Origin of the sequence: Chloroflexus sp. (assembly GCF_034431535.1) — a bacterium.
Classification (GTDB): Bacteria; Chloroflexota; Chloroflexia; order Chloroflexales; family Chloroflexaceae; genus Chloroflexus.
Window position 1 is genome coordinate 1 of the sequence record NZ_DAOUDC010000050.1, and the last position, 57671, is coordinate 57671.

Consider the following 57671-nt stretch of genomic DNA (forward strand, 5'->3'; position numbering starts at 1 on the left):
CAAGGGCGCGCGCTTCTTGCTGGCCTCGACCTCGGAAGTCTACGGCGACCCGCAAGTCCATCCACAGCCGGAAAGCTACTACGGCCACGTCAATCCGGTGGGACCGCGTGGCGTTTATGATGAGGCCAAGCGGTTCGCCGAAGCGATGACCATGGCCTATCACACCTACCACGGGGTCGAGACGCGGATTGTGCGTATCTTCAACACCTACGGCCCGCGTATGCGGCTGCGCGATGGCCGGGTCGTGCCCAACTTCATTGCGCAGGCGCTGCGCGGCGAGCCGCTGACTATCTACGGCGACGGCAGCCAAACTCGCTCGTTCCAGTACGTCTCTGATCTGGTTGAGGGAGTCTACCGGTTGTTGTTTAGCGATGAGGTCGAACCGGTCAACATCGGCAATCCCGGCGAGTTCACTATCGCTGAATTTGCGCAGATCGTGAACGAGATTACCGGCAATAAGGCCGGTGTGGTCTACCGCGATCTGCGCACCAAAGACGATCCGCAGGTGCGCCAGCCCGATATCAGCAAGGCACGCCGGATTCTCAATTGGGAGCCAAAGGTGACGCTGCGCGAGGGTCTCGAACAGACCATCCCGTGGTTCCGCCAAGAGTTGCAGCGCCGCGGCGAATTATAACCAAGCAGGAGGAAAGATCACGGTATGAAGGCGGTCATTCTAGCCGGTGGCTACGGTACGCGCATTAGCGAAGAGAGCGCCATTCGTCCCAAACCGATGGTTGAGATCGGCGGGAGACCCATTCTCTGGCACATCATGAAGATCTATTCGGCCCATGGCATCAACGAGTTCATCATCTGTTGCGGCTACAAAGGGCATGTGATCAAGGAGTATTTTGCCAATTACTACCTACATCACGCCGATGTGACCTTTGACATGCACGCAAACCGCATGACCGTTCACCATACCGAAATTGAGCCTTGGCAGGTGACGCTGGTTGATACTGGTGAGAATACGATGACCGGCGGGCGGATCAAGCGCATCCAACCGTATGTCGGTAATGAGACCTTCTGCTTGACGTATGGCGATGGCGTGAGCGATGTCGATATTCGCTCGCTGATTGCCCATCACCGTGAGCAAGGCGTGACTGTTACCCTCACTGCGGTGCAGCCGCCGGGCCGCTTCGGCACCTTTACCTTGGGTGAATACCAGACCCTGATCGAGAGCTTTAAAGAGAAGCCGAGCGGCGATGGCGCGTATATCAACGGCGGCTTCTTTGTGGTCGAACCGGCGGCGTTTGATCTGATCGCCGGCGATGAAACGATTTGGGAGCGTGAGCCGCTGGAGCATTTGGCCCAAAGCGGCCAACTGGCCGCCTACCGCCATCACGGCTTCTGGCACCCGATGGATACCCTGCGTGACAAGAATTATCTCGAAAGCTTGTGGCAGAGCGGCCATGCGCCGTGGAAGATTTGGTAAACGTTTTTCCAGCGCCAGCGCGCCGGAATTCATTGCTCACAGCTCACGCAATGCTATTGCCAACGACCAGATCGCTGATGATTTCACCATTGCCCACTAGCAGCGCGCTCACACAAAGGAGACTAACATGAAAGCGCTCCTCACCGGCAGCGGCGGATATATTGGTATCGTTACTGCGCCGTACCTAATGGAACGCGGCCACGAAGTCGTTGGGGTTGATACCGGCTACTATGAGAGTGGCTGGCTGTACCACAGCGGCCAGCGCCAGCCCCAGTTGATCGTGCAAGATATTCGCCGGCTGACAGCCGAAGACCTCGCCGGTTTTGATGCTGTCATTCACATGGCCGAACTCTCGAATGATCCGCTCGGCCAGCTTAATCGCGAGTTGACGTTCCAGATCAACCATCAGGGCAGCGTCACGCTTGCCCAAGCCGCGAAAGCCGCCGGCGTCACCCGCTTTGTGTATATGTCGTCGTGTTCGGTGTATGGGATCGGCGAGGAGGGCGAGATCAAAACCGAAGAGTCGGCAGTTAATCCGCAGACGGCCTATGCCGAGTGCAAAGTGCTGGTCGAGCGCGATCTGGCGCAGATGGCGGATGACGACTTCTCGCCGGTCTTTCTGCGCAATGCCACTGCCTTTGGGCCATCGCCGCGCCAGCGGTTTGATGTCGTGCTCAACAATCTGGCCGGCTTAGCGTGGACAACCGGCAAGATTGCGATGATTAGCGATGGCACGCCGTGGCGGCCCTTGGTGCATATTCTCGACATTGCCCACGCGGTGGCCTGCGCGCTCGAAGCGCCGCGGGAAGCGATCCATAACCAAATTTTCAACGTCGGCGATAGCCGGCACAATTACCGTGTGCGCGAGATTGCCGAGATTGTGGCCGAGGTGTTTCCCGGCTGTGAGTTGACATTTGGCCGCAACGACGGCGATAATCGGAGTTACCGGGTTGATTTTAACAAGATTGCCACGCGCCTGCCCGGCTTCGCCTGCCGTTACGATGCCAAGGCTGGCGCTCAGCAATTGCGCGCAGTGTTTGAGCGGATCGGCATGACGCGCGAAATCTTTGAAGCGTCGCCGTATACGCGCCTCAAAATGTTGCGCCATCTAATCGCGACGAATCAGCTTGATGCCGAATTATTCTGGAGGAGTTAAGTATGCGCTTCATTCCGACTGAGCTGAAGGATGCTCATATTATCGAGTTGGAACCGCGCGAAGATAATCGCGGCTTTTTCGCGCGGGTGTGGGCCAAAGATGAATTCGCCGCACACGGGTTGGTTGATCGGGTTGTGCAGATGAATCTCTCGTACAATCAGGTCGCCGGCACCTTGCGCGGTATGCACTTCCAGCACGCGCCCTACGCTGAAACCAAGCTAGTGCGGTGCATTCGCGGCGCGATCTACGATGTCATCATTGATTTGCGCCCCGACTCACCGACTTACAAACGTTGGATCGGCGTCAAGCTGACTGCCGCCAACCGGTTGGCGCTGTATGTGCCGGAAGGCTTTGCTCATGGCTTTCAAACGCTGGAAGACGATACCGAGGTCTTCTATCAGGTTTCGCAGTACTACACGCCGAGCGCCGAGGGTGGCGTGCGCTACGATGATCCAGCATTTAGCATCGAGTGGCCGCTGCCGATCACCGAGATGAGCGAGAAAGATAAGCACTGGCCGTTGTTTCAGGGGTGATCCACTGGCGCAGGATTGCGTTTGCATAGAGTGCGGCAGTGAGACTGCCGCACACACTCGCTTGCTCTTTATGAACCGCTGCCGCCGCCAATCGACTCTAGCCTCTCAGCATACCGGAGATCGACGTTTGTAGCCAAGGAATCCACTATGATCCTCATCGACACTGCGCTTGAACGCGCTGAAACTGAAGGTCGCCCGATTCGGGTGGGCATGGTTGGCGCAGGTTTTATGGCGCGGGGAATTGCGCTCCAGATCATTCGCTACACCCATGGGATGCGGCTAGTGGCGATCGCCAACCGCACGATCGAGCGAGCAGTGCAGGCCTATATCGAGGCTGATGTGCCGGCGGAGGCGATCCGGCGTGTCGATTCACCTGCTGCACTCGCGGCGGCGCTCGCAGCCGACGCGCCGGCAGTGACCGATGATGCGCTGTTGCTCTGCGCCGCCGATGGCATCGATGTAATCCTCGAAGTCACTGGCGCAGTGGAGTTTGGTGCGCAGGTAGCGTTGGCAGCGATGCGCCACGGCAAACACGTGGTGACGATGAATGCCGAGCTAGATGGGACGCTTGGCGCAATTTTGCAAGTGTACGCGCGCCGCTACGGGGTCATTTTTACCTTGTCAGACGGCGATCAACCCGGTGTGACTATGAACCTCTACCGGTTTGTGCGCGGGTTAGGGGTGAAGCCGGTGTTGTGCGGCAATATCAAGGGTCTGCACGATCCGTACCGCAATCCGACCACACAGGCCAACTTTGCCCGCCAGTGGGGGCAAAATCCGTATATGGTCACGAGTTTCGCCGACGGCACTAAGATTTCGTTTGAGCAGGCGGTGGTGGCTAATGCAACCGGCATGCGGGTTGGGCGGCGCGGTATGTTCGGTCCCACCGTGTCTTCCGGCACACCGCTAGCCGATGTTGTTCACGACCTCTATCCGCTCGAAGCATTGTTGTCAGGGCCGGGAATTGTCGATTACGTCGTCGGCGCGACGCCGGGGCCGGGGGTGTTTGTGCTCGGCACCCACGACCATCCACGGATGCAGCATTACCTCAATCTGTACAAACTGGGCAAAGGGCCGCTCTACCTATTCTATACTCCCTACCATCTCTGCCACTTTGAAGTGCCCAATTCGGTGGCGCGGGCCGCGTTGTTTGCCGATACCGTGTTAGCCGCTGCTGGCCGGCCTTCTGTCGAGGTGATTACCGCCGCCAAGACTGACTTGCAGGCTGGGCAGACGATCGACGGGCTTGGCGGGTATATGACCTACGGGTTAGCTGAGAATGCCGATATTGCCCAAGCGGAACGGCTCTTGCCGATCGGGTTGGCTGAGGGTTGCACTCTGCTGCGTGACATCCCTAAAGATGGGATCATTACCTACGATGATGTGCGCCTGCCGGAAGGCCGGTTGAGCGATCAGTTACGGACCGAACAGGATGCGCTGTTTTGGGGGGAACAGCGGTAGGGACGAGGTATACGTCGTCCCTACCGCCGCGTTGCTTATGCTTCGTTCTTAAATATTTGAACTTCCCGCCATTTCATACATCCACTTACTCCTCCCTTGCGTAAAGAGAAGTGAAGCCGGAAATTGTGCAAGATATTTGCAAGAGATTGCCAAATACCGGTGTATGCGGAAGCGTTGTATTGTAGGGAGGAGACATCCGTGTTTCGTAAGCTGTCGATTGCCCTGACCACTGCCCTCTTATTCGCCCTGTTGGTTGTGCCGGCTGCCTTTGCCCAGAGCGGCGCGGCGAAAGTTCGCGTGATCCACGCTTCGCCCGATGCGCCGGCGGTGGATGTGTTCGTCAACGGGAATGCCGTATTGACCAACGTCGGCTTCTTTGCCGCCAGTCCTTACCTTGATCTACCAGCGGGCACCTACCGCGTACAAGTTGCTCCTACGGGCGCTGGCGCCGGTTCAGCGGTGATCGATGCAAATGTGACGATCGAGGCAGGCAAGGCCTACACCATCGCTGCGGTTGGCCCGGTGGCCAGCATCAATCCGCAGGTGATCGTCGATGATCTGCGTGCTCCGGCGGCTGGTCAAGCTAAGGTGCGGGTGTACCACTTCTCGCCTGATGCCCCAGCGGTGGATGTCAAGCTAGCCAATGGCACGACCCTGATCAGCAACTTGGCCTTCCCCAATGCCAGCAACTACCTCGAAGTTCCGGCAGGCACCTACGATCTGCAGGTGACACCCGCGGGCGGCAGCGCGGTGGTGATCAATCTGGCGGGTACGACCCTCAATGCCGGCCAGATCTACAGCGTCTTTGCCACCAATTTCGTTGCTAACATCACCCCGCAGCTTGCGGTGACTGCGCCGGTGACTACGGCGGCGCCGGCGGCGCTGCCCACCACCAGCGGCGAGACACTGCCGCTGGCGGCGCTGGCCCTGATCGCGCTGGCCCTGACCGCACTCGGTGGGATGGTGGTGCGCCGCAGCATGCGGTAAATCAATCGCTGCGTTCGGTGGAGGGCGGTTGCATTGCAGCCGCCCTCGTTGTGTTGTACGCGGTTTCGGGTGTGTGTACCGCAGCGGACGCGGAGGACGCAGAGGGTGCAAAGAGATGGAACGCAAAGGCGCTAAGAACGCAGCGGGCGCAAAGGGTTTTAACGCAAAGACACAACGGAACGGAGAGCGCGCAAAGAGATTTGAAATGAGTCTGACTCTCCGCGCCCGCCGCGCCTCCTGCGGAAGCAACATCCTGCTCCCTCCCCCAGCGTGTTGAGGAGCGGACAGAACATGTGGTCGGTCACACCCGTTGATCGCTGTGCGATGCCTCAACACCCGGCTTTGCGCTCACCCTCTCCTGCGCCAGTGAGAGAGGGGCACTGCTGCGTTCCACTTCCGCACTGCTGTGCCCACCAACAACGCAGCTCCCCCCTCTCCTGCTGCGAGGTGGAAGAGGGGGCCGGAGGTGAGGGTACACCAGCGCATCCCAAAGCTATAAACCATATCTGCGGCCACGCACTCTGTCCGCCCCTAAACCTCCAGTGGGGTGGGGCAACATGCATCCACCCCAGCGTATCATCCTACCTCTTGACAAGCCCATACCAATAGTGTAAAATTAACACTAGACGGGTATAGCCCGTCTTTCGACCGGTACTAATTAGTGTCAATAAGACACTTACAAGGAGGCGCGCCATGATGACCATCTTCTTGTTGGGGCTAACGGCGCTGGTGGGTATAACGGTGGTCAGCTCGGCGCTGCCGCGACCTATACCGCCGCCGATGGTCTAGCTGCGTGCCGAAACTCCGGCAGAGGCGAGTGGCGGTGATTTGGGGTTTGCGTTGATTATCTTTGTGGTGCTGGCGTTGGTGGTGGCGATGGCGGTGTGAGGTGATCGGACGCAACGTTCACCCCTCTCCGCGCCGCCAGTTCCAGATGATGACCGAGAGGTAGCCGGCGGCGCCAATCGCGACCCCAACCGGCCACGAGTTGCTGGCTTGCATGCCGACTAAGCCGGCCAGCAGCGGCCCGACCGCCGCCAACAGCGGGCGCAGATCGTCGCTGGGGGTGAGGCTGGCGCGGCGGCGGCGCGGGCGCGGCGGCGCTTCGGTTGGCGGCAAGTCAGGTTGCTCGGTTTCGCCATCGTCTTCGTCATCATCTTCGGCCTCGAAGATGGCCGGCGGGAGCGGGTTCTCGACCGGCGGGTTCTCGCGCAGTTCGGCGCGGTAGGCTTTGCGCCAGCGATAGGTTGGCCGGCGGCGCGTTTCGTACAGGTGGTAGGCGGCCCGCTGCAAGAAAGCCGGCTGGCCGGCGCTGAGCGCCATCAGTTCACGCACTTCGTCGGCGCTAAAGAGCGGTTCGCCTTCCTCAAGGTAGCTGTCGAGCAGCAGGCGCGCTTCGGCAAAGCTGAGCGGGCCAAGCCGCACGGTGGCGAACGGTTCGCTGAGCGCTGGCGGCGCGCCGCGCACGGCCCCAACCACCATCAGATCGTAAGCCATGCTCTGGCCGGTCGGCCCGGCGACGCCGTGGTAGCCGGGGGCACTGCGCCGGGCGAGCCGGCCTAACCGTTCGAGCAGGTCTTCGCCCCAGCCGGCGGCAATTGCCGACTCGACCCCATCGAGGCAGATCAGCACCGGGCGGCCATTGGCGGCCAACCGCCGCTCTAGCGCGGCGATCGTCGGTTCGCTGCCGCCGAGCGCGCGCACGATCAGGCCGTAGGTGGTGGCGGCATCGGGCAAGACGGCCAGATCGAGGTAGAAGGCGTTGAGGTTGGGGATTTCGAGCACTGCACCGGCAGCTTGGGCCAGATGGGTGAGCAGCGACGAGCGCCCACTGCCGCTCGGCCCGTACAGCAAAATGGGCCGCCGCTGTTCGAGGTGCTCGCACGCCGCGCCGAGCTCGCGCCAACGCCCGACAAACTTGCCCGGATCGGTGATGCGCCCGCGTTCGCTAAAGGGGTTCATACGTTCCACCTGCGGGGGAATAGCGAGGTAGGGATCAGGCAGATAGGGTATGTTCAAGCACTGGTTTCTATTGCCTACTCCCTATTCCCCACTCCCTATCTCCTTACCGTTCCAGATACCATCGTTCAATATTCCACAAATACCGCGGCGTGTTCAGATCGATCGGGCCGTCGAGTGTGCGCAAGCGTGCATCGAGCACGATCGCCGTGCGATCAACCCACAGGTACAAATAGGGTAACTCGCTCGCAAGGCGGGCCTGCGTCTGGGCAATCGCGCTGCGCCGTTCGTCACGCCCGTAGAGCTGGCGGGCAATCAGCGCCTGCTCATCGTAGACCGGATCGTTGAAACCGACGAAGTTGCGCGTGGCCCGCGTGTCACCCGGCCCCTGTTCGAGCTGGCTGGAATGGAAAAGGGCGAAATCGCCGGGATCGTAGAACATGGTATCAGCAAAGGCTGGATCACCGGCGCCGTTGATCCAACTGCCCAGCAAGAGGTCGAAATCGTAAGGCGCGACATAGCGGGCGAGCATGACGGTGGCAAAGTCGGCTGGTTCAACCACGATCTGAATGCCAATGCTGGCGGCGATTTCAGCGATGCGCCGCGCTGCAACCAACCGCCGTTCATCGTCGTTGCGCACATAGAGGCGGGCAATCAGCGGCACCCCCTCGCGCTGGCGAATCGTCGCCCCTGCCGGCAACGTCCAGCCGGCGGCATCAAGGATTTCACGCGCCGCCGGCAAGTCGCCGGCAGTCACCGGCGGGGTCAGGTCGGCCCAGCTTCCCGGCAATGCGCCGTTGCCAACCGGAATACCAGCACCTTTGGTAGCAGTCTCGACGAGGCGAGGGAGGTCAATCGCGGTCGCCAAGGCTTGCCGCAGGCGGACATCGGCAAAGGGCCGGCCGGGGCGCAAGTTGAAGGCGAGAAAATATACGCCGTTTTCGGGGATGCTGCCGCTGCGCAGCGTGGTCACATCGATGAGCGCGTCTTGGCTGCCCCATGGCAGTTCGGCGGCTTGCAGCCGGCCATCGCGCAGCGCGCTCTGGGTGAGGCCAGTTTCGGGAATGACCGTTAAAACCACCCGATCGAGCAGCGGTGCGCCGTGGTGATACTGTTCAAACCGGTCGAGAACGAGGCTCCCATTGGCTTGCCGCTCGGTCAGGCGAAACGGCCCGCTGCCGACCGACTGGTTCAAGAAATTAATCTGGCTCAGCTCGCGTCCGGCGAAGAGGTGGCGGGGCAGGATCGGCACGGCGAGCAAACTGAGCATCGGCGCATACCGGCTGCGCAGTTCGATCACCACAGTGCGCTCGTCAGAAGCGGAGGCGGTGGCAATGTAGCGCAGATCGGCTAACAACGCCGTGCTGGTTTCGGGCAAACTGCGCAACGCTTCGAGGGTAAAGAGCACATCAGCCGCGGTTAGCGGCTGGCCGTCGTGCCAGCGCAGATCGGGGCGCAGGGTAAAGGTGAGCGTCCGGCCTTCGGCATCGATATCGAGCCGTTCGGCTAGATCGGGCGTAGGCCAGAGATCGGCGTCGAGGCGCATCAAACCGTTGTACAGCAAGCCGATCAGGAGTTCTTCACCTCGTGAGCGCGGTTGCCAAGGGCGCAGATCGGTGATATTGGCGGCAATCCGCAGGTTTAGCGTGCCGCCGCGCGGCAGCGGCGTTGCGGTCGGCGGCGGTGTTGCGGTCGGCGGCAGGGTGCTGGTCGGTGTTGGCGTTGCTGGCGCCGCACACGCCGCCAGCCAGATGCTCAACCCCATTAACCAGACGATCCGGAACCAGCGCTGCCAACGAGGGTTACGATGCTTCATAAAATTATTATACCAATGCTCATTTTATCAGGGGGCGATGAACGAAAGCTTGTGGTACAATACCATAGCAATGAAACGCTCCACACTGGCCGGTCGAGATGGCGCGGAAAGGGATAAAGCATGGCATCACGGCTGCATGAAGCGGAATCCTTCGTCTGGCATCGCTTGGCCCCATTCGGGCAGGCGCAGTCATTTCGCCGGCACAGCACCATTTATACTCCGGCCCAACCGGCACAAACCTTGTACCTGCTTGCCAACGGGCAAGTAGGGTTGCACCTTGCCTCAAAAGAAGGGCGTTTGCTGACTGTGCGCGTCGTTGAGAACGGCCAAGTATTTGGCTTGAGCGCCCTCGAGCGTGAGGCCACGTACGACACCTTCGCCGAGGCGTTGACGCCGGTGCGCGCGTTAGCCGTGCCGCGAGTCGAAGCGTTGCAGGCGATTGCGAACGATGGTGCGTTGGCGACGGCAATGATCGAGTTGCTCGGCCAGCAACGGCTGATCGTCAGCCGCCGGATCGAAGAAGTGGCGTTCAAGTCGGTACCGGCCCGGTTGGCTTCGGTGCTGCTCGAAATGTCTGAGACGCAGCCGGTCGCAACGCCGCAGCCGGCCCGGCTGCCGCGCCGTACCCATCAACAACTGGCCGACATGATCAACGCCTACCGCGAAACCGTTACCAAAGTGATCAATCAGTTCCGCGATGCGCGCTTGCTTGATGTGGACAGCTCCGGCATCACGCTGCTCAACCCATCGCGCTTGCGCGAATTGGCCCAGAGTTAGCTTGCTACATTTCAGCGCGTTGTCTGCTCGGCTTCGGTACGCGCGCGGGTTTTGCGTTTGCGCAGATGCTCGCGCCGCACCGCCAACTTCCACCATAATTCGATCAATTGCACAAAGGTGCGCCACAGCCGCGGGAAGTTGAAGAACTGGCTCTTGCCGTAGGTGCGGTGATAGTGATGCACTGGCACTTCGGCGAACCGGTAGCCGGAGTCTTGCAATTTCTTGACTAATTCGAGGCAGATGGTGCCGCTGTCTGATTCCAATTCGATGTCGTCGAAGACATGGCGGCGAATCAGGCGGAAATCGCAATCGACGTCGCGCAGCTTGAAGCCGAAGAGAAACTTCACGGTGTGGTGATAGATCCGCCCGATAATGATCCGGTGCAGCGGATCGCCGCGATCGATCTTCCAACCGTTGACAATATCGACATCCTCGCGTAGCGCCGGCAAGAGCAGCTTGAGTTCGCGCGGATCGTATTGGGCATCGCCATCGGTGTAGAAGACCAGATCTTTCGTCGCCTTGGCGAAGCCGACCCGCAACGCGCCGCCGTAACCGAGCGCCTGCCGGTGGGTGTAGACCCGCAGCTTGTCGTAGCGTTTGGCTAGCGACTCAAGCACCTCGACTGTGTAGTCGGTGCTGCCGTTCTCGACCACGATCACTTCGTAATCGTCAGTAATCTCTTCGAGCGTCTCGATCGCTGCGACCACCATGCTGCCGATCGTGCCGGCGTCGTTGCAAGCGGGGAAGAAGACACTGATACTGGGCCGATTGTCCATGCTGTAAAACTCCCTGCGCCATTGGGTTAGTTGCCGGCTGATTATACCATAGGGGTGTTGTTCGTGGCGGTGAGGGGGCAAACGCTGTGTCTTCGCATGCAACCCTTCGCGCCCTTTGCGTGCTTGGCTTTACCTGCCCTCACCCCCCGGCCTCCTCTCCCACCTCACGGCGGGCGAGGGGGCCACAGGGTTGGCGGGAAAGGCATCATCGAGCGAAATGCAGCCGCGCCCCTCTCCCGCGCTAGGGGTTGAGGGGAACACATGGTGTTTACCGCAGAGAACGCCGAGGACGCAAAGGATGATCACCATCCCAAAACCTCTTCGCGTCCTCTGCGTCCTTAGCGCCGTTGCGTTGAAACCCTTTGCTCCCTCTGCGTCGTTGGATCGCTGTGCGAGCCTAGGTGTGTTATCATGCCCCTGCGGCGTGGCGGGCGTAGCGAGGATGGGTATGGAGACAGTACTTTCGTGGCTCTTGCTGATGATGATCCTGCTGTCGGCGTGGTATGTGATCGCATATCTGGTTGCGTTTGTTCATCTGCGCGAACGGATGCTCTTCTTGCCGATGGTACAGTGGATCCTCGTCGGGGTAGGGCTCGGTTCGATTGTGATCAACAATGGCACACCGGTGCTAGTGTGGGTGATGACGCCGCTCTTAATCGGGTTGGCGCTGGCCGGGATCTGGCGGCAACATCCGCGCGGGTTGGCGCTTATCTTGCGGTCGTATCCCCGTGGCACGCTTGACGTGCTTTCGTTTCGGCGTCCGGTGATCGACCTGAAACGCCGAGTACGCACGAAGTAGCGTTCAAACGGTGGATTGGCGTTCCTTGCCGGTGACGGCAGCGAGGGGTTGAAGCAGGTTATGAGAGATGATCTTGTCGCGGCGCTGCTGCGCGTCGTCGATCCCGCCATTGTGTTGCGCCGGCCTGAAGAGCTGATGCTCTACGAGTACGATGGCTCGGTGCTCGATCAAGGGATGCCGGAGGTGGTGGTGGTGCCAAGCACCACTGACGAGGTGGCTGCCTGCGTCAAGGTGGCTGCCCAACTCGGCGCACCAATCGTGGCGCGGGGCGCCGGCACCGGTTTGGCCGGCGGTTCGGTGCCCGAACATGGTGGGTTGGTCATTTCGCTCACCCGCCTGAACCGCATTCTCGCAATTGATCCAGTGACCCGCACGGCCCGCGTACAAGCTGGCGTGGTCAATACTGATCTGAGTCTGGCCGCCGCGCGCTACGGCCTCCATTTCGCCCCTGATCCGAGCAGCCAGCGTTCAAGCACGATTGGCGGCAATCTCGCCACCAACGCTGGCGGGCCGCATTGCTTGAAGTACGGTGTGACCACCAACCATGTCTTAGCCGCTACTGTGGTGTTAGCCGATGGCCGGGTGGTAGAGCTGGGCAGCGCCGCGCTCGATGCCCCCAGCTACGATCTGCTCGGCGTGATGATTGGCAGCGAAGGCACGCTGGGCATCGTCACCGAGGCGCTGGTCAAGCTGACGCCAAACCCGGAAGCGGTGCGCACGTTTCTCGCCATTTACGATAATCTCGATGCCGCCAGCACGACGGTATCGGCCATCATTGCCCACGGCATTCTGCCCGCGGCGCTTGAGATGCTGGTCGGGCAGGGCATTGCGGCGGTGGAAGCGGCGGTGCGGGCCGGTTATCCGGCTGATGCGCGGGCCGTGCTGTTGATCGAGATCGACGGTTTGGGCGAAGAGGTGGCGGCGCAGGCTGAGCAGATCGCGGCCTTGTGCCGGCAGCATGGCGCGCGCGAGTTGCGCGCCGCCCAAGATGAAGCGCAGCGGGCCAAGTTGTGGGCCGGGCGCAAGGGTGCGTTAGCCGCCTGTGCGCGGATTGCGCCCCACTACCATATTCAAGATGGGGTGGTGCCGCGTTCGCGGTTGCCCGAATTGCTCCGGCTCACCGAAGAGGTGGCGACACGCCATCAGATCACCATCGTAAATATCTTTCACGCCGGTGACGGCAACCTGCATCCGTTGTTGCTGTTCGATCTGCGCCACCCCGGTGCCCTCGAGCGGGCAGTGGCGGCGAGTGAAGAGATTTTGCAGGCCTGTGTCGCTGCTGGTGGCACTATCAGCGGCGAACACGGGATCGGGATCGAGAAGCGCGATTATTTGGGATGGATCTTTGGCCCCTCCGATCTGGCCACTTTTGCCGATGTGCGGGCGGTCTTTGATCCGGTTGGCATGATGAATCCTTGCAAACTGTTGCCTAGCGGTAGCAATTGTACCGATATTCGCCGTGCGCACGGCGCGTTGCGCGCGGTTGATCGCGGGGCATGGATTTGATGCCGGTGCAAAGGCGTGATAATGAAAAATGTAGCAGCTTCCCAACCAACCCTCCAAACCGCCGCGTATGCGCTCGGTGATCGCTTGCCGAGCCACGTGGCGCAGCCGGCGACTGGGGCCGAAATGGCTGAAGTGCTCGCTGCTGCGTCCCGCGCGCGCGCGGCGGTGGCGCCGTGGGGCGCCGGTATGCGCCAGTTTGTGACTAACCCGCCTACACGCTACGATCTGGCCCTCGATCTGCGCCGGCTCAATCGGGTGATCGAGTACTCTCCCGCCGATCTGGTCGTGATGGTCGAGGCTGGCATCACCTTGGGCGTACTGCAAGCGGTGCTGGCCGAGCACAATCAATGGCTGCCGTGGGATCCGCCGGCGCCTGAGACCGTTACCATCGGCGGGTTATTGGCGACGGCGGCGTGGGGGCCGTTGCGGCTTGGCTATGGCGGGCCGCGCGATTGGTTGCTCGGCATGCAAGTGGTGCTCGGCGATGGCCGGATTGCCCAGAGCGGCGGGCGGGTGGTGAAGAATGTGGCTGGCTACGACACGCATAAATTGCACCTTGGCGCGTTCGGTACGCTTGGTGTCATCGCTGCCGTCACATTCAAAGTCGCACCCTTGCCGGAACGCATCGCATCGGTGCGAGCCGTCTTTGCCACCCCTGCCGCGGCGCTGCACGCCGCCGCCGCCATCCGGCAACCGCCGGCGCAACCGGTCGCGTTGGCTATCACCGTGGCTGAGACGGTCACGCTGACGGTTCGGTTTGCCGGCGTCGCCGCAGCCGTCGAGCGCCAACTGGGGTTAGCGACCGCCGCTTGTGCTCTTGCTGAGGATGTCGCGCTCAGCGTCGATGATCGTGAACTGTGGGCAGTATCATCCGCGCCGGACAATGCTCTCATGCTGCGCATTGGCGTGCCTGAGCGGATGCTGGCCGCCGCCGTCGATGCAGTGACGGCGCTGGCCCCTTCCCATCTCACCATCTTCCCCGGTCTTGGTCTGATGGTGGGGCGCTGGCCGGCAGCAGCAGCAGCGCATCTGCCTGCCCTCCGCCAAACCCTTGCCGGGATGGAGGGCTACGCCGTGGTTGAACGCGGCCCCGCTGGGATCGATCGCTGGGGACCGCCGCCGCCAACGATCGATCTAATGCGTGCATTGCGCCAGCGGTGGGATCCGGCGGGGATTCTCAATCCGGGGCGGTGGATCGTGGAATAATCGAGATTTCGCTCCTTTGGGGTGGTTAGACGGTTCGCAGACAAGGAGAATAGTATGGCGCTGCTCGGTTCACTGATTGCGTTGGGTGCGGCGCTGGTCTTTGCCGCGTTAGCGATTGCGACCCTCTGGGGTGGTTGGCAGGCGGTGCAGCGCGAACTCGTACGCGGGTTCGTGAGTACCAATCCTCCGGCTGGCGAACGTATCTGGAGTATCCTCTTAACCGTTGTTCCGCTCTTAGGCGCGGCGCTGCTTGGCCTGCTGGCGGCATGGCGAATCGCGCAAGTAGCCTTTGGGCTTGGATAAGGAGAAAAACCGTATGACCCGTCCCCGTCCGGTGGTGTTAATTATTATGGATGGCTGGGGCGTTGCGCCTCCCGGCCCCGGCAATGCGGCTGAACTGGCCGATACGCCGCACGTTGATGAGTGGATGGCGACCTGCCCCTTCACGACGCTAGGCGCTTCGGGGTTGGATGTGGGGCTGCCGGCAGGACAAATCGGCAACTCGGAAGTCGGCCATCTCAATATTGGCGCCGGCTTTGTCATCTATCAGGAGCTGACCCGCATCAGCAAAGCGATCGCTGACGGCGATTTCTTCACCAATCCAGCCTTATTGCAGGCGATTGAGCACGTCAAACAACGCGACTCGGCCCTGCACCTGATGGGTCTTTTCGGCCCCGGTGGCGTCCATGCTCACGAGGATCACCTGCATGCGCTGCTTGAATTGGCTCACCGCCACCAATTGCGCCGCGTCTATCTGCACCTCTTCCTCGACGGGCGCGATGTATTGCCGCGCAGCGCGCTGGGTTTTCTCGATACGCTGGAAGGGGTGATCACCCGGCTCGGTACCGGCGTGATCGCCACGGTGTCAGGGCGCTACTACGCGATGGATCGCGACAAGCGCTGGGAGCGCACCGGCAAGGCGTATACGGCACTGGTCGATGGCGTTGGCGAGCGGGCGCCCTCGGCGCGGGCGGCGATTGAAGCTTCGTATGCGAAGGATGTCAGCGATGAGTTTGTCTTGCCAACGGTGATCGTCGGCGCTGATGGCGCGCCCATCGCTACCGTGCGCGACGGCGATGCAGTGATCTTCACCAACTTCCGCCCCGACCGGGGCCGCCAATTGACCCGCGCCTTCGTCGATCTAGACCTCAACGAGCGCATTCGCCAGCATTACGAGCGGCAAAAAGCCGAGGGTCAGCCGCTGCCGCCGCAGATTTGGCAGCGTGATCGGCAGTTGCGTGATCTGTGCTTCGTGACGATGACCCAATACGAAGAAGGTTTGCCGGTATTGATCGCCTTCCCGCCGCGGTACGTCACGAGCCCGTTAGCGGCGGTGATTAGCCAAGCCGGCATGCGCCAGTTCCACATCGCCGAAACCGAGAAGTACCCGCACGTCACCTTCTTCCTCAACGGCGGGCGCGAAGAGCCGTTCCCCGGCGAGGATCGCCAGCTCATTCCCTCGCCGAAAGTCGCCACCTACGACCTCAAGCCGGAAATGAGCGCGCCGGAAGTGACCGAGGCGCTCTTGCAGGCGATCGAGAGCGACCAGTACGATTTCATTGTGGTCAATTACGCCAACCCGGATATGGTAGGCCATACCGGTAGCATTCCAGCGGTGATTAAGGCGTGCGAAGCGGTCGATACCGGGTTGGCGAAGGTGGTGCCGGCGATTTTGGCCCACGGCGGGGTAGCGCTGGTCATTGCCGACCACGGCAACGCCGAGCAGATGATCGATCCGGAGACGGGCGGCCCGCACACGGCCCACACGACCAACCCCGCGCCTTGTTTCCTGATCGGCGGCCCCGGCTACGGCAAAGACGACGTAAGCCTGCGCAGCGGCGGACGGTTAGCCGACGTGGCGCCGACGCTGCTAGAGCTGTTGGGCTTGCCGCCGGCTGCCGATATGACCGGGCAAAGCCTGCTTGTGCGACGGTAGGTAGTTCAGTCGCGCAGGATGCGATTCAGGGCGGGTTTGCAACCCGCCCTGACCATTATCCGAACAGATCGAGCGTCCGTCCGTGCCTTGGCTTCCGCTCATTTCGCCAAGGCACGCACTGCGGCAATCAAATCACTGCGCCGGTAGCGACCCTTTTGTACCACCGTTGCGCCAATGTTGGTGAGTGTGCTCAACTCATCGTGATGGAGCATTTTGGCAGTAACAACCACAACCGGAGTAGTCATTGTTTGCCGCATCTGATGCAAGAGGGCTAACCCATCGCCATCAGGCAGTATCAAATCAAGAATTACCAGCGCCGGCTTCGCACTAAGCCAGACCGTTCGCCCGACAACGCCATCGCTAGCTTCAAGCACATGCCAACCTTCGCTTTCTAATGCATGCCTGATCATCAAGCGAGTTGGTGTATCGTCTTCAAGCAATAACATGGAGATTGACGCCGGTTGTGGTCGTTGCAACACTGTCTTCACAGTGTGAATCACCGCATTCACATCATCCGGCCACCGCCTCGATCTTGGCGCTATCGAGCAGAATATTGAGCCGGCTCAGCAAGCGACGACTAGCGCGGGCAATCGTGCCGGCGTCTTCGGAAGCTGCCGGGCGGTCAGTGATGGCCTCGCGCAACATTTCACTCATCGCAATAATGGTATTAAGTGGGTTGCGCACATCGTGGTCGAGGCGGGCCAGAAAGGCGCTGCGCTCGCGATTGATGGCTTCGGCAGCCTCTTTTGCTTGTTGTAACGACCCTACCAGCCTCACTTGAGTCAGTGCCTGTCTGGACAAGCGTGCGGCAATGCCTACATAGGCGATCTCGTCGTCGGTGAAGGCGTTGGGTTGCGGGCGATACAGGGCCAACCAGGCATAATCTTGCTGATGACAATTGCGCTAGAGAACACGACATTGAGACGACGGTTCAATGTAGGCGCCGGATCCATCATCGCCGCACCTCAGCCCAAACTGCACGGTAGAGTTCGTACGTCGCTAAGTCAACATCGACTAACCGGAACAACCGCCCCTCTTGTTCGAGGGCCTGATAGCGCTGGATTAAGCGCTGTAGTTCGTTGTCAAGACGATCAAAGGCGGCGCGATTCGGGGAAATATAGCGAGTCTTGTTTGCTAAAGCCGCACCGTGTTCAGCCGTCAATTGATAAACTGCTCGGCAGCAGCGTGGTGAGCGGCATCGGTGAGCACACACATATTATCAGCCGCGAAAATGGCGCCCTTAGCCGGAATTTCAAACCGGATGTCAGGATCGATACTCGCTACTTGGAGAATATCGCCACTCCCTTCGATCACCACATCGGCTTCGCTGTTGGCTAAGAAGGTTTGCCCATCATCGCCGGCAAAACGAATAATGCGCCCAGCGTGCGCGCGCAACCAATCACGCGCAGCGCCGATAGCGGCCGGATCACTTGTATTTGGGCTATATTCCAGCTTTATCAAGGCTAATCCGAGACCAAAGCGGGGATCGTCAATCATAACCACGCGATTGCTGCGGGCCGGGTCGAACACGTCGGCCCAATTGGTGATCGGCTAGCTCTGGGCTGATTGGCGGTAGCCAAAGCCAAGCCCCCCATAAATACGGTACGCAAAAGCGATTGACCGGATCACTTGCGATCCGAATTAAATGCTGGATCAAGATTGGTCAGATTGGGGATCCGTCCAAGGTTTAGCACGGCCAACCGCTGCTCGCGGAGCAGTCGATCGATGAGCACATCGCTGACGATCACCAAATCGTACGGCTCTTTGGTAGTGGTCAGAATGTTGTACAGCTCTTCGTTGTTGCTGTAGGTGTGGTAGACAATGGCAATGCCGGTTTCATCAGTAAACGCATCAAGTAATGCAGGAATCAATATAGGTATCCCAGTTGAGGATGCGGAGCAGCGCAGGGGGGCGGCGACAGTGGCGACGGCGCGGCACAACCGATCATAACCCAGCTTACAAACAGTAGTTTGACGAGACGTGACGTCATTGGATAAAAATTTGGGCGTAACGATTTAGCATTCTTTGCGGTATTCGTGATAGTACGATGATATTACCAACCGGCAATCATTTCGTGCCAATACGGTGCTCGTACCGGCAGTGCGAAAGCGGAGTATAATAAGTGCCGCCTGCACTCTGCCCCTCACGACAGGAGTGATGCGTATGTCAGCTCGCCGCCAGTGCTGGGAGATCCGCCCGCCAGCGCCTGCCGATGTTAGCGAACGTCTTGGTCTACCGCCGTTGCTGGCGACGTTGCTGTACCAGCGCGGGTTGCACGATCCCGCCGCCGCTAGCGCTTTTCTCGCCGCCGATTACGCTACCGGCTTGCACGATCCGTTCCAAATGCGCGGTATGGCTGAAGCCGCGGCCCGGATCGCTGCGGCCATCGATCGCGGTGAGTTGATGGCCGTCTATGGCGATTTTGATGTTGATGGGGTGACGGCAGTCGCGCTGCTGAACCAAGCGATTGGTGCAATGGGCGGGCGAATCCGGCCCTATATTCCGCATCGCGCTCGCGAGGGCTATGGCTTGAACAACGTTGCGATCGGCCAGTTGGCCGCTGATGGCGTGCGTTTGCTGATTACGGTTGATTGCGGCATCTCGAACTATGCTGAAGTGACTGAGGCCAACCGGTTGGGGATTGACGTGATCGTTACAGACCACCACCATCCGCCTGCCGAGCTGCCGCTGGCGTTGGCGGTGGTCAATCCCAAGCAACCCGATTGCGCGTATCCATTCAAAGGTCTGGTCGGGGTTGGGATTGCCTTCAAGCTCATACAGGCGCTGGCGCGCTACGGCAAGCGTCCGGCCAATTTGCGCGGGCGTGATATGCTCGATCTAGTAGCGCTGGGCACGGTAGCCGATATGGGGCCATTGCTCGATGAGAATCGGGTATTAGTGCGGGCGGGTCTGATCGCGCTCAACGAGACGGCACGCCCCGGTGTGCGCGCGCTGATGGCTGCCGCCGGGCTAGCACTCGGCTTGATCGACAGCGATGCGATTGCTTTTGCGCTCGCCCCCCGTCTCAACGCCGCCGGGCGGCTCGCCGACGCCCGCCGCGCTTATGAGTTGTTGCTGGCCAGTGACCGGGAAACTGCCGATGGGTTAGCCGCTGAATTGAATGCCACCAATCGCGAGCGGCAGACGCTGACCCGCCAGTTGCAGGCGCGGGCCGAAGAGCTAGTTGCGCAGAGCGGTCGGGCTGAGCAGCCGCTGATCGTGCTCGCCAGTCCTGAATTCAACGCTGGTGTGATCGGGTTGGTGGCGGCTCGCATCGCCGAGACCTACCATCGTCCGGTCGTGGTGATCGAGCAAGGCGTTGAAACCTCGCGCGGTTCGGCCCGCTCGATTCCGGGTTTTAGCATGATCGATATCTTCGATCAATGCGCTGACCTCTTCGTGCGTTACGGCGGCCATGCTGCGGCAGCCGGCTTTACCATTGCCACCGCGCAGATTCCGGCGCTCGAACAGCGATTGCTCGCCTTGAGCCGGCAATATTTGCGCGACGACCAACTGATGCCGCGGCTGATGATTGACGCGGTGTTGCCGCTGACCGAACTATCGTGGGAGCTGTACACCGGTATCCAGCAACTGGAGCCATTTGGGCAAGGCAACCCGCAGCCGATCTTGATGGCGCCCAACGTGACCGCCATTGACCCCCAGCCTACTAGCGACGGCGCCCATCTGCGCATGCGGGTGCGCGCCGGCAATAGCGTCTTCGAGGCAATCGGCTTTCACTTCGGTCGCTTGGCCGAAGCGTTGCAGCGGTACCCAACGATTGATCTCGCCTATCAATTGGCAGTGGATGAATGGAACGGGCAACGGCGGATGCGGTTGCTGGTGCGTGATTTCCGGCGGGTGGGGAGCGCGCGGAACGGCGGATAACACCAAACCGCCCTGCCTTGATGATAGGCAGGGCGGTGCATAGAGACCGGATGCGAGCAGTTAGGCGTCAGACTGGTTGGTAACCGGTGGTTGGGGCCGGCGCGCCGGCAACGGGTTCACGCCCCACAACGACTGAAGGTGTTGGCGCGCGCCGCCGGTGCGCCGATCGAGCAACATCACGAAACGACTCGCGTTTGCCAGTCCCAGACGCTCAACCAATGCCGCCCATCCTTCCTCGATCAGCCGAGTCTCGGATTGATTCATCGCATCTGCTCCTTAACTAACTGTAGGTCAGCCTCGACCATCATCTGCACCAGTTCGGGGAACGAGGTGCGTGGTTGCCAGCCAAGCTTCTGGCGGGCCTTAGAGGGATCGCCGATCAGCAGATCCACTTCGGCTGGGCGCATAAAGCGTTGGTCGACCACCACATAATCGCGATAGTCAAGACCGACATAACTAAATGCCAACTCGCAAAACTCGCGGACTGAATGCGTTTCGCCGGTGGCGATCACGTAGTCATCGGGCTGATCCTGTTGCAGCATCAGCCACATCGCTGCGACGTAATCACCGGCAAACCCCCAATCGCGCCGAGCCTCAAGGTTGCCCAATCGCAGCTCCTCATCGAGCCCGAGCTTAATCCGCGCCACACCGTGCGAAATCTTGCGAGTGACAAACTCAAGCCCGCGCCGCGGACTCTCGTGGTTAAACAGGATGCCAGAAGTGGTGTGCATCCCGTAGCTTTCGCGATAGTTCACCGTAATCCAGTGACCATACACCTTAGCGACCCCATAGGGGCTGCGCGGGTAGAATGGCGTTGTCTCTTTCTGCGGCACCTCCACCACTTTGCCGAACATTTCACTGCTCGACGCCTGATAAAACCGGATGTCGGGATCCACAATCCGCACCGCATCGAGCAACCGGGTAACGCCCAACGCGGTGGTTTCGCCGGTAAAGACCGGCTGCGGCCACGAGGTCTGCACGAAGGACTGTGCAGCGAGATTGTAGACCTCGTGCGGGCGATGCTCGCGCAAAATGTGAATCAGTGACACCTCATCGAGCAAATCGCCGCTGACAAGGGTCAGTTTATCCTGAATATGCTTAATTCGCTCGAAATTGACGGTGCTCGAGCGCCGCACCATCCCGATCACCTCATACCCTTTTTCCAGCAAGAACTCGGCGAGATAGCTGCCGTCTTGCCCGGTAATGCCGGTGATCAATGCGCGTTTCGGAGCCATTGTTCGTTATCCTCTCACATGAGCAGGGCGACACGCCAGCGGCTACTGTGCCACGGCGACTCAAACGGTGCTACTATACAACGGATTGGCGGATCGCGTCTGCTAAGTGAGTTACCATGACCGTTACTGATGAACCGATTGGTCAACGAATTGCCCAGTTACGCGCCAACCTCGGCTGGACGCAGCAGGAACTAGCTGAGCGTCTGGCCATCTCGCGGGTGGCAGTCTCTCACCTCGAGTTGGGGCTGTCAATGCCCGGCGAGCGCACCATCACGCTGCTAGCCGGTTTGTTCAAATGTGAACCGCTGCAACTCGTCGCCGGTACCGATTACCCGCCGGCACGGGCGGAGCGGCTGCCGTTTGTGGCCTGCCGCTACACCGAAGTCGAGTTGCAATTGGCGTTGCTGGCCCGCGATCGGGCTTGGCTAGCCGAGATGGGGGCGGCAGCAAACCAACGAGCCGCCGCCATCATCGACAAGTGGCGCTGGCGGCTCGACCGACTCGCCCGTGAGACGCTCGATCATCGCGAACGGGCGTTGATTGCCGCTGCGCGCCGCGAACTAGACGGCTGACCTACGGCTCACCGCGGGCCACCGCCACTGCCTTCTGGGCGCCTTCGGCCAGCGTGGCCGCCGGGATCAACTTAGAACCAGCCAGCAATGCCCGTCCGGCCTCTTCATTGGTGCCGACCAGCCGCGCCACCATCGGCACATCGGTGGGCACCTCTTCGAGAGCGGCGAGAATGCCGCGCGCGACTTCATCGACGCGGGTGATGCCGCCAAAGATGTTGAACAATACCGCCTTGACGTTCGGATCAGAGAGAATGATCTGCAACGCTGCTTTGACTTTTTCTTTGCCGGCCCCGCCGCCGATGTCAAGGAAATTGGCCGGCTCGCCGCCCGACAGCTTGATCACATCCATCGTGGCCATAGCCAACCCGGCGCCGTTGACCATACAGCCGATGTTGCCGTCGAGTTTGATGTAGGTAATATCGGCCTCGCGCGCGCGCCGCTCGGCTTCGGGGTCGGCGGAGGGGTCGCGGAGCGCCGCCAGTTCGGGGTGGCGGAAGAGGGCGCTCTCGTCGAGCAGCACTTTCGAGTCGAGCGCGAGCAGGCTGCCGTCAGCTTTCACCACCAGCGGGTTGATCTCGGCCAGCGAAGCGTCATTCTCGACGAAGGCGCGGTACAGGGCGCTGGCGATTTGGGCGAATTGGCGTGCTTGTTTGCCGTCGCGCAACCCAATGCGAAAGGCCAGCTCACGGGCTTGAAAATCGAGCAAGCCCATCGTCGGGTGGGCGGAAATCTTGATAATTGCTGCCGGGTTCGTCTTCGCGACCTCTTCGATCTCGACGCCGCCTTCGGCTGAGGCGATCATGGTGATCCGCTTGCTGCCGCGATCGAGGATCGCCGACAGATAGATCTCTCGCTCGTAGCTGACCGCTTCGGCAACCAGCACCTTCTCGACGGTCAACCCTTTGATGTTCATACCCAAAATCTGCCCGGCCACCTGCTCGGCCTCATCCGGGGTTTGGGCCAACTTGACGCCACCCGCCTTGCCGCGCCCGCCGACATGCACTTGCGCTTTCACCACCACTGGCCCGCCGATCTGCTCGGCGATGGCGCACGCCTCGGCTGGCGTGACCGCCACGCCGCCGCCGGTCACCGGAATGCCGTAGCGTGCCAAGAGATCGCGCGCCTGATATTCGTGCAATTTCATGCCAGATCTCCGCTGCCCGCAACGGGCTTGTCTTATCGTTTAGGCGTAACCATACCCTGTAAGATCTGTGCGTGATAACTTCGGGAATAGTAGCACAGAAATCAGCGAACTGTCAAATATTTTGCTTGTGCAAAAGTTGTGCATGAGGTAGATCTTTGCTTGACCCCATGCCGTGCTGCACAGCAAAAGGACGCAGCAAAATATTTGACACTTCAAGCGTCATTCAGTCACTAGCAAGGTCGTACCGCGTCACGATGCCGGTGGGAAAGCTGCACGCGATCAACTCTTCGACTAGCCCGCGCCGTTTACCGTCACAGTTGATTTTGCGGCTGGCCAGCACCACATCCACCTCATAGGCATTGGCATATAATTGATGGGCGAGCGTCGTCGATGAATTGGAAAGGATCACGTAACAGCCGCGCTCGGCGAGGCGGTGGAAGACGGCAGCCAGCCGGCGCTGCTCGGCTTCGTCGAACCCGCGCCGGGTGTAGCTGGTGAACGAAGCAGTGGGGCTCACGGGGACGTAGGGCGGGTCAAAGTAGATGAAATCTCCCGCTTGGGCATGGTCGAGCACGGCGGCGAAATCGGCGACGCGAAGTTCGGCGTAGCGCAAGGCCCGGCTCACTTCGCGCAGGTTGTCGCTATCAACGATCAGTGGGTTCTTGTAGTAACCGAACGGCGCGTTAAATTGGCCTTTGTTGTTGAGGCGGTAGAGGCCGTTGTAACAGGTGCGGTTGAGGAAGATGGTGCGGGCGGCACGCTCGACGAGCGGGCGCTGGGCAAAGTCGGGCCGGCGATCCCAGCCGCGAATCTCGTAGAAGAAGTCGCGGTCGGTGGCATACGGGCGCAGACTCTGGAGCAGGTCGATCAGCTCTTCAGCCTGATCGCGCACAGCCCGGTAACAATCGATCAGCTCCGGGTTCACATCGCTCAAGATCGCGCCCTGCTGCAAGCGGCCTTGGTTCCAGAGGTGAAAGAAGAGGGCACCGCCGCCCACGAACGGCTCGTGATAGCGGCCAAAGCGTTCGGGAATTCGCCGTGATAGCTCTGGCAAGAGTTGGCTTTTACCGCCAGCCCACTTTAAAAATGGACGCGCAGGCACACATGGCTCCCCGGCAGGCGCGACGGGCGCGCCCGTCCCCCAGACGCGATTGTAGAAACGCATTATAGCATATCGATTGCTGCCAGCAGCCGGCTGAGCACCGGCAAGGGCGGTGCGCCAAATGACAGCACTGCATCGTGAAACCGGCGCAGCGAAAAGTGTTCACCCCAGCGTTGGTGCATCCGTTCGCGCAGCCGGATCATCGCCAAGCGGCCCACGGTATAACAGATGACTCCCGGATCGAGCGCGGCCCGGCGCGCTTCGCGTAGAGCGAGCGGCGGATCGAGCCCGGCCTCGGCGCGAAATCGCTCGACGGCGGCGGCGAGATCGGTCGCACCGGTGTGCAGATCCACTGCTACAACCAGCCGGCAGGCGCGCAAGAGGGCCTCGCCGGCCACTGCCGCTGCGAGCCGGGGATCATACCCATCAAAGCCGGCAGTGACTGTCATCTGTTCGACATAATGCGCCCAGCCTTCGAGGTGGCACATGCTCCAGAAGTGGCGGGCCAACCGGCCCGGCGCGCGCGCGATGAAGGCAAGGTGCAGGTAATGACCGGGGTAGGCTTCGTGGAGGGCGGCGACCGCCAGTGCCGGCCGGCCAAAGGCGCGCAGCCATGCCGCTTGTTCGTGAGCCGGCCATGTTGGATCAGGCAGGCTGACCGCCACCTGTGCCGGCCCGCTCCGTCCCGGCGGGATGAGACTCAAGGCCGCCCAGCGAGCAAACGGCGGCGAGATCGTCACCTGCGGTAACGTTGTATCAATCAGACTCACCAGCTCGTAGCGAGCGAGCAGGGTGCGCGCATGGGAAATCCAGCGGCGCAATTCGTCCAACACGTGGTCAGCCGACGGATGGTCAGCGGCCAACTCGCGCAGCAGCCAGCGGTGGTCGCGGTGCGGGGCGAGCGCGCTCAAGACATCGCGCTGCTGGCGCAGTTCGGCTTCACCCAAGGCGCGCAGCCGTTCCGGCGAGAGGCTAATCTGCTCAGCCAGCCGCAGCCAATCGCTGAAGTAGGCGGCACCGAGACCCACTTCCTCAATGGCGGCAGGCAGGTGTTCCACCTGTAAAAAATGGCTAAACGCCGCCAGTGCGGTGAGGGCCGCACGCGCAACGGCCCGCAACTCGCGGTTGGGCAGATGGGTGCTATTGAGCGTGGCTGCGGTGAGCTGGAGCGCAATCAGCGCCTCTTCGATCGCCAGCCGGCTCAGGGGACGGCGGAGGTTGGCGCGCGCGGTTTCCAACAGGCCGGGAATGGCGCGCAGTTCGGCCAAGAGTGCGTCACATTCGGCTTCATCACTGGTCTCTAACCGGCGCGAGTCAAGAAACGCTAGCCCGGCATAGTAGCGGGGATCGCGGCGGTGCGGCTGTAACGTGCTCAGTTGCCAAATGGCCCATTCAAGTTGCCAACTCAGCAAGGCGTGATCGAGCCGTTCGGCGATGGTGTGCGGCGTAATGTGGCTCAACGCCGCGGCCAAAGCTCGGTAACGGGCCAGCCGCGCCGCGATGGCCGCCAGGCTATGTTCGCCGATCACTGGCGGCGGCGGCAAGCGGCTCGCGGCGGCTTGGGCCGGGTGAGCCGCGGTATATTCGGCCAAAAAGTCATCGATCAGGCCGGCAAGGGTTGTCGCAGAGAGTGGCGCAACCACGAATGGTAGACCTCCAAGCGCAGATGTTTTCCGGGTCTCGATGGCACGCGAAAGGATTGCCGGCTACTGGCCAGTTGTGGCGTATGGCGGCCACGTTGCTGTGCGCCATCTCGTCTCTCTAGTATCAAGACAGATGGGGGCGTCTGTCAACAGGGTTTGTTCACAGTTTTGCGATGAAAGGGCAGCGATCCCCTGCGAGCACGAGAAGCGTGTCTGTAAGCCATTGGCCTACACTCAAGCGGGAGCTTGCTTCGGTCGGGCGGCTTCCAGCTCCGCTGGACGCCGCTCCCTCGCAATGACAGTCGATCACGCCCCGCTGTTCCCCCTTTGTTGCTATAATTCGGCGTAGTTCTTCAGGCAGCAATCACATATATCTTGAGGACACTATGCAGATCACTATCCGGCCAGTAGCCACATACGCCGAATATCGGGCCTGCGAACAACTCCAGCAAGTGGTGTGGGGCGATGAGTTTGTGGTGCCGCTCAACCTGCTGGTGACGGTGCAGCGCAATGGCGGGTTGGTGCTGGGCGCATTTGCCGGCAATGAGCTGGTAGGCTTTGTTTTTGGCTTTTTAGCCCGCACTGCCGATGGCCGTTTGAAACATGCCTCGCATATGGCGGCGGTGCGACCCGATCTGCGTGATACGCGCATCGGTGAGCGGCTGAAGCGGGCGCAGCGCGAGTTTGCTTTGGTCCAAGACCTCGAATTGATGACGTGGACGTATGATCCGCTTTTGGCGCGCAATGCCCATCTTAATATTCACAAGCTGGGCGCGATCTGCCGCACCTATTTGCGCAATGTATATGGCCCGGAGCCGGAGCTGGTCGATGGTGTATTGCCAAGTGATCGGTTTCAGGTTGAGTGGTGGCTGGTGCAATCACCGGTGGCGCAGCCGTCTGCCGAGCAGGTGGCGGCAGCGCCTTTGATCAATCCGTCGCTCGATGCGCCGCCGGCTATGCCCGGTGAAGCGGTGGCGCGTTTGCGCATCCCGCTCGATTTCAGCGTTGTGCAGCAACGCGATCCGAGCGCGGCGCAGGCGTGGCGCTATCATTTCCGCGCCTGCGCCGAAGCCGCTTTTGCCGCCGGGTATGTGGTGGTTGATTTTGGTCGCGCCGATCACCACTATGGCCAATATACGTTGGTGCGGCCCACACCGTAGGGGCGCGGGCGCAGCGCGCTGCGCCCCTACGCGCCCCTACGGCGCGATCGGGCGCGGCGGTGCGGTTGGGCGCGGCGGCACGGTTGGGGTAGCGGTTGGTTCCGCGGTTGGGCGCGGCGGCACGGTTGGGGTAGCGGTTGGTTCCGCGGTTAGGCGCGGCGGCACGGTTGGGGTAGCGGTTGGGGCAGGTGTAGCAGTGGGGGTGCTAGTCGGCACGGGCGTGGCAGTGGGGGTGCTGGTCGGAAGCAGTGGGAGGCCATCACGAGCGCGCGCATAGTTCAGGTCGCCAGCGATCGCGCCGTGGTAGCCGATGTGGGGGCGATTGGCCCGATCAAGAGCGAGTGACGCATCAATGCCCACCTGCGCGTTGCCATCAACGATCTGCCGTATCCAAACAACGCCATTCCAGTACGTATATTGGAGGACGCCGTTAGTAGCATCGTAGTACGCCACATGCGGCTGCCCAGCGCTATCGAGGGCCAGCGAAGCATAGCGACCCACATCCCCCTCGGCGGCCACGGTCGCAATCTGCCAGCCGTTGCCATTCCAGCGGGCATATTTCAGATCGCCATTCGTAGCGTCGTAGTAGGCGATGTGCGGATAGTCGAAGCGGTCGAGCGCCAGCGCCGCATACTGCCCAATATCACCGATCGCATCGACGATTCGGATGCGCCAATGCTGGCCGTTCCACTGCGCATAAAGCAGATCGCCATTCGTGGCGTCATAGTAGGCGATGTGCGGCCAATTGCGGCTATCGAGCGCCAACGTGACATACTCGCCCGTTTGACCGTGACTATCCACCCGTTGGTGCTCCCAGCGATTGGCGCGCCAGCGCGCATACTTGAGATCGCCATTGGCGGCATCGTAGTACGCAATGTGCGGCTGATCGGCGCGATCGAGCGCGAGCTGGGCAAACTGCCCGACCCGCGACGATTGATCGACAATTTGTGTCACCCAGTAAGTACCTGTCCACCGTGCGTATGCCAGATTGCCGCTGGTCATGTTGTAATATGCGAGCTGTGGATGCTCGGCGCTATCAAGGGCCAGTGAGGCGTAACGGCCAACTTGACCGGATTGTTCGACCAGCTCGATCTGCCAGAAGCCATTGCTGGGGCGGGCATGCCAAAGGGCATTCTGATCCCAACTGTGTTCGGTGAACAAGCTGAGTTGTGGTTGGTTAGCCTCATCAAGGTCGAGACTGAGGGCGCGGATGGCGTTGTTGGCGGCAATGACGGTCTGCCGCTGCCACGCGGCGCCATTCCAGAACGTATACTGCACGCTTGCTTGCGAGGCGTTGTAGTACCCGATATGCGGCTGATCGAACGAATCAAGCGCCAGCGTGACATACCAGCCGGTGATGCCGGTTGCATCAACCACGTGGATGACCCAACCTGCGCCATCCCAGTACGCATATTTCAGATCGGCATTGGCCGAGTCGTAGTAGGCAAGATGGGGATGGCCCTGCCGGTCGAGGGCCTGTGACAAAAATTGGCCGGCGTGACGGTCAACCGTTTGCACCTGCCACGCGCTGCCCGTCCACAGCGCATGCTGTAAGGTGGCGGTGGCAGCGGCAAAAAAGCTGATGTGCGGGCGATCGCTGGCGTCAAGGGTGAGAGTGACGGCGACGCCGGCATCGTTCTGGGTGTCAATGGTCTGAATCTGCCAACCTTGCCCATCCCAGCGCGCATACTTCAGCGCGCCGTTCGTCCAATCGTAGTAGGCAAGGTGCGCATAGCCGGTGCGATCGAGGGCGAGGGCCGGGTAGTGGCCGGTATAAGTGGAGTCATCGACGGTTGTGATCTGCCAGCCGTTGGCGGTGCGATGGGCATATTTCAAGACGCCGTTGCGCCAGTCGTAGTACCCAATGTGCGGCTGATTGGCTTGATCTAAGGCGAGGGCGGCGTATTCGCCGGCGCCGGGGTTTTCATCAACGACCTCGATGCGCCAGCCGGCGGCTTCGGCGTGAGCGTAATAGAGCGCGTCGCCGCCAAAGGCGAGATGCGGCTGGCCGATGCTGTCGATGCGCAGGGTGCGATCGCGCAGCCGGGTGAAATGGCGCGGGGCATCGACCGTCTCAATCTCCCACGTGATGGTTGAAGCGGGTGAAGGAACAGGTGCGATGCCGGCCAGTATCTGGCCGTTGAGCATGCTCGCAAGTGCGAGCATAAAAACGGAGGACAACACCATGCGCAGCAACTGCAACTCCTCTCAGACAGTTGTCCAGCGCACAGCCGGGGACGCGGGAGCACAAGCGATAGTGGTAGTATAGCATAAGGACAATGACATCCCATCGGTACCGCATGCAACCAGTTTGACACATCCCGCCGAGCACCGTACAATCGAAAGTGGGGAAGGGTGAATGAGACATCACCCCACGCGCAAAGTCTCAATGTGTCACATATTGCGGAGGCTCCATGACCGTCAAGGTGCCACGTTCTCGCTCGCGCCGCACAGCGGCGGCAGTCGCTCCTGATCTGGCAGCAGTTGGTGAAGGGCGGTGCCGGGTTATTATCGAGGCGGTTGAACCGACAATCGATGGCGGGCGGTATCCGGTCAAGCGGATTGTGGGTGATGTGCTGACAGTGCGGTGCGATCTGTTTACCGACGGTCATGACGAGTTGACTGCGGTAGTGCGCCACCGTCCGGTCGGGACCAAGCCGTGGCACGAAGCGCCGTTGCGCCCGTTGGTCAACGATCGCTGGGAAGGCCAGTTTACCCTCAACAGCATTGGCCGCCACGAGTTTCAGATTGTGGCATGGATCGATCGCTTTGCGACGTGGGTGCATCAGCTTGAGAAGCGGTTGGCCGCCGGCCAAGATGTGCGGGTCGATTTACAGATCGGGGCGGCGCTTGTCGGCGAAGCGGCGCGCCATGCCAGCGGCGCCGATTCGGCGGTGTTGCACGTGGCTGAGGCAGCCTTGATCGCCGGTGATGTCGATACTGCCTTTGCCAGCGAAATTCATTCATTGATGGCGGTTCATTTGCCACGTCGTTTCGCCACTGAATCCGAAATGTATCCGGTAACGGTCGAGCGGGAGCGGGCGCGGTTTTCCGCGTGGTACGAGTTGTTCCCCCGTTCGACCGCCGATGAGCCGGGCCGCCACGGCACCTTCCGCGATGTGATCAAGCGCCTGCCTTACGTGGCCGAATTGGGTTTTGATGTGCTCTATCTGCCGCCGATTCATCCGATCGGCTATACCTTCCGCAAAGGCCGCAACAACAGCCTCACCGCCGGCCCTAACGATCCGGGCAGCCCGTGGGCGATCGGCAATGCTGACGGCGGCCACATGAGCGTCCATCCCGAATTAGGTACGCTCGAAGATTTTCGGGCGCTGGTCGCGGTGGCACGCACCTACGGCATCGAGGTGGCGCTCGATATCGCCTTCCAATGCTCGCCTGACCACCCCTACGTGCGCGAGCATCCGCAGTGGTTCCGCGCCCGCCCTGATGGCACGATCCAATACGCTGAGAATCCGCCCAAGAAGTATCAGGATATCTATCCGTTTGATTTTGAGTCGGATGATTGGCAGGGGCTGTGGCAAGAGCTGCGCCGGATCTTTGCCTTCTGGATTGAGCAGGGGGTGCGTATCTTCCGGGTCGATAACCCGCACACCAAGAGCCTGCGCTTTTGGGACTGGTGCCTCAATTCGCTCAAGGCCGAGCATCCCGATCTGATCTTCCTTTCGGAAGCATTTACCCGCCCGAAGGTGATGTACCATCTGGCTAAGATCGGCTTTACCCAGAGCTATACCTACTACACGTGGCGCACCACCAAGCAAGAGATTACCCAGTATCTACAGGAACTGACCACGCCGCCAGTGAGCGATCTCTTTATCCCCAACTTCTGGCCGAATACGCCTGATATTCTGACTCCGCAATTCTACGCCGGCCAGCGTTCCGTCTTCCTGACACGGGCGGCGATGGCGGCGACGCTGATGGCAAGTTGGGGGATGTATGGCCCGGCTTACGAGCTGATGGAGCATGTGCCGGTACCGGGGCGCGAAGAGTATATTGACAACGAGAAGTACGAGATCAAGCGGTGGAACCTCGATGCGCCGCATAGTCTGCGCGGCTATATCGCTCAACTCAACCGGATTCGCCGCGAGCATCCCGCGCTGCACCGCAACGATACACTGCGCTTCCACCGGGTTGACATAGACTTCCACGAACACGAGTGGTTGTTAGCCTATAGCAAGACCTCGCCCGACGGGAAAGATATTATTCTGGTGATCGTCAATCTCGATCCCGAACGCACGCAGCGCGGTTGGGTGCAGGTGCCGGTGGCCGAGTGGGGACTCAATAGCATGTATCAAGCCCACGACCTGTTGACCGATGCTCGCTACACGTGGTCGGGCGAGTTTAATTATGTCGAACTCAACCCGCAAGCACCGGTGCATATCTTCTGCATTCGCCGCTTGCGCCGCGATGAGCGCGGGTTTGAGTATTTCGCCTAACGGTATGCGCAACGCCGCGCAGGTACAACGACGTCGGATGAGGAGATGACGCTGGACGAAGGATGAGGATGCACCATGACCCGTACCCGCCCGGCCAAGGCGCCGACGATTCTGGCCGATGATCCGCTCTGGTATAAAGATGCGGTGATCTACGAGCTGCATGTGCGCGCCTTTTGCGATAGCAACGGCGACGGGATTGGTGATTTTCCCGGCCTGACCAGCAAGCTCGATTATTTGCAGGATCTGGGGGTGACGGCGATCTGGCTGCTGCCGTTCTATCCTTCGCCGCTGCGTGATGATGGCTACGACATCGCCGATTACACCAATATCCATCCCAACTATGGCACCCTCACCGACTTTAAGGTCTTTATTCGCGAGGCGCATCGCCGTGGCCTGCGCGTGATTACCGAACTGGTCTGTAATCACACCTCCGACCAGCATCCGTGGTTCCAGCGCGCCCGCCGCGCTAAGCCCGGCTCCTCGGCGCGCAATTTTTACGTGTGGTCGGATACGCCTGACCGCTACAAAGACGCGCGGATTATCTTCAAAGATTTCGAGACTAGCAACTGGACGTGGGATCCGGTGGCGCAGGCGTATTACTGGCACCGGTTCTACAGCCACCAGCCCGACCTCAACTTTGAGAACCCGGCGGTGCAGCGGGCGGTGTTTAAGGCGATGGAGTTCTGGCTCGATCTCGGCGTTGATGGCATGCGGCTCGACGCCATTCCCTACCTCTACGAGGCAGAGGGTACTAATTGCGAGAATCTGCCCGAAACTCACGCCTTCCTCAAACGCTTGCGCCGGCATATGGACGAGAAGTACCATGGGCGGATGTTTCTGGCTGAGGCGAACCAGTGGCCGGAAGATTCGGTCGCCTATTTCGGCGATGGCGATGAGTGCCACATGGCCTTCCACTTCCCGGTCATGCCGCGGCTCTTTATGTCGGTGCATCTTGAGGATCGCTACCCGATCATCGATATTATGCGGCAAACGCCGCCCATTCCCGATAATTGCCAGTGGGCGATCTTCTTGCGCAACCACGATGAGTTGACGCTCGAAATGGTAACCGATGAAGAGCGCGACTATATGTACCGGGTCTACGCCCGCGATCCGCAGGCCCGCATTAATCTCGGCATCCGCCGCCGGTTGGCCCCGCTGCTCGGCAACCACCGGCGCAAGATCGAGCTGATGAACGGCCTGCTCTTCTCGTTGCCGGGCACGCCGGTGCTGTATTACGGCGACGAGATCGGCATGGGCGATAACATCTACCTCGGCGATCGCAACGGGGTGCGCACGCCGATGCAGTGGAGCGGCGATCGCAACGCGGGTTTTTCCCGCGCTAACCCGCAGCAGCTCTACCTGCCGGTGATTACCGACCCCGAATATCACTACGAGACGGTCAACGTCGAGACGCAAAGCGCCAACCAGCATTCGCTGCTCTGGTGGACGAAGCGGCTGATCGCGTTGCGCAAGCGGTATGCGGCGTTTGGTCGCGGCACGCTTGAATTTCTCTACCCCGAAAATCGCAAGGTGCTCTGCTTCTTGCGCAAAACCGAAGACCAAATCTTGCTCGCGGTCTTCAATCTGTCGCGGTTTGTGCAAGGCGTCGAACTCGATCTCTCGCCCTACCGCGGCCTGATGCCGGTCGAGTTGTTTGGGCAAGTTGAGTTTCCGCCGATTGGCGACCAACCCTACTTTCTGACCCTTGGCCCGCATAGCTTCTACTGGTTTACGCTTGTGCCGCAGCGGGTGGAAGGGATGCGGATGACGGCGCCGCAACCCGAAACCGAGCTGGTTGAGATACCAGTTGATGCGATCGAGTGGGACGCCGTCTTTTACGATGGCCGCCAAGAGCGGCTGGAGCGGGTCTTGCCCGATTACCTGCGCAACCGGCGCTGGTTTGGCGCTAAGACGCGCAAGATCAAGCAGGTCAATATCAATGAATTCGCCCGGCTCGATTATGCCGGCGGCCCGGCCTACCTCACGCTGCTGAATGTGCAGTACGTGGAAGGCAGTCCCGAAACCTACTTGTTACCGATGGCCTACGCCGAAGGTGAGCGGGCCGATCAGATACTGGCCGATCAGCGCCACATGGCGATTGCCCGACTAAAGGTGGGTCGGCGGCCCGAAGCGGGGGTGCTGTACGATCCGCTCGGCGAACGGCGTTTTGCGGCGGCGCTGCTCGAACTGACGATTGGCCGCCGGCGCTTACGTGGTGAATCCGGCGGCGAGTTGGTGGGAGGCACGACCCGCGCCTTGCGCAAATTGATCAGCGGCAGCGATGGCCTTGAGCCGAGCCTGATGCGCGGCGAGCAGAGCAATTCGTCGATCAATTTTGGCAGCCGGCTGATTATGAAGCTGTTCCGTAAGATCGAGCCGGGCCGCAACCCCGATCTTGAGCTAGGCCGCTACTTGACTGAAGAGGCCGGGTTTGCCCACACACCACCGGTGGCCGGCTATATCGAATATCTGCGCGGTAAAGACGAGCCGCTGACGCTGGCGATTGTGCAAGGGTATGTGCAAAATGAGGGTGACGCTTTCGATTATGCGCTCGATGTGGTGCGGCGCTACTACGATACGGTACTCACCCGGCCTGATCTGACCCCGCCAGCGGTGAAGGGGAGTGTAGCCGAACTGCTAGCGGCTGCCGAACAGCCGCCAGCGTCGTTGGCCGAAGAGCTGATCGGCGGCTACCTCGAAGCGGCGCGCTTGCTCGGCCAGCGCACCGCCGAGATGCATCAGGCGCTGGACAAAGGGAGCGGGCCGGCCATGGCGGCAGAACCCTTCTCAACCCTCTACCAACGCTCGATCTATCAGAGCATCCGCAGCCTGATCGGGCGTACCTTGCAAGACCTGCGCAAGCAGTTGCCATCGTTGCCGGCAACGGTGCGCCCCGCCGCCGAGCGCGTCGCGCAGAGCGAGGAAGCGCTGCTGTCCCGCTTGCAACGCATTACCGGCGACAAGATCGAGACGGTGCGCATTCGCATTCACGGAGACTACCATCTTGAGCAGGTGCTCTTCACCGGTAAAGATTACGTGATCATCGACTTCGAGGGCGAACCGCTGCGCCCGATCAGCGAGCGGCGGATCAAGCGGTCGCCGCTGCGTGATGTGGCCGGGATGCTGCGCTCGTACCAGTACGCCGCCTATGCCGCCCTCTTTGCCCGTGATAGCGTCGCGAGCAGCACCGATGAATTCGAGCGGCTGCAATGTTGGGCCGATTTTTGGAGTTTCTGGATCTGTGCGTCGTTCCTGCACGGCTACCTCGCCACGGCGGGCAACGAACCATTTGTGCCCGCCGATCGCGCCGATTTGGAAGCGTTGATCGAGACCTTTGTGGTCGAAAAAGCAGTCTACGAACTGGCGTATGAAATGAACAACCGCCCGGATTGGTTGCCGATCCCGGTCAACGGTATTTTGCGCCAGATTGAGCAGTAGTCATGTACTGCAGAGGCGGCGGAGGGCGCAGCCAGTCTGTCATAGCGAGAGAGCGTGTTTGGTTGGCATTGCGAGAGGGCGGAGCCAGTTTGTCATTGCGAGGGCGCGAAGCGCCCAAAGCAATCTCCCGCTTCAGCGGAATATATACCTGAGCGGCTGGCTGCCGTGCTCACGGGGGATGGCGTCGCCGCGGTGCGCGGCTCGCAATGACAACCGGGGAGCAGGAGAGGGCTTCAGTGCTGCCCCCATCCTCGCCCTCCCCTCCGGGGGAGGGTGGGAGTGAGCCAGTATGGTGGGGGGCAGTCCTTGCAGCAATCACTTACTTTAACGGAACGGATGGCTGAGGGAGTTGGTTTCACGCTCGCGAGAGATTACTTCGCCTTTGCGCCCTCGGCGCTCTCTGCGGTAAAAAAGAAACCATGCAGCACGATAGTACGATAGCCTACGAGTTGCGCATGAGCGCAGCCATGAATACCCACAAGAGGAACCACCCATGAGCGATACTGAAAAACCTCGCCGTACCCGTCGCAAGAAAGAGGCGCCGGTCGAAGAGGCGACTGCACCGATGATTGCACCGCATACCGAACCACCCGGCGCCATGGCCGACGAGCCGTCAGCGGCGACCAAAGCGATGATGGCCAGCATTCTCAGCGAAGACGATATTTATCTCTTCAATCAGGGCACCCATTATCGCCTGTACGATAAATTCGGCGCGCAATCGGTTACGATTGAAGGCGTTCCCGGAACCTACTTTGCGGTTTGGGCGCCTAACGCCGAATATGTGGCCGTGATCGGCGATTGGAATAACTGGGATGCCGGGGCTAATCCGCTGCGCCAGCGCGGCTTTTCCGGCGTGTGGGAAGGTTTTATTCCCTACATCGGCAAAGGTATGCGCTATAAGTTCCACATCGCCTCGCGTTATTACGGCTACCGCGAAGACAAGACCGATCCCTTTGGCAGCTACTTTGAAGTCGCGCCGCAGACGGCGGCGATTGTCTGGGATCGTGAGTATACGTGGTCGGATCAGCAATGGATGGCCGAGCGCGGCCAGCGCCAGCGGTTCGATGTGCCGATCTCGATCTACGAAGTGCATCTCGGTTCGTGGCGGCGCAAGCTCGAAGAGGATAATCGCCCGCTGACGTACCGTGAGCTAGCCCACGAGCTGGTCGAGCACGTCAAAGAGTGCGGCTTTACCCACGTTGAGCTGCTGCCGGTGACCGAACACCCCTTCTACGGCTCGTGGGGCTATCAGTCAACCGGGATGTTTGCGCCGACTAGCCGTTACGGCACGCCGCAAGATTTCATGTACTGTGTTGATTACCTGCACCAAAACGGGATTGGTGTGATTCTGGATTGGGTGCCGAGCCACTTCCCCACCGACGGCCATGGCCTCGCCTATTTCGACGGCACCCACCTCTATGAGCATGCCGATCCGCGCAAGGGCTATCATCCCGATTGGGGCAGCTACATCTATAACTACGGGCGCAACGAGGTGCGCAGCTTCCTGATTAGCTCCGCCCTCTGCTGGCTCGATAAGTTCCATATCGATGGCCTGCGGGTTGATGCAGTGGCGAGTATGCTCTACCTCGACTACTCGCGCCGGCCCGGCGAGTGGATTCCCAATCAGTACGGCGGGAATGAAAATCTGGAAGCGATTAGCTTCTTGCGCGAATTGAATACACAGATTTACAAGTATTACCCCGACGTGCAGACGATCGCCGAAGAGAGCACGGCATGGCCGATGGTCTCGCGTCCGGTCTACGTTGGCGGGTTGGGCTTCGGCTTCAAATGGGATATGGGGTGGATGCACGACACCCTGCAATACTTTCATCGCGATCCAATCTATCGCCGCTTCCACCACAATGAGCTGACCTTCCGCGGCCTCTATATGTTCACCGAGAACTATATTCTGCCGCTCTCGCACGATGAAGTCGTGCATGGCAAGGGATCGCTGCTCGACAAGATGGCGGGTGATGTGTGGCAGAAGTTTGCCAACCTGCGCCTGCTGTACAGCTACATGTTCGCCCAACCCGGTAAGAAGCTGCTCTTTATGGGCGGCGAGTTCGGCCAGTGGCGCGAATGGTCGCACGATACCGGTCTTGACTGGCATCTGTTGATGTTCCCCTCACATCAAGGGGTGCGGCGCGTCATCAGCGACCTCAACCGGCTCTACCGCAGCGAGCCGGCGCTGCACGAATTCGACTGCGATCCGAAGGGGTTTGAGTGGGTCGATGCCAACGATGCTGACGCTAGCGTTTACAGCTTTTTGCGCAAGAGCCGGCACGGCGAGATGATGTTGGTCGTGCTGAATGCGACGCCGGTGGTGCGCGAGGATTACCGGGTCGGCGTACCGGCGGGTGGCTGGTGGCGCGAGGTGTTTAACAGCGACTCTGAGTACTATTGGGGCAGCGGGCAAGGCAACGCCGGTGGGGTAATGGCCGAAGAGACGCCTTCGCATGGCCGGCCCTTCTCGTTGCGGCTGCGCTTGCCGCCATTGGGGGCGTTGTTCTTTAAACATAATGGCTAAACGGGGGCGGGCGGGATGAAAACCCGACCCTACGCCAACCGGCATCGTGGAATGCTTATGTTTGATTTACCGCTGCCCGGCGCGGTCTACCGGGCTGATGGCACAACGGCGTTTACGCTATGGGCGCCAACAGCGACAACCGTCGAATTGATTGTGCTCGATTCGCAGCCGCATGCGGTGGCGATGCAGCCGATCGGCTACGGCTGTTGGCATGCGGTCACGGCAGCGCCTCCCGGCACACGCTACCGCTACCGGCTCGACGGATCGCGCGAGCGGCCCGATCCAGCGTCGCGCTGCCAACCCGACGGTGTGCATGGCCCGTCGGCGGTGGTGGATCATCGCTTTGACTGGAGCGATGCGGCATGGCGCGGGGTGCCGCTCGCTGATCTGGTCATCTACGAGCTGCATGTGGGCACCTTCACGCCGGAAGGCACCTTCGAGGCGATTATTCCCCATCTGCCCATGCTGCTCGATCTCGGCATCACCGCGATCGAGCTGATGCCGGTGGCGCACTTCCCCGGCATGCGCAATTGGGGCTACGATGGCGTTTACCTCTACGCGCCGCATACTGCCTACGGTGGTGTAACGGGCCTCAAGCGGCTGGTTGATGCCGCCCATGCCCACGGCATGGCGGTGCTGCTCGATGTGGTCTACAACCATTTCGGCCCCGAAGGCAACTATTTGTGGGACATCGCGCCGCCGGCGTTTACCGACCGCTACCGCACGCCGTGGGGGGCGGCGATCAACTACGATGGGGCCGAGAGTGATCTGGTGCGCTGGTTGATCATCGAAAATGCGCTTGAGTGGCTGCGCGAGTACCATCTTGACGGCTTGCGCCTCGATGCAACCCATGCTATCTTCGATGTATCGCCTTACCATGTGCTCGAAGAATTGGCCGATCGGGTGCGGGGGCAAGCGTTGCGGCTAGGCCGCCCGGCCTACCTCTTCGCCGAGCATCCGCTCAACGATCCGCGCTTTGCCCGCCCCAAAGAGCTGGGTGGATATGGTCTGACTGGCATCTGGTCGGATGATTTCCACCACGCGCTGCACACGTTGCTTACCGGCGAGCAAAACGGCTACTACGAGGGTTTTGGCGCCATCGAGCAGATGGCAACGGCGATCGAGCGCAGTTTCGTCTTTGCCGGTGAATACTCACCGCACGCCCGCCGCCGGTTTGGCCGCGATCCGTCTGATCTGGCTGTCGAGCAGTTTGTGGTCTTCGCCCAAAACCACGACCAAGTCGGCAATCGCGCGGTTGGCGACCGGTTAGGCGCAACACTCAGCGAGGCGCAGATGCGCTTGGCGGCGGCAACGGTGCTGCTGAGCCCGTACACGCCGTTGATCTTTATGGGGGAAGAGTATAATGAAAAGGCGCCGTTCCAATACTTTACCGATCATAGCGATCCAGCCCTGATCACCGGTGTGCGCGAGGGGCGCAAGCGTGAATTCGCCTACTTCCTCCGCCCCGGCCAAGCCGTGCCCGATCCGCAAGACCCGGCAACGTTCATGCGTTCAAAGCTGAATCATAGCTTGCGCACAGTGGGGCGGCACGCGGCGCATCAGGCCTTCTACCGCGAACTGTTGCGCATCCGGCGCGAGTTGCCGGGGTTGCGGCAGCGCCCGCGCACCCGCGTGCAAGGGCGGGTGATCGTCGTCGAGTGGCCGGGTATCCGGTTATTGCTCAATTTCGGCCTCGATCCGGCGCAAATCGACCTACCGGCGCAACCGTGGCGCATCCGGCTCGATAGCGCCGATCCGCCGGCTGCGATCTTGAATCAGGCCCGCGTTGTCTGCGCCGGCCACAGCGCGGTGCTGCTGGTAGCAACCGCCTAGAAGTGACATAACGACGCGCAGTTGTATACAACTGCGTGTGAAAGCGTCTTTGCGCCAACACACACGAAGCTGAAACAATGGAGTATCTACTATGGCCGAGCGGCTGATCTGCATTCACGGCCACTTCTACCAGCCGCCACGGGAAAACCCGTGGCTTGAGGCGGTTGAACAGCAAGACTCGGCGTACCCCTATCACGACTGGAACGAGCGGATCACTGCCGAATGCTACGAGGAAAATGCCGCCTCGCGCATTCTCGACAGCCAAAACCAGATTGTCCGCATCGTCAATAACTACAGCCGGATCAGCTTCAACTTCGGGCCAACTCTCTTGACGTGGCTGGCCGCGCAGGCGCCGCAGGTCTACCAAGCCATTCTCCGCGCCGATCAAGAGAGCCAGCGCTATTTCGGCGCCGGTTCGGCGATGGCGCAGTGCTACAACCACATGATTATGCCGCTGGCCTCGCGGCGCGATAAGGTGACGCAGGTGGTGTGGAGCATCCGTGACTTTATCTACCGGTTTGGTCGCGAGCCGGAAGGGATGTGGTTGCCGGAAACGGCGGTTGACCTCGAAACGCTCGATATCATGGCCGAACAAGGCATTCGCTTTACTATCTTGGCCCCGACCCAAGCTAGCCATGTGCGCCGGATCGGCGAGATGATCTGGCACGACGTCAGCGGCGGGCGGATCGATCCGACCCAGCCGTATCTGGTGAAGCTGGCGAGCGGGCGGGCGATCACGGTCTTTTTCTACGATGGGCCGGTGTCGCGGGCCGTTGCCTTCGAGCGCTTGCTCAGCAGCGGGGTCGGCTTTGCCAACCGGTTGGTCAGCATCTTCAACGACCAGCGTCCGTGGCCGCAACTGGCCCACATCGCTACCGACGGCGAGACGTATGGTCACCACCACCGCCATGGCGATATGGCGCTGGCCTACGCTCTCCACTACATCGAAGAGACAGGCTTGGCCAAGCTGACCAATTATGCCTCGTACCTGCAACGCTACCGCCCCACCCACGAAGTGCAGATCATCGAACGCACGGCGTGGAGTTGTGCGCACGGCGTGGGGCGCTGGTCAACCGACTGCGGCTGCAATACCGGCGGCAATCCGGGTTGGAATCAGGCATGGCGCGCACCGCTGCGCGCTGCGCTCGACTGGCTGCGCGACACGATCGCCCCCCGCTTCGAGGGCTATGCCCGCCGGTTGCTGATCGATCCATGGGCAGCGCGCGATGACTACATCAACGTCATTCTTGACCGTTCGCCAGAGAATGTCGCCGCCTTTATTGGCCGGCATGGCCGGGGCCGGCTTGATGAAGGCCAGCGGATTGCAGTGCTGAAGTTGATGGAGTTGCAGCGCCATTTGATGCTGATGTACACTTCGTGCGGTTGGTTTTTCGATGATCTGAGCGGGATCGAAACCATACAAGTGATGATGTACGCCGGGCGGGCGCTCCAACTGGCTCACGAGCTGTTTGGAGAAGACTTTGAGCCGGAATTCCTCGACCGGCTGGCGCAGGCGCGCAGCAATCTGCTGTCGCGCGGCAACGGGCGTGATCTCTACGAGCGCCACGTGCGCCCGGCAATGGTCGATCTGCGCAAAGTGGGTGCGCACTACGCGATGACCTCGCTTTTCAACGGCACTGGCGAGCGCGAGCAGATCTGTGCCTACACCGTCGAGCGCGAAGATTACCATCTGCTCTTGGCGGGTAAGGCTCGCTTGGCGCTGGGTCGAATTCGCATCGAGTCGAATGTCACCGGCGAAGCGACCCGACTCAGCTTCGGTGTTCTCCATCTCGGCGATCACAACATTTCCGGCGGGGTGCGTGAATATCAGAGCGAGCAAGCCTACCAGCAACTGATCGAAGCGCTAAGTGAACTCTTCTTGCGGGCCGATATCCTCGGCGTCATTCGCTTGGTTGACCGCAATTTCGGCCAAGAGCAGTATTCGCTCAAACTGCTGTTCGGCGACGAGCAGCGCCAGATCCTCAACCGCATCCTCACCTCAAGTTTGGCTGAAGCTGAAGCGGCCTACCGGCAGATTTACGAAAACTATGCCCCGCTGATGAGCTTTCTGGCCAGTATGGGCATGCCAGTGCCGCGCGAATTTCAGATCGCCGCTGAGTTTGCCATCAATACCGAACTGCGCCGTTTGTTTGAAGCCGACCCGCTCGATTTCGACCGCATCAACAGTCTGCTGCGCGAAGCGCAACGCTCTGGCGTCATCCTCGATGCCGAGGGCTTAAGTTATGCCCTCTCGCGCACCATCCGGCGCATCAGCGAGACCTTCCAGCTCACGCCTGAAGATCGGGCGTTGCTGGCACACCTCGACGCAGCCATCGGTTTGGCGCGCAATCTGCCGTTTGAGGTTGATGTCTGGCATGCCCAAAATGTCTACTATGAGTTGTTGCAGTCTGTTTATCCGCAGATGAAGGCGGAAGCCGAGGCGGGGTACGCCGATGCCCATGCGTGGGTGCGGCTGTTCCGCGCGCTCGGCGCGAAACTGCGCTTTCGTCTGCCGCCGGGAGAACCATGATTGATGTAGAACCGCGCATTCCACGCGCCACCTACCGTTTGCAACTGAACGCCGATCTGACCTTCACCGATGTCGCTAAGCTGGTTCCCTACTTTGCCGACCTTGGCATAAGCGACCTGTATTTCTCGCCGATTCTGACCCCGCGCGCCGGTAGCCGGCACGGCTACGACATTACCGACCACTCGCAACTCAACCCTGAATTAGGCGGGGCCGAGGGCTTCACCCAGCTCGCCGAGGCGCTGCGCGCCCATCACCTCGGCTTGATCCTTGATGTGGTGCCCAACCACATGGGCATCGGCGATTTGCGCAACTACTGGTGGCGCGATGTGCTCGAAAACGGGCCGAGTTCGGTGTTTGCCCCCTACTTCGACATCGACTGGGATCCGGTGCCGCCTGAATTGCACGGCAAGGTGCTGTTGCCGGTGTTAGGCGATCAGTATGGCGTGATTCTCGAACGGGGCGAGTTACATCTGTACTACGATGACGATGGCGGGTTTAGCTTGGGCTACTGGGAGCACCGCTTCCCACTTAATCCGCGCAGTTATGCCGATATTTTGGCCCACCGGTTCGACGATCTGTTAGGTGAACTGGGGCCGGATCATCCCGACGCGATTGAGTTGCAGAGCATCATTACCGCGATTGGCTACCTGCCGGCGCGCCACGAGACGGCGCCTGAGCGGGTGATCGAGCGCAATCGCGAAAAGGAGGTAATCAAGCGCCGGATCGCGACGCTGGCGGCGGCCAGCGAACCGGTGCGCCAGATGATCGCGCAGGCGCTGGCCGATTACAACGGCGATCCCGCCGATCCGAAAAGTTTTGACTTACTTGATGCTTTGATCGCTCGCCAATCGTACCGGCTGGCGTTCTGGCGGGTAGCGACCGAAGAGATCAACTATCGCCGCTTTTTCGACATCAACGATCTGGCCGCCATCCGGGTTGAGCTGCCGGAGGTGTTGCAAGCGACCCACGATCTGATCTTGCGCTTGTTGGCGGAGGGGATTGCCACCGGCGCCCGTATCGATCACCCTGATGGTTTGTGGCAGCCGGCAGCCTACTTCCGCCAATTGCAAGAGAGCTACCTGCGCTATGCGGCGGCGGTGCGCTTTGGCGGCAGCGCCCCCGCCGATCTCGATGAGCAGATTTGCGAGCGGTTGGCGCAGGCCGAGCGTGGCGAACGGTTGTGGCCGCTCTATGTGGTGGCCGAGAAGATTCTCAGCCACGGCGAACCGTTGCCCGTCGATTGGGCGGTGGCCGGCACCACCGGTTACGATTTCCTCAACCAGAGCGGCGGCGTCTTGATCGACCGCAGCAGCCAGCGCGCGCTCAACCGGCTGTACAGCCAGTTTGCCGGGCCGCAACCCACCTTCGCCAATCTGGTCAACAGCAAAAAGAAAGAGATTATGCTGGTCGCGCTGGCCAGCGAAGTCAATACCCTCAGCCATCTGCTCGACCGGCTGGCCGAACGCACCCGCCGCTATCGCGACTTTACCCTTAACAGCTTGACCTTCGCTATTCGTGAAGTGATCGCCGGTATGCCGGTCTATCGGACCTACATCAGCACCGATGGCGTGGTCAGCGAGCGCGACGAGCAGGCGATCCGGGCAGCGGTGCGCGAGGCGAAACGGCGCAACCCGCGCACGGCGGCGCAGATCTTCGACTTTATCGAAGAGACGTTGCGCTTGCGCAATCTCGACCACTTTGCGCCAGAAGTGCGCAATGACGTGGTGCGGTTTGTGATGAAATTCCAGCAACTGAGCGGGCCGATAATGGCGAAGGGGGTGGAAGACACGGCCTTCTACGTCTACAACCGGCTGATCGCGCTCAATGAGGTGGGCGGCCACCCCGAACTCTTTGGCAACGACGTGGCCGAGCTGCATCAGGCGGCCCAAGAACGGCAACAGCACTGGCCGCACAGCATGGTGACGACCTCCACCCACGATACCAAACGCAGCGAAGATGTGCGGGCCTGCATCAGTGTGTTGAGCGAGCTGCCCGACGAATGGCGCAAGCATGTCGTGCAATGGAGCCGGCTGAATGCAGCGAAGCGCAGCCAGATCGAGGGCGGGATGGCACCGAGCCGCAATGACGAGTATCTGCTTTACCAGACGCTAGTTGGGGCATGGGAAGGGATGGAGCATCTGCCCCGCTTTACCGAGCGGATGGTCGCCTATATGGAAAAGGCCACTCGCGAGGCGAAGGTCAATACGAGCTGGATCAACCCCAACGCCGAGTACGATGCTGCGATGCAACGCTTCGTCACCGGCATTCTCGACCCGCGCCGTTCGCGCCGGTTTCTTGAGAGCCTTGATGCGTTCGCCAAGCGGATCGCGTTTTTCGGTCGTTTCAACAGCTTGACCCAAACCCTCGTGCGTTTGGCGACGCCGGGAGTGCCTGATCTGTATCAGGGATGCGAACTGTGGGATTTGAGTCTGGTTGATCCCGACAACCGGCGACCGGTTGATTTCCAGCGCCGGATGGCGCTGCTGGCCGAATTGCGTGTGCAGCGGGCCGAACGCGGGGCTCAGGCGTTGGCGGAAGCATTGCTGGTTACCGCTGCCGATGGCCGGATCAAGCTCTACACCATCGCCACCGCGCTGGCATTCCGGCGCGAGCGGCCCGATCTTTTTCACGCCGGCGCCTACCTGCCGCTCACCGCGAGCGGGCCAGCAGGTGAGCATGTGATTGCTTTCGCCCGCCGCCATCCAACTGCCGGTGAAGTGATTGCGGTCGCTCCCCGGCTGACGGCCCGGCTCAGCGGCGGCAGGGAAACGCCGCCGGTTGGTGAACTGTGGGGCGAAACGTGGCTGCCGCTGCCTGCCGTGGCGCCGGGGACGTGCTATCGCAATCTGTTTACCGATGAGTGCCTGACCGTCGCCGATCATCCGGTGGGGCCGGGACTGGCGCTGGCCGATATCTTGCGGCGCTGGCCGGTGGCACTGGCGGTACGGGAATAACGGCTGAGACTATCCGCAAACCGGCATTTTCGGCTATACTATTCATGATAGCCTGAACACACGATCGCCGTCGATGGGGACGGAACGTAAGCGTTTACGAGCGTGCGCCTGCGTTGTCGCGCCCCGCTACGGCGAACCGTGGCGGGAATTTGGTATTGGCGCGTAAATCAAGAGGGAGGTAGTATCGATGACCGTCTCGACCAACGAAGTCAGCGCCAGTCCGGGATTTGGGCACGATCTGCCGCCGCATACGTTGCGTGACATGCTGCGGTATATGATGTTAGCGCGAGCGCTCGATGAGCGAATGTGGGTGCTCAACCGGGCCGGCAAAGCGCCATTTGTGATTAGTTGCCAAGGCCACGAAGCGGCGCAGGTGGGGGCGGCGTTTGCGCTGAGTCGCGGGAAGGACTTTGTGCTGCCTTACTATCGCGGCTTGGCGACGGTGCTGGTGATGGGGATGACCCCGACCGAAGTGATGCTTGGTCTCTTTGCCCGCGCCACCGATCCGAGTTCGGGAGGCCGGCAGATGCCGGCTCACTACGGCTGCCGCCGCTTGAAAATTGTGACCCAATCGTCGCCGGTGGGGACGCAGATTGCGCACGCGGCGGGGATTGGTCTGGCCGAAAAAATTAAAGGCGGCGATGCGGTAGCGTGGGTATCCTTCGGCGAGGGCACCACCAGCCAAGGCGACTTTCACGAAGCACTCAATCTGGCAGCCGTTCACCGGCTGCCGGTCATTTTCCAGTGCGAAAATAACGAGTACGCGATTAGCGTCCACCAACGCCAGCAGATGGCGGTGGCCAGCGTGGCCGACCGCGGGCCGGCCTATGGCATTCCCGGCATCAGCGTGGATGGAACCGATGTGCTGGCCGTCTACGAAGTCACCCGCCGCGCTGTCGAGCGCGCGCGCCGCGGTGATGGCCCCACGCTGATCGAGGCCCGCGTGGTGCGGATGACGGCCCACTCGAGCGACGACAACGACCGCACCTATCGCCCACCGCACGAGATCGCGTTGGTGCGCCACCAAGACCCCATTGTGCGTTTTGTCGCCCACCTGCGCGAGCACGGTATCTTGAGCGAAGCTGAAGAGCAGGAGATGCGCGCTGAAGTGGCGGCGATCGTTGATCGGGCCACCGAAGAGGCCGAACGCGCGCCGATGCCCGAACCCGAAACACTGTATGACCATGTGTATGCGCCAGTGCGGCCACGCCGTTAACGCAGAGATGCAGAGGGGACAAAGGCGCAGAGGATGGTACACGCAGAGACGCAAAGGACGATGACACGCAAAGGCGCAGAGACGCAAAGGGATGGTGGGGGATGGTGCAAGTGCGCTTGAGGCGACCATCCAAAAAACCTTAGCGAACTTCGCGTGCTTAGCGGCTTGGCGTTAAACATATTCATGGAGAATGGTATGCCCGAGATGAACCTGCTCGAAGCGATCCGGCGGGGCCTCGACGAGGCGATGGCTGCCGATGCGCGGGTCTTTATTTTTGGGGAAGATGTTGGTAAGCGCGGCGGCGTCTTCCGCGTCACCGAGGGCTTATACGACAAATATGGCCCGATGCGCGTGATCGACTCGCCGCTGGCCGAGAGCGTGATCGTCGGCGCGTGCATTGGCGCGGCGATGAACGATACGCTGCCGATCGCCGAAATCCAATTCGCCGACTTCATTGCGCCCGCCTTTAACCAGATCGTGCAAGAGGCGGCCCGAATTCACTACCGCTCGAACGGCGATTGGGAGGTGCCGCTGGTCATCCGAGTACCTTACGGCGGCGGCATTCACGGCGCGCTCTACCACAGCCAGAGTGTGGAAGCCTTCTTTGCCCACGTGCCCGGCCTCAAGGTGGTGACGCCATCAACCCCCTATGACGCCAAAGGCTTGCTCAAGAGCGCGATCGAAGATCCGAACCCGGTGCTGTTCCTCGAACACAAAAAGACCTACCGCCTGATCAAAGGCTTCGTGCCCGAAGAGGACTACCGCGTGCCGATTGGCCCCGCCGACATCAAGCGGCCCGGCGAGGATATGTCGGTCTTTGCCTATGGCCTGATGCTGCACTACTGCCTCGAAGCGGCGCAGGCGCTCGCCGCCGAAGGGGTGAGCGTCGAGGTGGTCGACCTGCGCACACTGCGCCCGCTCGACACCGAGACGATTCTCGCCAGCGTGCGCCGCACCGGCAAGGCGCTGATCGTCCACGAAGACAATCTGTTTGGCGGGTTTGGCGGCGAAGTGGCGGCGATTATCGCCGAACACGCCTTCGAGTATCTCGACGGGCCGGTGATGCGGGTCGGCGGGCCCGATGTGCCGGCAATGCCGTTTGCCCATTCGCTCGAAGCGGCCTTTATGCCCTCACCGGATTCAATTGCCGCCGCTATGCGCCGGTTGGCCGCATATTGAAAGGCGGGTCATCTCGTAGGGACACAGCGCCGCTATGTCCTACGTTCAACGCGCAACGTACTAGCAGGTGAGATCCATGATCGACATCAAGATGCCCCAATTGGGCGAGAGCGTCACCGAAGGCACTGTCGGGCGCTGGCTCAAGCGGCCCGGCGAACCGGTGAAGAAATACGAGCCGTTATTGGAAGTGGTGACTGATAAAGTTGATACGGAGGTGCCGGCCCCCGAAGCCGGCATCCTCCACGAGATACTAGTACCCGAAGGCGAGACGGTGCGGGTCGGCACGGTGGTTGCCCGGCTTGCCCCGGCTGGGGAGGCGATAGCGGCACCGGCCCCGGCAGCCAGCCCGGTGGTAGCGACTGTTGCCGCGCCGGCAGTGGCCGCAGCTACCGCCACAACAACGACTGCGCCGCCGCCGGCCACCGATGGCCGCAATGCTTACCTCTCGCCGGTAGTGGCCCGGTTGTTAGCCGAACACAACCTCGACCCGGCCCAAATCCGCGGCAGCGGGCAAGGCGGGCGAATCACGAAACAAGATGTGCTGCGCTTCCTTGCCGAACGCGAGCGGCAACCGGCTGCGCCGGCTCCGGCAGTTGCGCCCGCGCCGAGCGTCGCCCCCGCCCCGGCGGTCGCCGCCACGCCGAGCGTCGCCCCCGCCCCGGCGGTCGAGCCGGCCCCAGCGCCGATCGAGATTCCTGCCGACGCTGAACTAGTGCCGTTGACGCCCATGCGGCGCAGCATCGCCGAGCACATGGCCCGTTCGGTGCGCACATCGCCGCACGTGACCACGGTGATGGAGGTCGATCTGAGCCGGGTTCTCGCGCACCGCGCCACCCATCAAGAAGCATTTAACCGGCAAGGGGTGCGTTTGACCCTCACCCCCTACTTCGTGATGGCGACCGTCGCTGGCCTGCAAGCGGCGCCGGTCTTCAACGGCAGCTTCACCGAGCAAGGCATCGTGATGCACCGCCGGATCAACATCGGTGTAGCGGTGGCGCTCAACGAAGGCTTGCTGGTGCCGGTCATTCCCGACGCCGACGAGAAGAATCTGCTCGGTCTGGCCCGCGCCGTCAACGATCTCGCCGAGCGGGCGCGTACCAAACGGCTGCGGCCCGAAGAGACCTACGGCGGCACGTTTACCATCACCAACCACGGCGTCACCGGCAGCCTATTTGCCACGCCGATCATCAACCAGCCCCAAGCCGGCATTCTCGGCATCGGCGCAGTGGTCAAGCGTCCGGTCGTCATCACCCAAAACGGGCTTGACGCCATCGCCATTCGCCCGCTCTGCTACCTCTCCTTCACCTTCGACCACCGGATCGCCGACGGCGCCACCGCCGATCGCTTCCTTGCCACGGTTAAGCAGCGGCTTGAACAGTGGGAGGGGTGAAAATACTGTTGGCTTGAAATAGGTTGGAAGTGAAGGAAATGAATTGGGAAAGCAGCGAGCTAGGTCATTTGTTCAGATGTTGCTTCGGTGGCAAGGAATGTTCTGAGCAAGTGACCTAGCTCGCTTAGCTAGTGCGATGAGATGGCCTATTTGCGCTGCGACAGCGCTGGACCGGATTTCTCATAATGCTCTTGCCTCGTGAAGCACACGATCGCGCATGCGCAGCTTGAGACCAGACTCGGTAACAATATCAACTGGAAGTTTCAACAATAGTTCAAGATCATACTGGAGGCCGCCAAGGTCAAACGGTGTTCTTTCTTCCTCTCGATCAACGATAAAATCAATATCACTCTGCTCATCGGCATCACCACGGGCAACCGAGCCAAAGATTCGCACATTTCGCGTCCCATACCGAGCGTAGATCGCTAACATCTCTGCTCGTTGTTCTTTGAGCAGTTGCGAACCCGTCATACCCTTGCTCCGGTTGCGTTCCTTGCTATCGTTAGCGCCGAAACCGGGGTTTACCTTTTGGATGCGTATTGTGGTACTTACGTGCTAGTATACGAAAAATTGCTAGCCACGTCGATAGGCGAGGTTTTAGCCCTAAGAAATGTTAGCGCTGTTCTACGTTGTCATTTCACACCTCGCTAGCACTCTTACCCATACCGGGCCGGTCTGGCCGGCTTAGCCTGCGCTTAACAATCATCGCCTACAACGGGCGTTGCTGAGGTTTTCCTTCACCACTGATAAGGGCAGGCCAATGGAACAATGGCGTAACCCGGCGACGGCGCGCATAGCCGGCCACATCGCGACTGGCGCTTTTGCCCTCGCGATGGAGGGGCAGCTTTTGTTGATCATCGGCGTGATCCCGGTCTCGTGGGCATGGGGCGGCACCCAGAAAACGCTCAATCCGACGGTACAGATCGGCGGGGTGGCAGCAATTGCCATTCTAGCCCCATCGGCCTACGCCATCTGGCGGCATGCCGGGCTTGACGGCGCGGGCCGTCCGAGGAAAGGGCTGGTAATTGTGGCGTGGCTGATAACCGCTTACCTGTTCCTGAATACTCTAGCCAATCTCGCTTCGCCAAGCCTCGGCGAAAAACTGTTGTTTGGGCCGGTAGCGCTGGTCACGGCGCTGTCGTGCTTGGTGGTGGCGTGGTCAAAGCCGGTTGAGCAGTAGCTTGTACCGCGGAGGAAGTCGAGGATGAATCGCATTTGCGCCCCTTCGCGTCCTCTGCGTCTTTGCGTGTAAACGCTTTGCGCCTTAGCCTTAACCCCCTCACCTTGTGCTGAAGCGGGGGATTGCTTCGGGCGCTCCGCGCCCTCGCAATGACAACCGGCCACGCGCCCTCGCAAGCTCTGTGGGGAGCGGAGGTACGCTCCTCTCCTGTCTGTGCGCACCGCACTCCGCTTGGCGTAGCCACGAGTGCGGGATTGTGCCTCCACTCCCCTTCCCATTCCAGTGGACAGTGAAAGGGAACTTACGCCTGTCACCAAAAGGGCGGACAGAGGAGTATAGATTACACACCCTTCACGTATCGGGCCACGGCGCGCCATGGCCTACTGGAGCGCAAAGAGCAATTCGGCTTCGCACGCCAGTTGATCGGCGACGGTGGCGCGGGCCTGACCCTTGCCGATCCCGCGCCGCATCCGTTCGAGCTGCACTTCCAGCCGCAGGGTATCGCCGGGGCGCACCACCCGCTTAAAGCGCGCGCCGTCAATCCCAGCAAAGAGCACCAGCTTGCCGGCGTTTTCGGGCAGGCTCAGCGCCGCTACTGCGCCAGTTTGGGCCAACGCCTCTAGGATCAACACGCCGGGCATAATCGGGTTGCCCGGGAAATGGCCCTGAAAGTAGGGTTCATTCGCCGAGACCAACTTCTCTCCTACCGCGCGCACCCCCGGTTCCAACTCGACAATCCGATCAACCAACAGAAACGGATAGCGGTGCGGAATCAGGGCCATAATCTCTTGGATCGACAGCATACGAGCGTGCTCCTTCAGTAACAACGTCGCTTAACGGCGCGGCGCAGCCACCGCAATCAAACGCGGGCTCGCCGAGGTGTACGGTTCCAAATCGTAATTGCCATAGATAGCGCGGAGGGTAAAGCCAGCCCGCGCCAGCAGATGTTCTAGCTCAAAGCGGTAGAGCCAGCGCATGGTAAACTGCATCGTGCGCCGGGTCAATACGCCATCAGCCGCCGTTTCGTCGTAAATGAAGGTAACGTGACTGATCTGCTCGGCGGCATCGCTCTCGATCACGACAAATTTCTGCACATAGCGGCCATCGAGTTCGTAGCTGCGTTCAAGCTGCATCCGGCCATCTTCACGGGTAATGGCCAGCGGATCGGGATTAAACAGATCGATGATCAGCGTTCCTTTGCGGGTGAGCGACCGGCGCACCGCTGCCAGCGCCGCTAGCTGATCTTCGATCGTGGTTAAGTGCATAAACGAATTAACTGCTACAAACGCTAATGGAAAATGATTTTCCGGCAAGACCACGCCGCGTACATCGGCTTCGATCAGCGTCACCCGGTCGGCCAAGCCTTCGGCGGCAAGCCGTTCGCTGGCCAGCGCCAGCATCGCTGGCGAAAGATCAACGCCGGTGAGACGATAACCGGCGCTGGCCAACGGCACCAGCACCCGCCCCGTCCCACACATCAATTCGAGGATCGGATCGCCAGTGCGGCGCGCCCACTCGCGGTAAAAGGGCACATCATCGTGAAAATGACGAAAATCGGCATCGTAGTAACGCGCAAAAGGATCGTACAGGTTCATGCGTTTTCTTCAGGAAAAGGAGCAGACCGGTTACGGATTGGTCAGCAAAAACAGCACTCCAAACACCAAGCCAATGAATACCACCCCGATAATCCCTATCGTCAAGATCCGCGGATCGATAATTGGCTCGAAACGGGGCGCACCGGGCAGATTGGTTGACGAAGCCGGCATACGCGGCGGTTTGGGTGGCGGCGGCGGCGTGCGAAACACTTCATCAGGGTTTGAAGACGGTAAGCGAAAAACTTCGCCCTGTGCCGATGGAACGTTAAAGGGGGCATTCCCTTCCGGCATTGACTGCCCGCCACTACCCTCGCTCGACCGGCGCAGCGCGCCAAATATACTGCTGCCAACTGAGATGACCACCATCAACACAATCAGGGCAATAAACAGTTCGGTGGTGCCGATTGGTATGCCGGTCTGTTGGGTCAGCCAACGCGCCAACGGCGGCAGAATAGACGGCCCCAGAATAAACAGTAGGAACACGAGCCAGCCGATCCAGCCCGATCCACGACGGCGTTGTTCCATAGCTCCCCCCTTTCTCACGAGCCGGCGACTGGCGCAGCGCGCACAATCAGGCGATGCGAATAGACACCAATTGGCACGCAGGTGATGAGGGTCAAGGTTTCGCTGCTGGTAGGCGCCAGCACCCACGTATCTTCCGGCAGGACGGTAACAACCTCGCGCACAATATAGCGGCGGTCGCTGCCATTCACCGTGACCAACACCTCGTCGCCAACGGCAATCGCCGGCAGTTGATTAAAGATGATGCCGCGATAGCCCACATGCCCGGCAATAACGATATTGCCGCTCGTGCTGGGATAACCGCTGATCGGCCAGTAGTGGACTGCCGTGTAGCGCGGCACATCCCACGCGCCGAACGAAAAGCCGGCGCTGACCACCTCGGTATCAACTCCGATCCGGGGCACGCGCACGCGGGTAGGGCGCACAGCAACCCACGCGGCATCGGCGGTCTTCACCGGCGCGAGTGTCCATTCCGGTGCCGGATGGGCGGCCAACCATGCCCTTCCCAAATGGCTGAGCAACACCTGATAGCGCGGCGGGTTTTGGGGATGCCACTCGAAACGGGCCCGCTCGAAATATTGTACGAGCCGGGGTTGACCGTGATCGTCAATGATCTCAAACGGCTCCGACAACGGATAACCGAAGGTGGGCAAGCCGCCGTTCCGCCACCAAAAGGTTCGGAACGCGCCACTCAGACTATGGCCGGTTTCAGGGAAGAAATCGGCATTGGCCGGCGGCGCCGGCAGCGGGGTGAAGGCAGGATGATCAGCATACGCCGCCGCGGCCCAACGTCCCAGATGCCCCACCTGCACCAATGCCAACTCGGCATGCCACTCGAAGCGGGCCCGCTCGAAATATTGCACCGGGCGGCCATCTTCGATGAACACCTCGGTCAGCGGGTAGCCAAAGATCGGCAACCCTCCCTGCCGGTCATAAAACTCGCGGAACGCATAAGCCAAGGTATGCCCTGTCTCGCGGAAGAGCACCGGCGTACCGGCGGCGGTATTGGCAGCCGCTGGCAGCGGCTCCAATCCGATCAGCAGTGCGATCAAGCAGAGGATGAGTAGTCGACGCATAGCTGCATTGTACCGTATTTCTAGTGGAACTTTAGGCTGGGCCAGCAAGCCAACCGAGTCTGGAAACCCTTTGGCGCATTGCCAGATCCGGACTACCGAGAGAACGGCTGTCCGACCGGTTGCTCCATTCGGCGACATCGGCCATCGCCTTCGCATCCTGACGGATTTACCCTCATCTCCTCTCCTTCAGGCAAAGAAAGCGGAGAGGACGCATGATCTGTTGCGTTGCCCGCGACGAGCGCCTTACCCCTCGATCGCGGCGGCAGCCAACGTCAGCAAGAGCAACGCTTGCATCCCCCGGCTCAGGTTGGCCGGCAAGATATACTCGTCGGTGCGGTGGGCATTACCGCCGTCAGTCAGGCCGACACACACCGCCGGCATCCCAAGGCTGAGCGGAACGTTTGCGTCGGTGCTGCTCTGCTGGAACGAAATCTGCGCGCCAACCATCTGATACGCGGCCACTGCCGCTTGCACCAGCGGATGCTCGCGCGGGATCGCACCGGACGGGCGATCGCCGACTTTGGTCAATTGCAGATGGACTTCGGGCTGTTCGAGGGCCACTTCTTCCACCAAACGGTAGACCTCGTTGACCAGATCGGCCAGTGCCGCCGACGACACCGAGCGCAGGTCAATCAGCATACTGGCGTGTTGGGCAATCGTATTGACCGAGGTGCCGCCGCTGATTGTACCAATATTAAACGTCGTGCGGGGCGACAGCGGCACATTCAGTTCGGTCAAGCGGGCGGCCAGCCGCACCAGCACATGGATGGCGCTCGGCGTGCCAAAATTGCCCCACGAATGGCCCCCCGGCCCCGAAGCTTCGATCCGAAAGCGGCGCACCCCAATCGCCTGATGGTGGAGCGAGCCAAAATCACAACCCTCGATCACCACGACGGCGCCGAGCCGGGTGCGCAGCCGGTCGATCACGGCCCGCATCCCGCGCAGATCACCCAACCCTTCTTCGGCGACATTCGCAACAAACCAAATATCGCTAGCGGTAGGCAGATTAAACCGCTGATAGACTTCGGCCAAGCGCAGCAGACCGGCCAAACCGGCGCTGTTATCACCAATGCCGGGGCCGTAGACCCGATCGCCTTCGTAGCGGATCGAGAGATCGGTGTCGGCGGGGAAAACGGTATCGAGATGGGCCGAAACCAACAGTGCCGGGCGATCGCGCTGGCCGGGCCGGCGACCATAGACATTGCCAAGCTCATCGATTTCGACATCGTGCAAGCCGAGCGCCTGCATCCGTTGGCTCACCAGCGACGAACGCGAATGTTCAGCAAAGGTTGGGGCCGGCACCTGTTGAATCTCGATCGCTGTCGCCAACGTCGAACGATAGTCAGCCAGATCGGCCAACGCGGCGCGTACCGCTGGATGGGTATACCAATGCTGAATCACAGCTTTCATCGCCGCTTCCTCATCATACAGGAACAATGCGCAGATCAGGCGCTGGGCGGCATTCGCCGCGATTACGCGCCTTTGGCAAGCATTATCCGGCAACGGGCGATTGCTGTCAATTTGCCAGCCGTTCTGAGTCGTGGCATACTGACGCGGTAGAAAGGGGAATGGGGAGTAGGAAGTTGTGAGTAGCGAGCCAGGGCGATGCTCAGACCAACGTTCACACGCTGAAGCGGTTTGTCAGCGACCGGTTACGCGCCTTGGCCATAGTGAGCAATAAAGGAGTGTGTATGTCGCTATTGCCGACTGCAACTGTCGCAACCATTGCCCGCCACACCGGCCAACGGGTGACGCTGACCGGCTGGATCTACCACAAGACTGAGAAAGGCAAACTGATTTTTATCTTGCTGCGCGATGGCAGCGGGACGATTCAGTGCGTGACCTTTAAAAAGAATGTGAGTGAAGCGACGTTTGCCACCGCACAGGCGTTGACGCAAGAGAGTTCATGCCGGATTACCGGCAGCGTGCGCGCCGATGAGCGGGCACCGGGCGGGTACGAGCTTGACGTCGAAGAGATTGAACTCATCGGCCCAAGCCACGACTACCCTATCACCCCCAAAGAACATGGGGTCGAGTTCTTGATGGAACACCGCCATCTCTGGGTGCGCTCTTCCAAACAGCACGCCATCTTGCGCATCCGGGCCGAAGTCATCGCCGCTGCGCAAGAATGGCTCAACGAGCAGGGCTTCGTCCGCTTCGATACGCCGATCCTCACCGCCACCGCCGCCGAAGGCACGACCAACCTTTTTGCTACCGATTACTTCGACCTTGGCAAAGCCTATCTTGCCCAAACCGGTCAGCTCTATGTCGAAGCCGGCATGATGGCGTTTGGCCGGGTGTACTGCTTTGGCCCCACCTTCCGCGCTGAAAAGAGCAAGACGCGCCGGCACTTGACCGAATTCTGGATGATCGAGCCGGAAGTTGCGTTTGCCGATCACGAAGACAATATGCGGCTGCAAGAGCAATTTGTCAGCGCGATTGTGGCCCGCGTGCTCGATCGCCGGCGCGAAGATCTGAAGGTGCTGGAACGCGACACCACCATGCTCGAGCAGGTCGTACCGCCCTTCCCGCGCATCACCTACGATCAGGCGATTGCATTGATTGCCACTCATCAGGGCGAAGTAGAGGGCGCCGATCCGTTGCCGTGGGGTGAAGACTTCGGCGCGCCGCACGAGACGCTGATCGCCTCGAAGTTCGACCGTCCGGTCTTTGTCGAGCGTTTCCCATCGGCGGTGAAGGCGTTCTACATGCAACCCGACCCCAACCGGCCCGAAGTGGCGCTCTGCGCCGACTTGCTGGCGCCAGAGGGATACGGTGAGATCATCGGCGGTTCGCAGCGCATCCACGACCCAGTGTTGCTCGAGCAGCGTATCCGCGAGCACGGATTACGGATCGAGGAATACGAGTGGTACCTTGACCTGCGCCGTTATGGGACGGTACCGCACAGTGGGTTTGGCATGGGGATCGAGCGCATCGTGGCGTGGATCACCGGCACCCGCCACATCCGCGAGACGATCCCGTTCCCCCGCCAGTTATACCGGATCTATCCGTAGGAGTGGGAAGGGCGGGTTTGAAACCCGCCCTTCCCACCCGCCCTTCCAAACCCACTCTATCCACATTCCCCTCACCGCACCAAGGTGCGGCGCACTCGCTCGACAGCTTGCTGGGCAGTGGTCAGATAGGCCGCGTAGACACCCGACCGGTTGAGCACTAGTGGCGTCGCGACGCCAACTGCCAGCAGCGCCGGCAACCAGAAGAAGACGAAGAATTGGGCCAGCCACGCACAGATTAGACCACCGCCAACCAGCGTATTGAGCAGGGCGGTACTGCCGCGCTGGATATAGCCCGTACCTAACAGTTCGCGCAGATTGGCGATCAGCAACAGCACCCCGGCAAAGGCGCTAAAGTGCATCGTGAGACCGATGTTAAAGAAGCGCAGCAACAAGTAGACCACTAACCCAAAGACGATCAACCCGAAGATGATCACATAGATCGACTTGATCGGGTAGCCGCCGATGAGCACATACGATTGGCGCGAGCCATTGCCATTGTTCCCGTACATCGCCATATCCTTTCACTGCATTAGCACCATTGCATCGCTGCCGGTACGACGTTGCCGAATTACAAAAGGTTGCAGTTCAGCTACGGCTGATGACGCTTACCCGCCCACACCGCACTACTCTTCAAACACGGCGCGCACGCGGAACATGCCATCTTGCTGATCGGGCGCATTGGCCAACGCCTGCGCTTGAGTCAACATCTCACCCACCACATCAGGCCGCCAAACCGTGGTCAAACCGGTGACTTGCGCCGTCGGCGGGACATTACGCAAATCGACTTCCTGCAACATCGCGATATAGTCAAGGATCGCCGAGAGCTGGGCTCGCATCACCGCAATCTCTTCATCGGACAGGGCAATGCGAGCGAGGCGGGCAACGTGGCGAACTTCGGCTTCTGACAGTGACATAGCAACCTCGTAAGCAGTGATTTAGGCAACTCCTGATTCCTTGCGCAATTTTCGATCGCGGGCCGAGCCAACCAGCATCTGGCGTGTATAGAGCAGCCGCTGCACGGCGGTAATATGCGAAGCGACCCCGACAGCGATCACGGCCCATTCAAGGATCGGTAGGTCGGGAAAGAACGGCATTACTACCAAGCCGAACAAGAGCAGACCGAGCTTTTCTTGCCGGCCAGCAAAGCCGACATTGCACGAAGCCAATTTACCGGTCGCTTCTGCACGGGCGCGCACGTAGCTTGCCATCACCATGCCAAAGATCGCAAACAATGCCCACACCGGCGCCACCACACCGGAGAGCATCAAACCGCCCATCACAAACGCCTCGGCATAGCGATCGGTCACGTGGTCAAGCACCGTCCCGTACTCGCTCGCCTTGCCACTGGCGCGCGCGGTCGCACCATCGAGGACATCAGCTAGCCCCATCAGTAAGATAGCAACCACTCCCCAGAGGAAGGCTTGTTGCGAGAGGAGATACCCAGCCAAAACACTGAACACGAGGCTCAGATATGTCAGCATATTGGGATGGATTCCCAGACGGGTACAGAAATGGCCAAGCGGCAAGGAGGCCTGTTCGTAGAACTGGCGAAAGCGGGCAAGCAACGGCATCATTGACGTTCATCCTTTAGCTAGGGCAATGACTGAAGCGTTCATTCCATCAGACTTTGCCATTATCAAGGCTGTGATAGCAGAACGGACGTCCGCCGTTCCACTTC

At 60.7% G+C, this 57671-nt stretch carries 50 protein-coding genes (1 of these 50 running past the window's edge); 26 read left to right on the forward strand and 24 right to left on the reverse strand.

The annotated features are described in order from the left end of the window. The 6 genes from U9R61_RS12190 to U9R61_RS12215 form a co-directional block, all read left to right on the forward strand. A partial coding sequence (locus U9R61_RS12190) for a GDP-mannose 4,6-dehydratase (RefSeq protein ID WP_322489090.1) occupies positions 1-634 on the forward strand: 634 nt, incomplete at its 5' end. A gap of 24 nt (positions 635-658) precedes the next feature. After that, positions 659-1432, forward strand: a complete 774-nt coding sequence (rfbF, locus tag U9R61_RS12195) for a glucose-1-phosphate cytidylyltransferase (RefSeq protein ID WP_322489091.1) — start codon at positions 659-661, stop codon at positions 1430-1432. A 127-nt stretch (positions 1433-1559) separates the two neighbouring features. After that, a complete protein-coding gene (locus U9R61_RS12200) occupies positions 1560-2588 on the forward strand; it encodes an SDR family oxidoreductase (protein WP_322489092.1) in 1029 nt (342 codons plus the stop codon). A 2-nt stretch (positions 2589-2590) separates the two neighbouring features. Continuing rightward, positions 2591-3121, forward strand: a complete 531-nt coding sequence (gene rfbC / locus U9R61_RS12205; protein WP_322489093.1) for a dTDP-4-dehydrorhamnose 3,5-epimerase — start codon at positions 2591-2593, stop codon at positions 3119-3121. A gap of 147 nt (positions 3122-3268) precedes the next feature. Then, complete coding sequence (locus U9R61_RS12210) at positions 3269-4582, forward strand: NAD(P)H-dependent oxidoreductase (protein ID WP_322489094.1); 1314 nt, start codon at positions 3269-3271, stop codon at positions 4580-4582. Positions 4583-4780: 198 nt separating this feature from the next. Further along, the gene (locus U9R61_RS12215; RefSeq protein ID WP_322489095.1) at positions 4781-5569 is read left to right on the forward strand and encodes a DUF4397 domain-containing protein; all 789 of its coding nucleotides are present in this window, start codon (positions 4781-4783) and stop codon (positions 5567-5569) included. Between the two features lie 906 nt (positions 5570-6475). Here the strand turns inward: U9R61_RS12215 and U9R61_RS12220 are convergent. Next, the gene (locus U9R61_RS12220) at positions 6476-7531 is read right to left on the reverse strand and encodes an ATP-binding protein (protein WP_322489096.1); all 1056 of its coding nucleotides are present in this window, start codon (positions 7529-7531) and stop codon (positions 6476-6478) included. 103 nt (positions 7532-7634) lie between these two features. Then, the gene (locus U9R61_RS12225) at positions 7635-9344 is read right to left on the reverse strand and encodes a peptide ABC transporter substrate-binding protein (RefSeq protein ID WP_322489097.1); all 1710 of its coding nucleotides are present in this window, start codon (positions 9342-9344) and stop codon (positions 7635-7637) included. Positions 9345-9464: 120 nt separating this feature from the next. Here U9R61_RS12225 and U9R61_RS12230 point away from each other — a divergent pair, with 120 nt between their 5' ends. Then, on the forward strand, positions 9465-10121 hold the full coding sequence (locus U9R61_RS12230; protein ID WP_322489098.1) for a Crp/Fnr family transcriptional regulator: 657 nt from the start codon (positions 9465-9467) through the stop codon (positions 10119-10121). 11 nt (positions 10122-10132) lie between these two features. Here the strand turns inward: U9R61_RS12230 and U9R61_RS12235 are convergent, their stop codons facing one another. Further along, the gene (locus tag U9R61_RS12235; RefSeq protein WP_322489099.1) at positions 10133-10897 is read right to left on the reverse strand and encodes a glycosyltransferase family 2 protein; all 765 of its coding nucleotides are present in this window, start codon (positions 10895-10897) and stop codon (positions 10133-10135) included. 448 nt (positions 10898-11345) lie between these two features. On the opposite strand from U9R61_RS12235, the gene U9R61_RS12240 reads away from it, so the two are divergent. Genes U9R61_RS12240 through gpmI form a run of 5 tightly spaced genes read left to right on the forward strand, consistent with a single transcriptional unit; the run spans position 11346 to position 16344 of the window. Continuing rightward, the gene (locus U9R61_RS12240; protein WP_322489100.1) at positions 11346-11696 is read left to right on the forward strand and encodes a hypothetical protein; all 351 of its coding nucleotides are present in this window, start codon (positions 11346-11348) and stop codon (positions 11694-11696) included. A 60-nt stretch (positions 11697-11756) separates the two neighbouring features. Next, positions 11757-13202 (forward strand): FAD-binding oxidoreductase, encoded by a 1446-nt coding sequence (locus U9R61_RS12245; protein WP_322489101.1) that lies wholly within the window; start codon positions 11757-11759, stop codon positions 13200-13202. Between the two features lie 21 nt (positions 13203-13223). After that, positions 13224-14408 carry an FAD-binding oxidoreductase gene (locus U9R61_RS12250; protein ID WP_322489102.1) on the forward strand — a complete coding sequence of 395 codons (1185 nt, stop codon included), beginning with the start codon at positions 13224-13226 and terminating at the stop codon, positions 14406-14408. Positions 14409-14462: 54 nt separating this feature from the next. After that, positions 14463-14711, forward strand: coding sequence for a hypothetical protein (locus tag U9R61_RS12255; RefSeq protein ID WP_322489103.1), 249 nt, complete (start codon positions 14463-14465; stop codon positions 14709-14711). Between the two features lie 13 nt (positions 14712-14724). Beyond that, on the forward strand, positions 14725-16344 hold the full coding sequence (gpmI, locus tag U9R61_RS12260) for a 2,3-bisphosphoglycerate-independent phosphoglycerate mutase (protein WP_322489104.1): 1620 nt from the start codon (positions 14725-14727) through the stop codon (positions 16342-16344). Between the two features lie 98 nt (positions 16345-16442). On the opposite strand, the gene U9R61_RS12265 is transcribed toward gpmI, so the two are convergent. The 5 genes from U9R61_RS12265 to U9R61_RS12285 form a co-directional block, all read right to left on the reverse strand. Further along, positions 16443-16790 carry a response regulator transcription factor gene (locus U9R61_RS12265; protein WP_322489105.1) on the reverse strand — a complete coding sequence of 116 codons (348 nt, stop codon included), beginning with the start codon at positions 16788-16790 and terminating at the stop codon, positions 16443-16445. Between the two features lie 64 nt (positions 16791-16854). After that, complete coding sequence (locus tag U9R61_RS12270) at positions 16855-17217, reverse strand: histidine kinase dimerization/phospho-acceptor domain-containing protein (protein WP_322489106.1); 363 nt, start codon at positions 17215-17217, stop codon at positions 16855-16857. Positions 17218-17296: 79 nt separating this feature from the next. Further along, complete coding sequence (locus U9R61_RS12275) at positions 17297-17506, reverse strand: hypothetical protein (RefSeq protein ID WP_322489107.1); 210 nt, start codon at positions 17504-17506, stop codon at positions 17297-17299. Continuing rightward, complete coding sequence (locus U9R61_RS12280; protein WP_322489108.1) at positions 17503-17841, reverse strand: extracellular solute-binding protein; 339 nt, start codon at positions 17839-17841, stop codon at positions 17503-17505. The genes U9R61_RS12275 and U9R61_RS12280 overlap by 4 nt, the downstream gene beginning before the upstream one ends. 128 nt (positions 17842-17969) lie before the next feature. Further along, on the reverse strand, positions 17970-18215 hold the full coding sequence (locus tag U9R61_RS12285; protein WP_322489109.1) for a hypothetical protein: 246 nt from the start codon (positions 18213-18215) through the stop codon (positions 17970-17972). A gap of 292 nt (positions 18216-18507) precedes the next feature. Between U9R61_RS12285 and recJ the strand changes: the two genes are divergently transcribed. Then, complete coding sequence (recJ, locus tag U9R61_RS12290; RefSeq protein ID WP_322489110.1) at positions 18508-20229, forward strand: single-stranded-DNA-specific exonuclease RecJ; 1722 nt, start codon at positions 18508-18510, stop codon at positions 20227-20229. A 60-nt stretch (positions 20230-20289) separates the two neighbouring features. Here recJ and U9R61_RS12295 read toward each other — a convergent pair whose 3' ends face one another. Both U9R61_RS12295 and gmd read right to left on the reverse strand, forming a co-directional pair. Next, on the reverse strand, positions 20290-20493 hold the full coding sequence (locus U9R61_RS12295) for a hypothetical protein (protein WP_066786510.1): 204 nt from the start codon (positions 20491-20493) through the stop codon (positions 20290-20292). Further along, positions 20490-21464 carry a GDP-mannose 4,6-dehydratase gene (gene gmd, locus U9R61_RS12300; protein WP_322489111.1) on the reverse strand — a complete coding sequence of 325 codons (975 nt, stop codon included), beginning with the start codon at positions 21462-21464 and terminating at the stop codon, positions 20490-20492. Before gmd ends, U9R61_RS12295 begins: the two co-directional genes overlap by 4 nt. Positions 21465-21580: 116 nt before the next feature. On the opposite strand from gmd, the gene U9R61_RS12305 reads away from it, so the two are divergent. Continuing rightward, positions 21581-22036: a helix-turn-helix transcriptional regulator gene (locus U9R61_RS12305; protein ID WP_322489112.1), complete on the forward strand. Its 456-nt coding sequence runs from the start codon at positions 21581-21583 to the stop codon at positions 22034-22036. Between the two features lies 1 nt (position 22037). On the opposite strand, the gene sucC is transcribed toward U9R61_RS12305, so the two are convergent. The 3 genes from sucC to U9R61_RS12320 all read right to left on the reverse strand — a co-directional run bounded on the left by sucC (position 22038) and on the right by U9R61_RS12320 (position 25925). Then, complete coding sequence (gene sucC / locus U9R61_RS12310) at positions 22038-23180, reverse strand: ADP-forming succinate--CoA ligase subunit beta (protein WP_322489113.1); 1143 nt, start codon at positions 23178-23180, stop codon at positions 22038-22040. Between the two features lie 223 nt (positions 23181-23403). After that, positions 23404-24282: a DNA adenine methylase gene (locus U9R61_RS12315; RefSeq protein ID WP_322489114.1), complete on the reverse strand. Its 879-nt coding sequence runs from the start codon at positions 24280-24282 to the stop codon at positions 23404-23406. Positions 24283-24344: 62 nt separating this feature from the next. After that, complete coding sequence (locus U9R61_RS12320; RefSeq protein ID WP_322489115.1) at positions 24345-25925, reverse strand: DUF885 family protein; 1581 nt, start codon at positions 25923-25925, stop codon at positions 24345-24347. Between the two features lie 386 nt (positions 25926-26311). On the opposite strand from U9R61_RS12320, the gene U9R61_RS12325 reads away from it, so the two are divergent. Continuing rightward, complete coding sequence (locus tag U9R61_RS12325; RefSeq protein WP_322489116.1) at positions 26312-27085, forward strand: hypothetical protein; 774 nt, start codon at positions 26312-26314, stop codon at positions 27083-27085. A 36-nt stretch (positions 27086-27121) separates the two neighbouring features. On the opposite strand, the gene U9R61_RS12330 is transcribed toward U9R61_RS12325, so the two are convergent. Then, positions 27122-29281 carry a hypothetical protein gene (locus tag U9R61_RS12330; RefSeq protein ID WP_322489117.1) on the reverse strand — a complete coding sequence of 720 codons (2160 nt, stop codon included), beginning with the start codon at positions 29279-29281 and terminating at the stop codon, positions 27122-27124. A gap of 218 nt (positions 29282-29499) precedes the next feature. On the opposite strand from U9R61_RS12330, the gene U9R61_RS12335 reads away from it, so the two are divergent. The 9 genes from U9R61_RS12335 to U9R61_RS12375 all read left to right on the forward strand — a co-directional run bounded on the left by U9R61_RS12335 (position 29500) and on the right by U9R61_RS12375 (position 48606). Continuing rightward, positions 29500-31539, forward strand: coding sequence for an alpha-1,4-glucan--maltose-1-phosphate maltosyltransferase (locus U9R61_RS12335; RefSeq protein ID WP_322489118.1), 2040 nt, complete (start codon positions 29500-29502; stop codon positions 31537-31539). Positions 31540-31614: 75 nt separating this feature from the next. Beyond that, complete coding sequence (gene treS, locus U9R61_RS12340) at positions 31615-34977, forward strand: maltose alpha-D-glucosyltransferase (RefSeq protein WP_322489119.1); 3363 nt, start codon at positions 31615-31617, stop codon at positions 34975-34977. A gap of 493 nt (positions 34978-35470) precedes the next feature. Further along, positions 35471-37504, forward strand: coding sequence for a 1,4-alpha-glucan branching protein GlgB (gene glgB / locus U9R61_RS12345; protein ID WP_322489120.1), 2034 nt, complete (start codon positions 35471-35473; stop codon positions 37502-37504). Between the two features lie 57 nt (positions 37505-37561). Then, positions 37562-39337 carry a malto-oligosyltrehalose trehalohydrolase gene (gene treZ / locus U9R61_RS12350; protein ID WP_322489121.1) on the forward strand — a complete coding sequence of 592 codons (1776 nt, stop codon included), beginning with the start codon at positions 37562-37564 and terminating at the stop codon, positions 39335-39337. Between the two features lie 91 nt (positions 39338-39428). Then, positions 39429-41867 carry a DUF3536 domain-containing protein gene (locus tag U9R61_RS12355; RefSeq protein WP_322489122.1) on the forward strand — a complete coding sequence of 813 codons (2439 nt, stop codon included), beginning with the start codon at positions 39429-39431 and terminating at the stop codon, positions 41865-41867. Next, positions 41864-44821: a malto-oligosyltrehalose synthase gene (locus U9R61_RS12360; protein ID WP_322489123.1), complete on the forward strand. Its 2958-nt coding sequence runs from the start codon at positions 41864-41866 to the stop codon at positions 44819-44821. Before U9R61_RS12355 ends, U9R61_RS12360 begins: the two co-directional genes overlap by 4 nt. A gap of 187 nt (positions 44822-45008) precedes the next feature. Further along, positions 45009-46037, forward strand: a complete 1029-nt coding sequence (locus U9R61_RS12365; RefSeq protein ID WP_322489124.1) for a thiamine pyrophosphate-dependent dehydrogenase E1 component subunit alpha — start codon at positions 45009-45011, stop codon at positions 46035-46037. A gap of 195 nt (positions 46038-46232) precedes the next feature. Beyond that, positions 46233-47216, forward strand: coding sequence for an alpha-ketoacid dehydrogenase subunit beta (locus tag U9R61_RS12370; protein WP_322489125.1), 984 nt, complete (start codon positions 46233-46235; stop codon positions 47214-47216). Positions 47217-47292: 76 nt separating this feature from the next. Beyond that, a complete protein-coding gene (locus U9R61_RS12375; protein ID WP_322489126.1) occupies positions 47293-48606 on the forward strand; it encodes a dihydrolipoamide acetyltransferase family protein in 1314 nt (437 codons plus the stop codon). 180 nt (positions 48607-48786) lie between these two features. Here U9R61_RS12375 and U9R61_RS12380 read toward each other — a convergent pair whose 3' ends face one another. Next, positions 48787-49077 (reverse strand): nucleotidyltransferase family protein, encoded by a 291-nt coding sequence (locus U9R61_RS12380; protein ID WP_322489127.1) that lies wholly within the window; start codon positions 49075-49077, stop codon positions 48787-48789. A gap of 289 nt (positions 49078-49366) precedes the next feature. On the opposite strand from U9R61_RS12380, the gene U9R61_RS12385 reads away from it, so the two are divergent. Beyond that, on the forward strand, positions 49367-49786 hold the full coding sequence (locus tag U9R61_RS12385; RefSeq protein ID WP_322489128.1) for a hypothetical protein: 420 nt from the start codon (positions 49367-49369) through the stop codon (positions 49784-49786). 380 nt (positions 49787-50166) lie between these two features. Here U9R61_RS12385 and fabZ read toward each other — a convergent pair whose 3' ends face one another. The 5 genes from fabZ to U9R61_RS12410 form a co-directional block, all read right to left on the reverse strand. Then, positions 50167-50589, reverse strand: coding sequence for a 3-hydroxyacyl-ACP dehydratase FabZ (fabZ, locus tag U9R61_RS12390; protein ID WP_298401487.1), 423 nt, complete (start codon positions 50587-50589; stop codon positions 50167-50169). A 30-nt stretch (positions 50590-50619) separates the two neighbouring features. Continuing rightward, the gene (locus U9R61_RS12395; protein WP_322489129.1) at positions 50620-51381 is read right to left on the reverse strand and encodes a class I SAM-dependent methyltransferase; all 762 of its coding nucleotides are present in this window, start codon (positions 51379-51381) and stop codon (positions 50620-50622) included. Between the two features lie 30 nt (positions 51382-51411). Next, a complete protein-coding gene (locus tag U9R61_RS12400; protein ID WP_322489130.1) occupies positions 51412-51906 on the reverse strand; it encodes a hypothetical protein in 495 nt (164 codons plus the stop codon). A 14-nt stretch (positions 51907-51920) separates the two neighbouring features. Further along, positions 51921-52979: a sortase gene (locus U9R61_RS12405; RefSeq protein ID WP_322489131.1), complete on the reverse strand. Its 1059-nt coding sequence runs from the start codon at positions 52977-52979 to the stop codon at positions 51921-51923. Between the two features lie 243 nt (positions 52980-53222). After that, entirely contained in the window at positions 53223-54389 is a 1167-nt protein-coding gene (locus tag U9R61_RS12410; protein WP_322489132.1) for a M20/M25/M40 family metallo-hydrolase, read from the reverse strand. Between the two features lie 281 nt (positions 54390-54670). Between U9R61_RS12410 and asnS the strand changes: the two genes are divergently transcribed. Further along, positions 54671-55993 carry an asparagine--tRNA ligase gene (asnS, locus tag U9R61_RS12415; protein WP_322489133.1) on the forward strand — a complete coding sequence of 441 codons (1323 nt, stop codon included), beginning with the start codon at positions 54671-54673 and terminating at the stop codon, positions 55991-55993. Between the two features lie 71 nt (positions 55994-56064). Here the strand turns inward: asnS and U9R61_RS12420 are convergent, their stop codons facing one another. From U9R61_RS12420 to U9R61_RS12435, 4 genes are all read right to left on the reverse strand, one after another. Further along, positions 56065-56502 carry a hypothetical protein gene (locus U9R61_RS12420; protein WP_322489134.1) on the reverse strand — a complete coding sequence of 146 codons (438 nt, stop codon included), beginning with the start codon at positions 56500-56502 and terminating at the stop codon, positions 56065-56067. 114 nt (positions 56503-56616) lie between these two features. Then, positions 56617-56907, reverse strand: coding sequence for an Asp-tRNA(Asn)/Glu-tRNA(Gln) amidotransferase subunit GatC (gatC, locus tag U9R61_RS12425; protein WP_322489135.1), 291 nt, complete (start codon positions 56905-56907; stop codon positions 56617-56619). A gap of 21 nt (positions 56908-56928) precedes the next feature. Beyond that, the gene (locus U9R61_RS12430) at positions 56929-57567 is read right to left on the reverse strand and encodes a CDP-alcohol phosphatidyltransferase family protein (protein ID WP_322489136.1); all 639 of its coding nucleotides are present in this window, start codon (positions 57565-57567) and stop codon (positions 56929-56931) included. Between the two features lie 62 nt (positions 57568-57629). After that, positions 57630-57671 carry the final stretch of a PfkB family carbohydrate kinase gene (locus U9R61_RS12435; protein ID WP_322489137.1) on the reverse strand. 864 nt of this gene lie beyond the right edge of the window, so the window shows 42 of its 906 coding nt (coding positions 865-906); its start codon lies off the right edge, out of view; its stop codon occupies positions 57630-57632.

Excerpts from the sequence above, each read along its gene's own strand:
- U9R61_RS12265 (WP_322489105.1), bottom strand. The coding sequence starts at position 16,790 with ATGTTATTGCTTGAAGACGATACACCAACTCGCTTGATGATCAGGCAT.
- U9R61_RS12200 (WP_322489092.1), top strand. The coding sequence starts at position 1,560 with ATGAAAGCGCTCCTCACCGGCAGCGGCGGATATATTGGTATCGTTACT.
- U9R61_RS12370 (WP_322489125.1), top strand. The coding sequence starts at position 46,233 with ATGCCCGAGATGAACCTGCTCGAAGCGATCCGGCGGGGCCTCGACGAG.
- gpmI (WP_322489104.1), top strand. The coding sequence starts at position 14,725 with ATGACCCGTCCCCGTCCGGTGGTGTTAATTATTATGGATGGCTGGGGC.
- U9R61_RS12325 (WP_322489116.1), top strand. The coding sequence starts at position 26,312 with ATGCAGATCACTATCCGGCCAGTAGCCACATACGCCGAATATCGGGCC.
- U9R61_RS12355 (WP_322489122.1), top strand. The coding sequence starts at position 39,429 with ATGGCCGAGCGGCTGATCTGCATTCACGGCCACTTCTACCAGCCGCCA.
- asnS (WP_322489133.1), top strand. The coding sequence starts at position 54,671 with ATGTCGCTATTGCCGACTGCAACTGTCGCAACCATTGCCCGCCACACC.
- U9R61_RS12220 (WP_322489096.1), bottom strand. The coding sequence starts at position 7,531 with ATGAACCCCTTTAGCGAACGCGGGCGCATCACCGATCCGGGCAAGTTT.
- U9R61_RS12395 (WP_322489129.1), bottom strand. The coding sequence starts at position 51,381 with ATGAACCTGTACGATCCTTTTGCGCGTTACTACGATGCCGATTTTCGT.
- sucC (WP_322489113.1), bottom strand. The coding sequence starts at position 23,180 with ATGAAATTGCACGAATATCAGGCGCGCGATCTCTTGGCACGCTACGGC.
- U9R61_RS12280 (WP_322489108.1), bottom strand. The coding sequence starts at position 17,841 with ATGATTGACGATCCCCGCTTTGGTCTCGGATTAGCCTTGATAAAGCTG.
- U9R61_RS12410 (WP_322489132.1), bottom strand. The coding sequence starts at position 54,389 with ATGAAAGCTGTGATTCAGCATTGGTATACCCATCCAGCGGTACGCGCC.
- rfbC (WP_322489093.1), top strand. The coding sequence starts at position 2,591 with ATGCGCTTCATTCCGACTGAGCTGAAGGATGCTCATATTATCGAGTTG.
- U9R61_RS12235 (WP_322489099.1), bottom strand. The coding sequence starts at position 10,897 with ATGGACAATCGGCCCAGTATCAGTGTCTTCTTCCCCGCTTGCAACGAC.
- U9R61_RS12380 (WP_322489127.1), bottom strand. The coding sequence starts at position 49,077 with ATGACGGGTTCGCAACTGCTCAAAGAACAACGAGCAGAGATGTTAGCG.
- U9R61_RS12305 (WP_322489112.1), top strand. The coding sequence starts at position 21,581 with ATGACCGTTACTGATGAACCGATTGGTCAACGAATTGCCCAGTTACGC.
- U9R61_RS12375 (WP_322489126.1), top strand. The coding sequence starts at position 47,293 with ATGATCGACATCAAGATGCCCCAATTGGGCGAGAGCGTCACCGAAGGC.
- fabZ (WP_298401487.1), bottom strand. The coding sequence starts at position 50,589 with ATGCTGTCGATCCAAGAGATTATGGCCCTGATTCCGCACCGCTATCCG.
- U9R61_RS12240 (WP_322489100.1), top strand. The coding sequence starts at position 11,346 with ATGGAGACAGTACTTTCGTGGCTCTTGCTGATGATGATCCTGCTGTCG.
- U9R61_RS12245 (WP_322489101.1), top strand. The coding sequence starts at position 11,757 with ATGAGAGATGATCTTGTCGCGGCGCTGCTGCGCGTCGTCGATCCCGCC.
- glgB (WP_322489120.1), top strand. The coding sequence starts at position 35,471 with ATGAGCGATACTGAAAAACCTCGCCGTACCCGTCGCAAGAAAGAGGCG.
- U9R61_RS12225 (WP_322489097.1), bottom strand. The coding sequence starts at position 9,344 with ATGAAGCATCGTAACCCTCGTTGGCAGCGCTGGTTCCGGATCGTCTGG.
- gmd (WP_322489111.1), bottom strand. The coding sequence starts at position 21,464 with ATGGCTCCGAAACGCGCATTGATCACCGGCATTACCGGGCAAGACGGC.
- recJ (WP_322489110.1), top strand. The coding sequence starts at position 18,508 with ATGTCAGCTCGCCGCCAGTGCTGGGAGATCCGCCCGCCAGCGCCTGCC.
- U9R61_RS12230 (WP_322489098.1), top strand. The coding sequence starts at position 9,465 with ATGGCATCACGGCTGCATGAAGCGGAATCCTTCGTCTGGCATCGCTTG.
- U9R61_RS12400 (WP_322489130.1), bottom strand. The coding sequence starts at position 51,906 with ATGGAACAACGCCGTCGTGGATCGGGCTGGATCGGCTGGCTCGTGTTC.
- rfbF (WP_322489091.1), top strand. The coding sequence starts at position 659 with ATGAAGGCGGTCATTCTAGCCGGTGGCTACGGTACGCGCATTAGCGAA.
- treZ (WP_322489121.1), top strand. The coding sequence starts at position 37,562 with ATGTTTGATTTACCGCTGCCCGGCGCGGTCTACCGGGCTGATGGCACA.
- U9R61_RS12430 (WP_322489136.1), bottom strand. The coding sequence starts at position 57,567 with ATGATGCCGTTGCTTGCCCGCTTTCGCCAGTTCTACGAACAGGCCTCC.
- U9R61_RS12335 (WP_322489118.1), top strand. The coding sequence starts at position 29,500 with ATGACCGTCAAGGTGCCACGTTCTCGCTCGCGCCGCACAGCGGCGGCA.
- U9R61_RS12385 (WP_322489128.1), top strand. The coding sequence starts at position 49,367 with ATGGAACAATGGCGTAACCCGGCGACGGCGCGCATAGCCGGCCACATC.
- U9R61_RS12365 (WP_322489124.1), top strand. The coding sequence starts at position 45,009 with ATGACCGTCTCGACCAACGAAGTCAGCGCCAGTCCGGGATTTGGGCAC.
- U9R61_RS12360 (WP_322489123.1), top strand. The coding sequence starts at position 41,864 with ATGATTGATGTAGAACCGCGCATTCCACGCGCCACCTACCGTTTGCAA.
- U9R61_RS12420 (WP_322489134.1), bottom strand. The coding sequence starts at position 56,502 with ATGTACGGGAACAATGGCAATGGCTCGCGCCAATCGTATGTGCTCATC.
- gatC (WP_322489135.1), bottom strand. The coding sequence starts at position 56,907 with ATGTCACTGTCAGAAGCCGAAGTTCGCCACGTTGCCCGCCTCGCTCGC.
- U9R61_RS12210 (WP_322489094.1), top strand. The coding sequence starts at position 3,269 with ATGATCCTCATCGACACTGCGCTTGAACGCGCTGAAACTGAAGGTCGC.
- treS (WP_322489119.1), top strand. The coding sequence starts at position 31,615 with ATGACCCGTACCCGCCCGGCCAAGGCGCCGACGATTCTGGCCGATGAT.
- U9R61_RS12295 (WP_066786510.1), bottom strand. The coding sequence starts at position 20,493 with ATGAATCAATCCGAGACTCGGCTGATCGAGGAAGGATGGGCGGCATTG.
- U9R61_RS12255 (WP_322489103.1), top strand. The coding sequence starts at position 14,463 with ATGGCGCTGCTCGGTTCACTGATTGCGTTGGGTGCGGCGCTGGTCTTT.
- U9R61_RS12405 (WP_322489131.1), bottom strand. The coding sequence starts at position 52,979 with ATGCGTCGACTACTCATCCTCTGCTTGATCGCACTGCTGATCGGATTG.
- U9R61_RS12250 (WP_322489102.1), top strand. The coding sequence starts at position 13,224 with ATGAAAAATGTAGCAGCTTCCCAACCAACCCTCCAAACCGCCGCGTAT.